53 protein-coding genes, 2 tRNA genes and 2 pseudogenes (1 of these 57 cut by a window edge) are annotated in these 55,517 nt (G+C 63.1%); 22 read left to right on the top strand and 35 right to left on the bottom strand.

Annotation, left to right across the window (positions count from 1 at the left end):
• The 4 genes from RR51_RS15200 to RR51_RS15185 form a co-directional block, all read right to left on the bottom strand.
• A protein-coding gene (locus tag RR51_RS15200; protein ID WP_015271354.1) for a YcgL domain-containing protein crosses the window boundary here: on the bottom strand, window positions 1-107 show its 5' portion. The gene continues 187 nt to the left of window position 1, outside the view; the window shows 107 of its 294 coding nt (coding positions 1-107); the start codon lies at window positions 105-107; the stop codon falls past the left edge of the window.
• A complete protein-coding gene (gene rnd, locus RR51_RS15195) occupies window positions 104-1,237 on the bottom strand; it encodes a ribonuclease D (protein WP_039613989.1) in 1,134 nt (377 codons plus the stop codon). Before rnd ends, RR51_RS15200 begins: the two co-directional genes overlap by 4 nt.
• Window positions 1,238-1,335: 98 nt before the next feature.
• Entirely contained in the window at window positions 1,336-2,973 is a 1,638-nt protein-coding gene (locus RR51_RS15190; protein WP_039613988.1) for a phosphoethanolamine transferase, read from the bottom strand.
• Window positions 2,974-3,138: 165 nt separating this feature from the next.
• The gene (locus tag RR51_RS15185; RefSeq protein WP_039613987.1) at window positions 3,139-3,504 is read right to left on the bottom strand and encodes a 5-carboxymethyl-2-hydroxymuconate Delta-isomerase; all 366 of its coding nucleotides are present in this window, start codon (window positions 3,502-3,504) and stop codon (window positions 3,139-3,141) included.
• A gap of 117 nt (window positions 3,505-3,621) precedes the next feature.
• Here RR51_RS15185 and RR51_RS15180 point away from each other — a divergent pair, with 117 nt between their 5' ends.
• Window positions 3,622-3,858: a YdcH family protein gene (locus tag RR51_RS15180; RefSeq protein ID WP_003259536.1), complete on the top strand. Its 237-nt coding sequence runs from the start codon at window positions 3,622-3,624 to the stop codon at window positions 3,856-3,858.
• Between the two features lie 123 nt (window positions 3,859-3,981).
• Here RR51_RS15180 and RR51_RS15175 read toward each other — a convergent pair whose 3' ends face one another.
• Window positions 3,982-5,163 (bottom strand): trans-sulfuration enzyme family protein, encoded by a 1,182-nt coding sequence (locus tag RR51_RS15175; protein WP_039613986.1) that lies wholly within the window; start codon window positions 5,161-5,163, stop codon window positions 3,982-3,984.
• A 92-nt stretch (window positions 5,164-5,255) separates the two neighbouring features.
• Here RR51_RS15175 and RR51_RS15170 point away from each other — a divergent pair, with 92 nt between their 5' ends.
• Window positions 5,256-5,717, top strand: a complete 462-nt coding sequence (locus RR51_RS15170; RefSeq protein WP_039613985.1) for an Lrp/AsnC family transcriptional regulator — start codon at window positions 5,256-5,258, stop codon at window positions 5,715-5,717.
• 117 nt (window positions 5,718-5,834) lie between these two features.
• On the opposite strand, the gene RR51_RS15165 is transcribed toward RR51_RS15170, so the two are convergent.
• Window positions 5,835-8,165: an FdhF/YdeP family oxidoreductase gene (locus RR51_RS15165; protein WP_039613984.1), complete on the bottom strand. Its 2,331-nt coding sequence runs from the start codon at window positions 8,163-8,165 to the stop codon at window positions 5,835-5,837.
• A gap of 348 nt (window positions 8,166-8,513) precedes the next feature.
• Between RR51_RS15165 and moaA the strand changes: the two genes are divergently transcribed.
• A complete protein-coding gene (moaA, locus tag RR51_RS15160) occupies window positions 8,514-9,518 on the top strand; it encodes a GTP 3',8-cyclase MoaA (protein WP_039613983.1) in 1,005 nt (334 codons plus the stop codon).
• Window positions 9,519-9,538: 20 nt separating this feature from the next.
• On the top strand, window positions 9,539-10,438 hold the full coding sequence (locus RR51_RS15155) for a bestrophin family protein (protein ID WP_013973775.1): 900 nt from the start codon (window positions 9,539-9,541) through the stop codon (window positions 10,436-10,438).
• A gap of 130 nt (window positions 10,439-10,568) precedes the next feature.
• On the opposite strand, the gene moaB is transcribed toward RR51_RS15155, so the two are convergent.
• The gene (gene moaB, locus RR51_RS15150) at window positions 10,569-11,108 is read right to left on the bottom strand and encodes a molybdenum cofactor biosynthesis protein B (RefSeq protein ID WP_003259533.1); all 540 of its coding nucleotides are present in this window, start codon (window positions 11,106-11,108) and stop codon (window positions 10,569-10,571) included.
• A gap of 140 nt (window positions 11,109-11,248) precedes the next feature.
• On the opposite strand from moaB, the gene RR51_RS15145 reads away from it, so the two are divergent.
• Window positions 11,249-12,136, top strand: a complete 888-nt coding sequence (locus tag RR51_RS15145; RefSeq protein ID WP_039613982.1) for a LysR family transcriptional regulator — start codon at window positions 11,249-11,251, stop codon at window positions 12,134-12,136.
• Here RR51_RS15145 and RR51_RS15140 read toward each other — a convergent pair.
• Window positions 12,124-12,906 (bottom strand): AraC family transcriptional regulator, encoded by a 783-nt coding sequence (locus RR51_RS15140; protein WP_039613981.1) that lies wholly within the window; start codon window positions 12,904-12,906, stop codon window positions 12,124-12,126. The two genes, RR51_RS15145 and RR51_RS15140, sit on opposite strands and share 13 nt — an antisense overlap.
• Window positions 12,907-13,284: 378 nt before the next feature.
• Here RR51_RS15140 and RR51_RS15135 point away from each other — a divergent pair, with 378 nt between their 5' ends.
• The 5 genes from RR51_RS15135 to RR51_RS15115 all read left to right on the top strand — a co-directional run bounded on the left by RR51_RS15135 (window position 13,285) and on the right by RR51_RS15115 (window position 19,828).
• Window positions 13,285-14,901, top strand: a complete 1,617-nt coding sequence (locus tag RR51_RS15135; RefSeq protein WP_039613980.1) for an APC family permease — start codon at window positions 13,285-13,287, stop codon at window positions 14,899-14,901.
• A 23-nt stretch (window positions 14,902-14,924) separates the two neighbouring features.
• A complete protein-coding gene (locus RR51_RS15130; RefSeq protein WP_039613979.1) occupies window positions 14,925-15,851 on the top strand; it encodes a 4-hydroxyproline epimerase in 927 nt (308 codons plus the stop codon).
• A 44-nt stretch (window positions 15,852-15,895) separates the two neighbouring features.
• Window positions 15,896-16,843, top strand: a complete 948-nt coding sequence (locus RR51_RS15125; protein ID WP_013973780.1) for a dihydrodipicolinate synthase family protein — start codon at window positions 15,896-15,898, stop codon at window positions 16,841-16,843.
• Window positions 16,844-17,000: 157 nt separating this feature from the next.
• The gene (locus tag RR51_RS15120; RefSeq protein ID WP_039613978.1) at window positions 17,001-18,578 is read left to right on the top strand and encodes an aldehyde dehydrogenase (NADP(+)); all 1,578 of its coding nucleotides are present in this window, start codon (window positions 17,001-17,003) and stop codon (window positions 18,576-18,578) included.
• A gap of 2 nt (window positions 18,579-18,580) precedes the next feature.
• On the top strand, window positions 18,581-19,828 hold the full coding sequence (locus RR51_RS15115; protein WP_039613977.1) for an NAD(P)/FAD-dependent oxidoreductase: 1,248 nt from the start codon (window positions 18,581-18,583) through the stop codon (window positions 19,826-19,828).
• A 124-nt stretch (window positions 19,829-19,952) separates the two neighbouring features.
• Here RR51_RS15115 and xenA read toward each other — a convergent pair whose 3' ends face one another.
• Window positions 19,953-21,044: a xenobiotic reductase XenA gene (gene xenA, locus RR51_RS15110; RefSeq protein ID WP_039613976.1), complete on the bottom strand. Its 1,092-nt coding sequence runs from the start codon at window positions 21,042-21,044 to the stop codon at window positions 19,953-19,955.
• Window positions 21,045-21,094: 50 nt separating this feature from the next.
• On the opposite strand from xenA, the gene RR51_RS15105 reads away from it, so the two are divergent.
• Window positions 21,095-21,430, top strand: coding sequence for an ArsR/SmtB family transcription factor (locus RR51_RS15105; protein ID WP_003259528.1), 336 nt, complete (start codon window positions 21,095-21,097; stop codon window positions 21,428-21,430).
• 119 nt (window positions 21,431-21,549) lie between these two features.
• Here the strand turns inward: RR51_RS15105 and RR51_RS15100 are convergent, their stop codons facing one another.
• The 3 genes from RR51_RS15100 to mqo form a co-directional block, all read right to left on the bottom strand.
• The gene (locus RR51_RS15100) at window positions 21,550-22,167 is read right to left on the bottom strand and encodes a helix-turn-helix transcriptional regulator (protein ID WP_013973785.1); all 618 of its coding nucleotides are present in this window, start codon (window positions 22,165-22,167) and stop codon (window positions 21,550-21,552) included.
• Entirely contained in the window at window positions 22,167-22,811 is a 645-nt protein-coding gene (locus RR51_RS15095; RefSeq protein WP_039613975.1) for a hypothetical protein, read from the bottom strand. Before RR51_RS15095 ends, RR51_RS15100 begins: the two co-directional genes overlap by 1 nt.
• 242 nt (window positions 22,812-23,053) lie before the next feature.
• Window positions 23,054-24,691 carry a malate dehydrogenase (quinone) gene (mqo, locus tag RR51_RS15090; RefSeq protein ID WP_039613974.1) on the bottom strand — a complete coding sequence of 546 codons (1,638 nt, stop codon included), beginning with the start codon at window positions 24,689-24,691 and terminating at the stop codon, window positions 23,054-23,056.
• 404 nt (window positions 24,692-25,095) lie between these two features.
• On the opposite strand from mqo, the gene RR51_RS15085 reads away from it, so the two are divergent.
• The gene (locus tag RR51_RS15085; protein WP_039613973.1) at window positions 25,096-26,148 is read left to right on the top strand and encodes a proline racemase family protein; all 1,053 of its coding nucleotides are present in this window, start codon (window positions 25,096-25,098) and stop codon (window positions 26,146-26,148) included.
• A 152-nt stretch (window positions 26,149-26,300) separates the two neighbouring features.
• Here the strand turns inward: RR51_RS15085 and RR51_RS15080 are convergent, their stop codons facing one another.
• Entirely contained in the window at window positions 26,301-26,492 is a 192-nt protein-coding gene (locus tag RR51_RS15080) for a YhfL family protein (protein ID WP_003254720.1), read from the bottom strand.
• Between the two features lie 220 nt (window positions 26,493-26,712).
• On the opposite strand from RR51_RS15080, the gene RR51_RS15075 reads away from it, so the two are divergent.
• The 3 genes and pseudogenes from RR51_RS15075 to RR51_RS31825 form a co-directional block, all read left to right on the top strand.
• The gene (locus tag RR51_RS15075; RefSeq protein ID WP_039613972.1) at window positions 26,713-28,167 is read left to right on the top strand and encodes a TrkH family potassium uptake protein; all 1,455 of its coding nucleotides are present in this window, start codon (window positions 26,713-26,715) and stop codon (window positions 28,165-28,167) included.
• A gap of 161 nt (window positions 28,168-28,328) precedes the next feature.
• Complete coding sequence (gene nhaA, locus RR51_RS15070) at window positions 28,329-29,690, top strand: Na+/H+ antiporter NhaA (protein WP_039613971.1); 1,362 nt, start codon at window positions 28,329-28,331, stop codon at window positions 29,688-29,690.
• A gap of 38 nt (window positions 29,691-29,728) precedes the next feature.
• Window positions 29,729-29,809 (top strand): annotated as a pseudogene (locus RR51_RS31825) (chloride channel protein); the annotation flags it as partial.
• A gap of 167 nt (window positions 29,810-29,976) precedes the next feature.
• On the opposite strand, the gene RR51_RS15065 reads toward RR51_RS31825, so the two are convergent.
• The 5 genes from RR51_RS15065 to dapA all read right to left on the bottom strand — a co-directional run bounded on the left by RR51_RS15065 (window position 29,977) and on the right by dapA (window position 33,682).
• Window positions 29,977-30,066: transfer RNA gene (locus RR51_RS15065), tRNA-Ser, on the bottom strand.
• Window positions 30,067-30,157: 91 nt separating this feature from the next.
• Window positions 30,158-30,868 carry a phosphoribosylaminoimidazolesuccinocarboxamide synthase gene (gene purC / locus RR51_RS15060; protein WP_004375217.1) on the bottom strand — a complete coding sequence of 237 codons (711 nt, stop codon included), beginning with the start codon at window positions 30,866-30,868 and terminating at the stop codon, window positions 30,158-30,160.
• Between the two features lie 30 nt (window positions 30,869-30,898).
• Window positions 30,899-31,657 carry an MBL fold metallo-hydrolase gene (locus RR51_RS15055; RefSeq protein WP_039613970.1) on the bottom strand — a complete coding sequence of 253 codons (759 nt, stop codon included), beginning with the start codon at window positions 31,655-31,657 and terminating at the stop codon, window positions 30,899-30,901.
• On the bottom strand, window positions 31,658-32,779 hold the full coding sequence (bamC, locus tag RR51_RS15050; RefSeq protein ID WP_004375223.1) for an outer membrane protein assembly factor BamC: 1,122 nt from the start codon (window positions 32,777-32,779) through the stop codon (window positions 31,658-31,660).
• 15 nt (window positions 32,780-32,794) lie between these two features.
• Window positions 32,795-33,682: a 4-hydroxy-tetrahydrodipicolinate synthase gene (dapA, locus tag RR51_RS15045; RefSeq protein WP_039613969.1), complete on the bottom strand. Its 888-nt coding sequence runs from the start codon at window positions 33,680-33,682 to the stop codon at window positions 32,795-32,797.
• Window positions 33,683-33,941: 259 nt separating this feature from the next.
• Between dapA and RR51_RS15040 the strand changes: the two genes are divergently transcribed.
• Both RR51_RS15040 and RR51_RS15035 read left to right on the top strand, forming a co-directional pair.
• On the top strand, window positions 33,942-34,502 hold the full coding sequence (locus tag RR51_RS15040; protein ID WP_013973793.1) for a glycine cleavage system protein R: 561 nt from the start codon (window positions 33,942-33,944) through the stop codon (window positions 34,500-34,502).
• 11 nt (window positions 34,503-34,513) lie between these two features.
• The gene (locus RR51_RS15035) at window positions 34,514-34,987 is read left to right on the top strand and encodes a peroxiredoxin (protein ID WP_004375231.1); all 474 of its coding nucleotides are present in this window, start codon (window positions 34,514-34,516) and stop codon (window positions 34,985-34,987) included.
• A 114-nt stretch (window positions 34,988-35,101) separates the two neighbouring features.
• Here the strand turns inward: RR51_RS15035 and RR51_RS15030 are convergent, their stop codons facing one another.
• Window positions 35,102-36,172, bottom strand: coding sequence for an AI-2E family transporter (locus RR51_RS15030; protein WP_015271461.1), 1,071 nt, complete (start codon window positions 36,170-36,172; stop codon window positions 35,102-35,104).
• A gap of 19 nt (window positions 36,173-36,191) precedes the next feature.
• Window positions 36,192-36,431 (bottom strand): sulfurtransferase TusA family protein, encoded by a 240-nt coding sequence (locus RR51_RS15025; protein WP_004375233.1) that lies wholly within the window; start codon window positions 36,429-36,431, stop codon window positions 36,192-36,194.
• A gap of 122 nt (window positions 36,432-36,553) precedes the next feature.
• On the opposite strand from RR51_RS15025, the gene RR51_RS15020 reads away from it, so the two are divergent.
• The gene (locus RR51_RS15020; RefSeq protein ID WP_025340255.1) at window positions 36,554-37,990 is read left to right on the top strand and encodes a M48 family metalloprotease; all 1,437 of its coding nucleotides are present in this window, start codon (window positions 36,554-36,556) and stop codon (window positions 37,988-37,990) included.
• 109 nt (window positions 37,991-38,099) lie between these two features.
• On the opposite strand, the gene nadA is transcribed toward RR51_RS15020, so the two are convergent.
• Both nadA and RR51_RS15010 read right to left on the bottom strand, forming a co-directional pair.
• The gene (nadA, locus tag RR51_RS15015) at window positions 38,100-39,158 is read right to left on the bottom strand and encodes a quinolinate synthase NadA (protein ID WP_039613968.1); all 1,059 of its coding nucleotides are present in this window, start codon (window positions 39,156-39,158) and stop codon (window positions 38,100-38,102) included.
• 277 nt (window positions 39,159-39,435) lie between these two features.
• Window positions 39,436-40,944: a YdgA family protein gene (locus RR51_RS15010; RefSeq protein WP_039613967.1), complete on the bottom strand. Its 1,509-nt coding sequence runs from the start codon at window positions 40,942-40,944 to the stop codon at window positions 39,436-39,438.
• Between the two features lie 445 nt (window positions 40,945-41,389).
• Between RR51_RS15010 and RR51_RS15005 the strand changes: the two genes are divergently transcribed.
• From RR51_RS15005 to RR51_RS14995, 4 genes and pseudogenes are all read left to right on the top strand, one after another.
• A complete protein-coding gene (locus RR51_RS15005; protein WP_013973798.1) occupies window positions 41,390-42,742 on the top strand; it encodes an APC family permease in 1,353 nt (450 codons plus the stop codon).
• A gap of 3 nt (window positions 42,743-42,745) precedes the next feature.
• Window positions 42,746-44,014, top strand: a pseudogene (locus tag RR51_RS31950) (PDC sensor domain-containing protein); the annotation flags it as partial.
• Window positions 44,015-44,116: 102 nt separating this feature from the next.
• A complete protein-coding gene (locus RR51_RS31945) occupies window positions 44,117-44,872 on the top strand; it encodes a methyl-accepting chemotaxis protein (RefSeq protein WP_442961523.1) in 756 nt (251 codons plus the stop codon).
• 147 nt (window positions 44,873-45,019) lie between these two features.
• Window positions 45,020-45,979 (top strand): cation diffusion facilitator family transporter, encoded by a 960-nt coding sequence (locus RR51_RS14995; RefSeq protein WP_039613965.1) that lies wholly within the window; start codon window positions 45,020-45,022, stop codon window positions 45,977-45,979.
• 90 nt (window positions 45,980-46,069) lie between these two features.
• Here RR51_RS14995 and RR51_RS14990 read toward each other — a convergent pair.
• The 13 genes from RR51_RS14990 to ruvC form a co-directional block, all read right to left on the bottom strand.
• Window positions 46,070-46,145, bottom strand: a tRNA-Lys gene (locus RR51_RS14990).
• A gap of 60 nt (window positions 46,146-46,205) precedes the next feature.
• Complete coding sequence (gene queC, locus RR51_RS14985) at window positions 46,206-46,880, bottom strand: 7-cyano-7-deazaguanine synthase QueC (RefSeq protein WP_015271467.1); 675 nt, start codon at window positions 46,878-46,880, stop codon at window positions 46,206-46,208.
• Window positions 46,881-46,897: 17 nt separating this feature from the next.
• Complete coding sequence (gene queE, locus RR51_RS14980) at window positions 46,898-47,545, bottom strand: 7-carboxy-7-deazaguanine synthase QueE (protein WP_015271468.1); 648 nt, start codon at window positions 47,543-47,545, stop codon at window positions 46,898-46,900.
• 160 nt (window positions 47,546-47,705) lie between these two features.
• Window positions 47,706-48,512: a tol-pal system protein YbgF gene (gene ybgF, locus RR51_RS14975; protein WP_004375252.1), complete on the bottom strand. Its 807-nt coding sequence runs from the start codon at window positions 48,510-48,512 to the stop codon at window positions 47,706-47,708.
• Between the two features lie 6 nt (window positions 48,513-48,518).
• Window positions 48,519-49,019, bottom strand: a complete 501-nt coding sequence (pal, locus tag RR51_RS14970) for a peptidoglycan-associated lipoprotein Pal (RefSeq protein ID WP_003254755.1) — start codon at window positions 49,017-49,019, stop codon at window positions 48,519-48,521.
• A gap of 53 nt (window positions 49,020-49,072) precedes the next feature.
• Window positions 49,073-50,344: a Tol-Pal system beta propeller repeat protein TolB gene (gene tolB, locus RR51_RS14965; RefSeq protein WP_038408273.1), complete on the bottom strand. Its 1,272-nt coding sequence runs from the start codon at window positions 50,342-50,344 to the stop codon at window positions 49,073-49,075.
• 26 nt (window positions 50,345-50,370) lie between these two features.
• Window positions 50,371-51,477, bottom strand: a complete 1,107-nt coding sequence (gene tolA, locus RR51_RS14960) for a cell envelope integrity protein TolA (RefSeq protein ID WP_013973804.1) — start codon at window positions 51,475-51,477, stop codon at window positions 50,371-50,373.
• Window positions 51,477-51,929 carry a protein TolR gene (gene tolR, locus RR51_RS14955; RefSeq protein ID WP_003254760.1) on the bottom strand — a complete coding sequence of 151 codons (453 nt, stop codon included), beginning with the start codon at window positions 51,927-51,929 and terminating at the stop codon, window positions 51,477-51,479. Before tolR ends, tolA begins: the two co-directional genes overlap by 1 nt.
• Window positions 51,930-51,943: 14 nt before the next feature.
• Window positions 51,944-52,639 carry a protein TolQ gene (tolQ, locus tag RR51_RS14950; RefSeq protein WP_015271471.1) on the bottom strand — a complete coding sequence of 232 codons (696 nt, stop codon included), beginning with the start codon at window positions 52,637-52,639 and terminating at the stop codon, window positions 51,944-51,946.
• A gap of 2 nt (window positions 52,640-52,641) precedes the next feature.
• Entirely contained in the window at window positions 52,642-53,094 is a 453-nt protein-coding gene (gene ybgC, locus RR51_RS14945) for a tol-pal system-associated acyl-CoA thioesterase (RefSeq protein ID WP_023662944.1), read from the bottom strand.
• A 125-nt stretch (window positions 53,095-53,219) separates the two neighbouring features.
• Window positions 53,220-54,266, bottom strand: a complete 1,047-nt coding sequence (gene ruvB, locus RR51_RS14940; protein ID WP_004375289.1) for a Holliday junction branch migration DNA helicase RuvB — start codon at window positions 54,264-54,266, stop codon at window positions 53,220-53,222.
• Window positions 54,263-54,880: a Holliday junction branch migration protein RuvA gene (ruvA, locus tag RR51_RS14935; RefSeq protein ID WP_015271473.1), complete on the bottom strand. Its 618-nt coding sequence runs from the start codon at window positions 54,878-54,880 to the stop codon at window positions 54,263-54,265. Before ruvA ends, ruvB begins: the two co-directional genes overlap by 4 nt.
• Before the next feature lie 109 nt (window positions 54,881-54,989).
• Window positions 54,990-55,514 carry a crossover junction endodeoxyribonuclease RuvC gene (ruvC, locus tag RR51_RS14930; RefSeq protein ID WP_004375291.1) on the bottom strand — a complete coding sequence of 175 codons (525 nt, stop codon included), beginning with the start codon at window positions 55,512-55,514 and terminating at the stop codon, window positions 54,990-54,992.
• Window positions 55,515-55,517: the final 3 nt, after the last annotated feature.

Genomic DNA, 55,517 nt, shown 5'->3' with positions numbered 1-55,517 from the left:
AACGGCAGCAGGCCTTCGGGCACGCGCTCCAGGCCGTCGGCCTTGAGCACGTACAGGTACATTTCGTTCTTGCGGGGGCTCTTGTAGATAGAGCAAATGCGTTTCATCGAGTCTCTCCGGCGCCTGCCAGGCTGTCCAGCAGGGCCTGGCCCATGCGCTCACGGCGCCAGCCGCGCAGCGAATCGGGCAATTGATAGGGGCCATTGGGGTAGCCGCTCTTGAGCAGCGCTTCCAGGGCTTTTTTGCGCAGCATCAGCTCCGGGGCAATGCCCAGGCGCTCACCTTCGGCCTGGCCGATGGCACGCAGCTGCTTGAGGATACCTGCGGCCTCGATCGGCAAAGGCTCGGGCAAGGCCTGTGGCCATTGCTCGGCTGGCAGGCTGGCGGCACGCTTGATCAGCTGGATGAGGAACTCACCGTCCTGACGAATGGTGCGCGGATGCATCTCGTCGATCTTGGCCAGCGCCGACAGGTTGCTCGGTTGGCTCTTGGCCATGGGCCACAGCGAGTGCTCCTTGAGGATGCGATTGCGCGGTACGTCGCGGTTGCGCGCTTCACGCTCGCGCCAGGCACACAGCTCACGCAGCACTGCCAGTTGCTGGGGGGCCAGCTTCCAGGCCAGCTTGACGTCGCGGTACAGACTTTCGGGCTCGACCTCGCGGCGCAATGCGGCTACCAGCTCGGCACCGTCCTCCAGCACCCAGGCGTACTTGTCGTCACTCAGGCGCGGGCGCAACACGGTGAACAGCTCGGCCAAGTGCACGGCATCCTCGGCGGCATAGCTGACCTGGGTTTCCGAGAGCGGGCGCTGCAGCCAGTCGGAGCGGGTTTCGCCCTTGGGCAGGTCGATCCCCAGCACTTCCTGCACCAGGCGCGAATAGCCCATGGAGAAGCCCAGGTTCAGGTAGCCGGCGGCCAATTGGGTGTCGAACAGCGGCTGTGGCAGTTTGCCGGTCAGGCGCAGCAGCACTTCGAGGTCTTCGCTGCAGGCGTGCAGCACCTTGACCACGCCACTGTCATCCAGCAGTTCGGCCAGGGGTTGCCAGTTGCCGATCAGCAACGGGTCGATCAGGAAGGCACGCTTTCCGTCGCCGATCTGGATAAGCCCGGCTTTCGGGTAGAAGGTGTCGACCCGCATGAATTCGGTGTCGACGGCGACAAAGGGCAGCTGATGCCAGTCGCGGCAGTGTTCGGCCAGGCTCTGGTCGTCACGGATCCAGTGTATTTCGATGGCCACGAGGCTCTCCCACTAACATTGGCGCGCAGTATATACGGCGCGGGCACTGCTGGTGAAACCTGCGCCATCCCTGGAATGGATAAACGGTGCAGTCAGACTCAGCGCTTGGCCGCCAGCCAGGGCCGGCAGCTGGCGAACATGTCCAGCGATTGCTGGTAGACCTCGGTACGCACCTGCAACAGGCCGAGCATCGAGTGGAACAGGTTGTCCTGCGACAGCGGCGCATCGCTGAGCTTGGCCAGGCAATCGGTGTCGACGCCGAAGTCCTCCTTGTAGCTGTCGGAGAACCAGGTCAGCAACGGCACGTGCTTCTGCTGCTCGGGGGCGATGGCGTAAGGCGTGCCGTGCAGGAACAGGTTGTACTCACCCAGCGACTCGCCATGGTCGGACAGGTAGATCATCGCCGTGTCTACCTTGTCCTGCTTGCTGCGCAGGATGTCGATCAGCGAGGCCAGCACCTTGTCGGTATAGGCCAGTGTATTGTCGTAGCCGTTGACGATTTGCTGCTCGCTGCACTGGTCCAGCGCGTTGCTCTGGCATACCGGGGCAAAACGCTGGTCGGCACCGGGGTACCGCTTGAAGTATTCAGGCCCGTGGCTGCCCATCTGGTGCAGTACCAGCACGGTGTCCTTGTCGAGGTTGTCGATCAGCTCACCCAGGCCCTGCAGCAGGATCTGGTCATGGCATTCACCATCAGCGCACAACTGCGGGTCCTTGAGTTTGCTGACGTCGATGAACTGCACGCGATCGCAGGTACCCTTGCAGCCCGATTGATTGTCACGCCACTGCACCGCCAGACCGGTCCGCTGGAGGATGTCCAGCAACCCTTCGCGGTTCTTCGCCACGCGGGCATCGTAGTCCTTGCGCTTCATGCCAGAGAACATGCACGGCACCGAAACGGCGGTTTCCGTGCCGCAGGAGTGAACATCGGAGAACGCCAGCAGGCCCTGCTCCCTGGCAAGGTTCGGTGTGGTATCGCGGTTGTAGCCGAGCACGCCGAAGTGATCTGCCCGCGCACTTTCACCCACAACCAGCACAGTCAGCGACTTGCGTTCATGCTTTTGCCAGGCAGCGTCACGCTTGGCATCTTCGCCGTAATGCTGGAAGGGCCGTGATGCGGTACCGACGCGCTCGCTGACATAGCCGATGGAGGCACCCACGATATTGCTGGGGGTGAGCATCAGGCGCAGTTCGTGGTGGTTGCGAAACAGCGACGAAAGGCCCTGGTAGTTGACCAGTGCCACCGAGCCCAGGGCCACCACGCAGGCACCGCCAACCACCAGCTTGCCGAGCAGTTCACGGTGCCAGGCGCGATAGGCGATCGGCGCCTTCCACAACAGCAGCGAAGGCACTACACCGAGGCCCAGGATATACAAGGCAAACTTCAACGAAAGCAGGTCACGCACTTCCGCCACGTTGGTTTCCGCAATATTGCGGAACATGCCCGCGTCAATAAGTACGCCGTACTGGTTCATGAAGTAAGCCACACCCGCGCCACTCATGAACAACACGATAAGTATTGGCTTCAATACATAACGGAAGGCGAACAACGTGAGGATCAGGTTGAACGCGAACAGCATCAGCACGGCAAACGCCAGGCTCAGCCAAAGCCCCGGCAAACCGGGCGGCACGACCTGTTCGAGATGCTGCCAGAGGAAGACATTTAAGCCTATCAGCAGGTAAAGGCTGGCCAGCAGCGTGACCCATTCAGTCCGCAGGGATTTGAAGTTGAGCATCAGTGTTCGCAATCAAGAGTGATTATCAGCCCGAGGGCCTGCGCGGCACCGGGGAAACTTGGCTGAACTCTAGAAAGCGTGCCATCAATATTTTGTGAAAAAGACGCCAACAAATTCGTGAGCAGGCGCCTTTTTTACATTAAAAGAAGTTCATTCAGCGCTTGTTCAGCCTGCCAGGCGTTCCTTGGCGTACGGCTCGCGGTCGATGTCCAGCACTTCCACGCACAGCTGGATGTCCAGCCCAGGTTGCTTGGGGATGGCCTCACGCAGCACATCCAGCAGGCTGGCGGACAGTTGCTTCTTCACCTCGGGCGAGCGCCCGCTGAGGATGGCCAGGCGCACATGGGCAAAGGCACGCTCGCCGGGCGCAGTGCCCACTCGATAGTGCTTGAAGGCTTCGGCGCGGCTTTTGATATCGGCCTCGTCGGCGAACTGGCCACTGCCGACCAGGGCATGGTTCAGGCGCAGCAGCAGGACGTCGACATTCAGCTCACGCAGGTTGTCGCTGTATTCCAGGTTCAGGTGAGGCATGGCGCAGGTTCCGGGTCACGGGGGAGATGCGACAGCCTACCCCAGTCCCCTACCTGCGCAAAGACGACTATCCTCAAAGGTCAGAACCATCCGCCAACCCCCGACAGAGGTGAAGAAATGCCAGTTCCGCATGATCTGCTCGCTGACCTGCACGTTACCGCTGATGCATTCCAGGCGCTCATGGACAAGGACCAGACGCTGCACTCACTGCACAAGGAATACAACGCAAAAGACAAAGAGGTGGTCGCTGCCGAAGGCAACGGCACCAACGACGAAACCGTCAACCGCCTGCGCAAGGAGCGCTTGCTGATCAAGGACAAGATCGAACGGATCATTCATCCGCCCAAATCCTGACAGGAATTCATTGAATCCACCGGCCTCTTCGCGGGCTTGCCCGCTCCCACAAGTACAGCGCCAAACCTGAAGGCAGCGCAATACCTGTGGGAGCGGGTTCACCCGCGAAGAGGCCAGCAGCCCTCACATAGCAGCCGCAGCCTTCAACGCCCCATCCAGGTCGTCGACCAGGTCCCGGTAATCCTCGATCCCCACCGACAACCGCAGCAGGTTTTCGCTGATGCCCATCACGCCCTTCTGCTCCGGACTCAGCGAGCAGTGCGACATGCTCCAGGAGTGGTTGATCATGCTTTCCACCCCGCCCAGCGAGTCGGCGAGCACGAAGATCTGCAGCGCCTCCACCAGGCGGTTTAGCGCGGCCCGGTCGCCCTTGACCTTCATCGCCACCACCGCCCCGCCACTGCGCATCTGCCGTTTGCACAACTCATGTTGCGGGTGGCTTTCCAGCCCCGGGTAATACACCTGCTCGATCTGCGCGTGGCTTTCGAGGAAGCGCGCCACCTGCAGGGCATTGGCACACTGGCGCTCCATGCGCACATCCAAGGTCTTCAGACCGCGCAGGGCCAGGTAGCAGTCGAACGGCCCCTGCACCGCGCCAATCGCCATGCTGATGCGGCGCAGGCGCGCCAACAGCGCATCATTGGCAGCTACGACCACGCCACCGGTGAGGTCGGAGTGGCCGCCGATGTACTTGCTGGCCGAGTGCATCACCAGGTCCACGCCCAGGGAGATCGGGCGCTGGTTCCACGGCGAGCAGAAGGTGTTGTCGATGCAAGTGAGGATGCCCCGTGCCTTGGCCAGGTCGCACACCGCCTTGATGTCGACCAGGTGCAGCAACGGGTTGGTCGGCGATTCGATCCAGATCAGCTGGGTTTCCGGCTTGATGGCGGCGGCCACCGCCTCGAGGTCGTTGAGGTCGACGTAGGTGGTGGTCAGGCCCGAGGTGCGGCTGCGGTAGTCTTCCATGATGCGGAAGGTACCGCCGTACACGCCGTTCATCACCACCACGTGGGCATCCTTGGGCAGCAGCTCCAGCACGGTGGCGGTGGCGTTCACACCCGAGGCGCAGGCGACCGCGCCAACGCCCTCTTCCAGAGCGGCGACACAGGTTTCATAGGCATGCCGGGTGGGGTTGCCGACGCGGCTGTAGGAGTATTCCGGTTTGTCGTCCAGGCTGCGCTTGGTGAACGAGCTGGCGGTGACGATCGCCGGGAAAATAGCGTTATCGGCGACGCTGAACTGCTCACCGGCGTGAATGGTACGGGTGGCGAAATTGCGCGGCTTGTCGGACATGGTCAGGCCCATTGGCAGAGTGAAAGTTGCCACTATCGCACAACCCAAATCTTCTAGCCTTGGGGTAATCTGTGAAATATTTTTCTCCACGGCCCACGCGCGATATGGACAGCTTCGACCAGCACATTCTCACCCTGCTTCAGCGCGACGCCTCGATCTCGCTCAAGGACCTGGCCGAGGCCGTCAACCTCTCCACCACGCCGTGCTGGAAGCGGGTCAAGCGCCTGGAAGAAGACGGCTACATTGTCGGCCGTGTCGCCTTGCTCGACCCGGAACGGCTGGGGCTGGGGCTGACGGTGTTCGTCCAGCTCAAGACTCAGCGCCACGACAGCGCCTGGCTGGAGCAGTTTGCCGCGACCGTGACCGGGTTCGAGGAAGTGATGGAGTTCTACCGCATGTCGGGGGACTGGGATTACATGCTGCGGGTGGTGGTGGGGGATATTGCGGCGTATGACCGGTTTTATAAAAAGCTGATCACCAGTACTGATGGGCTGTCGAACATCACTTCCAGTTTTGCCATGGAGCAGATGAAGTACACCACGGCCTACCCGGTGCATCGTTCCTGATCGGTGCTGGATTCTTCGCGGGCTTGCCCGCTCCCACAGGAGTACCACAGGTGCTGAAAACTGTGGGGTCCCTGTGGGAGCGGGCAAGCCCGCGAAGAGGCCAGCACAGGCAACCGATCAATCCGCGGCAAGCACCGCCGCAATCCGGTTCCCCGCCTTGGCTTTCTCGACCTTGATCGCCACGAACTTCGAGGTCGGGGTATAGGTCCCCTCGCCATAGCTTTCCAGCGGCACCAGCGGGTTGGTCTCAGGGTAGTACGCCGCCGCCTGCCCCTCGGGCACGTCATACGCCACCAGGCGGAAGCCCGACACCCGCCGCTCCACGCCATCTTCCCACAGCGACACCAGGTCCACATGCTCGCCCGGCTCGAAGCCCATCCGGCGGATGTCCACCTCGTTGACGAACACCACTTCACGCAGGCCGAACACCCCACGATAACGGTCATCCAGGCCATACAGAGTGGTGTTGTACTGGTCATGCGAACGCAGGGTCTGCAGGATCAGGTCGGGCTTGTCACCGCGGGCCAGCACCTTGGCATTCACCAGTTGCTCCGGCAGCCGGTGCGGGCTGAAGCGCGCCTTGCCTGTGGCCGTGCGCCAGGTACGGTCGGCGGCATTGTTGCCCAGGTGGAAGCCGCCCGGGTGCTGCAGGCGCTCGTTGAAATCGGCAAAGCCGGGGATCACATCGGCAATCATGCTGCGGATGCGGCCGTAGTCGGCAACAGCGTACTCCCAGTCGATCGGCTGCTTGCCCAGGGTCGCCTGGGCCATGCCGGCGATGATCCACGGCTCCGAGCGCAGGTGCGGCGAGCGCGGGCGCAGCTGGCCGTGGGAGATGTGCACCATGCTGAAGGTGTCCTCCACGGTCACGCCTTGCGGCCCGCTGGCCTGCATGTCGATTTCGGTACGGCCCAGGCACGGCAGTATCAACGCATCGCGGCCGGTGACCAGGTGCGAGCGGTTGAGCTTGGTGGAAATCTGCACGGTCAGCGCGCAATTGCGCATGGCCGCATGAGTGCGCGGCGTATCCGGCGTGGCCTGGGCAAAGTTGCCACCCAGGCCGATGAACACCTTGGCCCGCCCCTCTTCCATGGCCTTGATCGCCAGCACGGCGTTATGCCCGTGGGCACGCGGCACGCGGAACCGGAAGCGTTTTTCGATGGCATCGAGCAGCGCCGACCCGGGCTTCTCGTCGATGCCCATGGTGCGGTCGCCCTGCACGTTGCTGTGGCCACGCACCGGTGACAGGCCGGCGCCGGGCTTGCCGACGTTGCCGCGCAGCAGCTGCAGGTTGACGATTTCCTGAACGGTCGGCACCGAGTGGCGGTGCTGGGTCACGCCCATGGCCCAGCACATGATCACCCGTTCGGCCTTGCGGTACATGCGCGCTGCCAGTTCGATCTCGGCCTGGGTCAGGCCCGATTGCTCGACGATGTGCGCCCAAGGCGTGGCATCCACGGTTTCCAGGTATGCGTCGATGCCACTGGTGTGCTCGGCGATGAAGGCATGGTCGAACACCGCCGGTTCGCCATTGGCCTGGGCTTCGCGTTCCCACTGCAGCAGGTACTTGGCAATGCCACGCATCACTGCCATGTCACCGCCCAAGGCCGGGCGGAAGTAGGCCGTATTGGTTGGTTCGGAGCCATTGCTGAGCATCTCGAACGGGTGCTGGGGGTGCTGGAAGCGCTCCAGGCCGCGCTCCTTGAGCGGGTTGAAGCAGACCACCTGGGCACCACGCTTCACCGCTTCACGCAGCGGTTCGAGCATGCGCGGGTGGTTGGTGCCGGGGTTCTGGCCGATGACGAAGATGGCATCGGCCAGTTCCAGGTCGTGGAACACCACGGTGCCCTTGCCCACGCCGAGGGTCTCCGACATGCCCACGCCGCTGGCTTCATGGCACATGTTCGAGCAGTCGGGGAAGTTGTTGGTGCCGTAGGCGCGGACGAACAGCTGGTAGAGGAACGCCGCCTCGTTGCTGGCCCGGCCCGAGGTGTAGAACTCGGCCTGGTCGGGCGATTCGAGTGCGCGCAAGTGTTGCGCAACCAGCGCAAAGGCTTCTTCCCAGCTGGTTTCGACATAGTGGTCGGTGGCCGCGTCGTAGCGCATCGGGTGGGTCAGGCGGCCCTGGTACTCCAGCCAGTAGTCGGTCTGCTCGGCCAGCGCACTGACGCTGTACCTGGCGAAGAATGCCGGGTCCACCGAGCGGCCGGTGGCTTCCCAGTTGACTGCCTTGGCGCCGTTCTCGCAGAACTTGACCATGTCGTTTTCCGGCGACTCGCCCCAGGCGCAGCCGGGGCAGTCGAAGCCGCCGTTCTGGTTGGTCTTGAGCATGGCCCGCAGGTTCTTGAAGGCATTGTCGCTGCCCAGCCAGCTCTTGGTCACGCTCTTGAGCGCCCCCCAGCCGGCGGCGGCGCCCTTGTAGTCCCTGATATGTTGGTCCTGGCTCATGCGGTGAATCCTCACGCTTCGATGCTTTTTTTCAGCCTATGGAGCGTGGGGTAGAGCCGTCCAATCGAAAGATCTTACGGGGTGATAGGCGGTTTCGATCATGGGCTGGAACCGCGCCACGGCCTTCGCGGGTGAACCCGCTCCCACAGGGCCCCCACAGGTTTCGAGCCCTGCGCTTTACCTGTGGGAGCGGGTTTACCCGCGAATTGGGCGACGCGGTCAACACTTTGAAATACGTGGCCTGCAGCCATGATAGAGGCCATCGATCAATCGGTCGGACAAAGCAATTTGACGGCCCTGCGCCCAAGTTATAGCTTGGATCGAGTCCCTACCCATTCGAGCGCGAACGTGGAACAGAACAGCCGGGCCCTGATCGACGGCTTCAACCGGAAAATCGACTACCTGCGGATGTCGGTCACCGACCGCTGCGACTTCCGTTGCGTGTACTGCATGGCCGAAGACATGCAGTTCCTGCCGCGCCAGCAAATCCTCAGCCTCGAGGAACTGCTCCAGGTGGCCGAGCGCTTCGTCGCCCTTGGTACCCGCAAGATCCGCCTGACCGGCGGCGAGCCGCTGGTGCGCCAGGGCATCGTCGACCTGTGCGGGCGCATCGCCGCCCTGCCCGGCCTGCGCGAGTTGTGCCTGACCAGCAACGGCTCGCAACTCGGGCGCCTGGCCCAGCCGCTGTTCGACGCAGGTGTCACGCGCCTGAACATCAGCCTCGACAGCCTGGACGCGGAGCGCTTCAAGCAATTGACCCGCACCGGCGACCTGCACCAGGTGATCGCCGGCATCGACGCCGCCCGCCAGGCAGGCTTCAAGCGCACCAAGCTCAACTGCGTGGTCCTCAAGGGCCGCAACGATCATGAACTGGTCGACCTGGTGCGCTTTGCCATCGACCGCGAACTGGACATCACCTTCATCGAAGAAATGCCCTTGGGCGTGATCAGCGAACATGAACGCGGCGAGTCGTTCTGCTCCAGTGACGAAGTACGTGCGCTGCTGGCTGAGCAGTTCACATTGGTCGAATCGACCGAGTCGTCCCAGGGCCCCGCCCGCTACTGGCGCCTGGCCGAAGCCGCCAATACTCGGGTCGGCTTCATTTCGCCACACAGCCACAACTTCTGCGCCACCTGCAACCGCGTGCGACTCACCGTCGAAGGCCGCCTGCTGCTGTGCCTGGGCAATGAACACTCGGTGGACCTGAAGCAGGTTCTGCGCGCCCACCCCGGCAACCCCGAACGCCTGGAAAAGGCCATTCGTGATTCCTTGCACCTCAAGCCCTACCGCCATCATTTCGAAGTCGGTGGCGACGTGCAGATCCTGCGTTTCATGAACATGACCGGCGGCTAGGCAGCCGTCTCTGGATTTCCATGATCGTCCACCCCACCCCCGATGTGCTGCGTGTGCTGTTCACCCTCAAGGGTTCGATCGTCAAGCGCATCGCCCTGCGTTGCCTGACGATCACCCTGCTGGCCGCGCTGATCGTGTTGGTCGAGCGGCATTTTCCGGCGTTTTTCTACCCGGTCAGCGCCACCCCGTTCACCTTGCTGGGCCTGTCACTGTCGATTTTCATGAGTTTTCGCAACAACGCCTGCTATGACCGCTGGTGGGAGGGGCGCAAGGCCTGGGGCAAGCTGATCATCGAGACCCGTTCGTTCGTGCGCGAAAGCCTGGTGATCACCGACGAAACCCTGCGTGCCGAACTGTTGCGCAGCCTGTGCGGCTTTGCCCATGCGCTGAATGCACGGCTGCGCAGCGAGGACGAACTGGCCGCCGCCCGGCCCTGGCTGGCCCGGCCCGATGCGATCAGCCCGCACAACGTGTGCGACGCCATCCTGCGCGAAATCGGCGGGCACTGCTCGCGGCTGGCAACACAGCAGCAGATCAGTGACTGGCGCTACAGCCTACTGGAACAGCGGCTGGTGGGGCTGACCGAAGTGCAGGCTACCTGCGAGCGGATCAAGGGCACGCCGTTGCCGTTCCCCTACACGCTGTTGCTGCACCGCACCATCTACATCTTCTGCCTGTTGCTACCGTTTGCCCTGGCCGAGCCGCTGGGCTGGCTGGCGCCGCTGTTCACCACCATCGTGGGGTACACGTTCTTCGGGCTGGATGCGATTGGCAACGAACTGGAAGACCCGTTCGGGCGCGATGAGAACGACCTGCCGACCGATGCCATGGTGCGGACCGTGGAGCGCGATGTGCTGGCGGGGTTGGGGGAACAACAGCTACCGCCGGCGTTGTTGCCGGTGGACCATGTATTGAGCTGACTGAATGCAGTGGCCTGTGCCGGCCCTTTCGCGGGTAAACCCGCTCCTACAGGGCCCCCACAGGTTTCGAACCCTGCGCGATACCTGTGGGAGCGGGTTTACCCGCGAAGAGGCCGGTACAGGAGAAAACTCAGCCCCGGCTTGCACAGGCCTCGATCGGTTTCAGGTGCTTGACGAAGTTGCACGGCCGGTGCCGCGCATCCAGCTGCTCCGCCAGGATGCCCTCCCACGCCGTACGGCAGGCCCCGGTGGAGCCCGGCAGGCAGCACACCAACGTGCGGTTGGACAGCCCGGCCAGCGCCCGGCTCTGCACGGTCGAGGTGCCGATATCGAGAATCGACAGGGCCCGGAACAGTTCGCCAAAGCCATCGATGCGCTTGTCCAGCAGGCACTCGACCGCTTCCGGCGTGCTGTCACGCCCGGTAAAACCGGTACCGCCGGTGATCAGCACCACCTGCACCTGTTCGTCGGCAATCCAGGTGGCGACCTGGGCGCGGATCTTGTAAAGGTCGTCCTTGAGCAACGCCCGCGCCACCAAGCGGTGGCCGATCTCCACCGAGCGGCTGGCCAGCAGCTCACCGGAAGTGTCGTTGTCGTAGGTACGGGTATCGCTGACTGTCAGCACGGCGATGTTGAGCGGTACGAAGACCGCATCGGGTTGGACGCGCACGGTGGGGCTCCTCGAGTGGCATTGCCGCCACGCTAGAGGCATGGCCCGGGGGCGTCCAATCGATATGGCGTACCGACTCATCAATGACATCTATCGCAGACGTGGGTTAAGGTCTGCATAACCCGATACCAGGCACCTCCATGGACATCAAGCAGCTCAAATTCCTCATCGCCCTCGACCAGACCCGCCACTTCGGCCAGGCGGCGGCGCTGTGCCATATCACCCAGCCGACGCTGTCCATGCGCCTGCGCAACCTGGAGGACGAGCTGGACCTGGTACTGGTCAAGCGCGGCCAGCGCTTCGAAGGTTTCACCGAAGCGGGCGAGCGAATCCTGGCCTGGGCCCGTACCCTGCTCGCCGCGCACGATGGCTTGCAGGCCGAAGCCGCCAGTTGCCGCGGCCAGGTGGTCGGCAGCCTGCGCCTGGGCACGGTGCCGCTGGCCAGCTTCAACCCCATGCACCTGCTGCTGCCGCTGCGTGAAAAATACCCCGAGCTGCACTTCCAGATCAGCTCGCTCAGCTCGGAACAGGTCATCGACGGGCTCAGCCGCAACCAGCTCGACCTGGGCATCTGCTACCTGGACCAGGTCAACACCAGCTTCTTCGAAGTGATCGAACTGGGCACCACCACCATGGGCCTGCTGCACGATACCCGGCACTACCAGTTCGCCAGCGACACCCTGCGCTGGGACGAGCTGGGCGACATTCCGCTGGGCCTGCTGAGCAAGGGCATGCACTACCGCCAGTCGCTGGACCTGAGTTTCCGCAGCCGTGGCCTGGAGCCGAATGCGGTACTGGAAAGCGACTCGAGCTTCCAGCTGATCCAGGCCATCAACACCGGCATGTGCTGTGCGGTCATGCCACTGGACTGCGGGCTGGAAGACCTGAGCGAGCACCTGCGCATCCTGCCGGTGGCCGACGCCGCCATCCACAGCCCGGTCGGCCTGCTGCTGCGCCGCAGCGAACCGCGTTCGGCAATTGCCGAGCAGTGCTTCGATGAGGCGCGGGCGCTGTTTCAGGTCAACTGAGCGCTGGTTGCCTGGCGGTACTGGCGCGGGGTGAAGCCGGTCAGTTGCTTGAACTGGCGGCTGAAGGCACTGTGGTCGGTATAGCCGCAGCACATCGCCACTTCAGTGATCGGCAGTTCCGAATGCAGCAAACGGTGGGCGTGCTCCAGGCGTGCCTTGTGGATCATCTGCCGTGGCGTGAGGTGGAACACCCGCTTGCAGTAGCGCTCCAGCTGGGCCACGGAAATGCCAGCGATACGGGTGAGCTCGCCCATGCTGATAGGCTGGTGGAAATGCCGCCGGATATGCTCGTCCACCGCCGCCAGGCGCTGGTAGGCAGGATGGCTGTCGGCGGCTGATTGCAAGTCGACCGAGATGCCGACCAGGCCAATGATCTCGCCGGCACGGTTGTACAGCGGGCGCTTGTGGGTCAGGCACCAGCCAGGCTCGCGGCTGCCGTAAAGATGCAGCTCCAGCTGGTCTTCCAGCACCAAACCCTCCTTGAGAACGCGACGGTCCTGCTCGGTGTAGCCGGGGCCCAGCTGTGCCGGGAACACTTCGGCGCTGGTCTTGCCCAGCAGCGGTTGCAGGCGCTTGAGGCCACAGCGCTGGACCAGGGTGTTGTTGGCCAGCACATAGCGGGCGGCCGGGTCCTTGATGAAGATCGCGGCGTTGGGGATGGCGTCGAGGATCGGCAGCAGTAGGGACACACCGGCGAGCAGGGCCTCGAGGTTGGCGGGGCGGTGCTGGTCGAGGGACTGGTACAGGGTTGCCAGGGGAGTGTCGGTCATCTGCTCTCTCTCGGTTTGCTGTGCCGGCCTCTTCGCGGGTAAACCCGCTCCTACAGGTACTGCGCAGCCCTCGAAGCTGCGGAGATACCTGTAGGAGCGGGTTTACCCGCGAAGGGGCCGGCGCAGCAAGTAAATGTCTACAACCCTTATGCGTTAAGGCTTACAGCCTATCCACCACCCTTCCTTCCTACCACTGCTTTTTCGCAACTGTGCCGATTTCGTCATCCCCCCTGCAGAAAACCATCAAGAACCGCCGCCCCGATCGGTCCACTCTATGCCCCACGCAAGCCGCCCCAAGTCCTACAAGAGCGCGGCCCAAAAAGCCGCATCTCGTGACATCAGACCTGCCTATCCAATAACCAACAAAAAGGCGAACCCATGTCAGGCAAATTCAAAAAACAGTTGTCATTGCTGGACCTCACCTTCATCGGCCTAGGCGCCATCTTCGGCTCCGGCTGGCTGTTCGCCGCCAGCCACGTCTCGGCCATCGCCGGCCCGGCCGGCATCCTGTCCTGGTTCCTTGGCGGCTTCGCCGTACTGTTGCTGGGCATCGTCTATTGCGAACTGGGCGCTGCCCTGCCGCGTGCCGGGGGCGTGGTGCGCTACCCGGTGTACTCCCACGGCCCGCTGCTGGGCTACTTGATGGGTTTTATCACCCTGATCGCCTTTTCCAGCCTGATCGCCATCGAAGTGGTCGCTTCGCGTCAATACGCCGCCGCCTGGTTCCCCGGGCTGACCAAGGCCGGCTCCAGCGACCCGACCGTGCTCGGCTGGCTGGTGCAGTTCGCCCTGCTGGGGCTGTTCTTCTTCCTCAACTACCGCAGCGTGAAAACCTTCGCCAAGGCCAACAACCTGGTCAGTGTGTTCAAGTTCATCGTGCCGCTGCTGGTGATCGGCGTGCTGTTCACCTTCTTCAAACCGGAAAACTTCGAGGTTCAAGGCTTTGCCCCGTTCGGTCTGTCCGGCGTTGAAATGGCGGTATCGGCCGGTGGCATCATCTTCGCCTACCTGGGCCTGACGCCGATCATTTCGGTGGCCAGCGAGGTGAAGAAGCCGCAACGCACCATCCCCATCGCGCTGATCCTCTCGGTACTGCTGTCCACCGCGATCTACGCCCTGCTGCAACTGGCCTTCCTCGGCAGCGTGCCGACCGAAATGCTGAGCAACGGCTGGGCCGCAGTGACCAAGGAACTGGCCCTGCCCTACCGCGACATCGCCCTGGCCCTGGGGGTGGGCTGGCTGGCCTATCTGGTGGTGGCCGACGCGGTGATCTCGCCCAGCGGCTGCGGCAACATCTACATGAACGCCACCCCGCGCGTGGTCTATGGCTGGGCGCAGACCGGCACATTCTTCAAGTACTTCACCCGTATCGACGCCGAGTCCGGCATCCCGCGCCCGGCGCTGTGGCTGACCTTTGGCCTGTCGGTGTTCTGGACCCTGCCGTTCCCGTCCTGGGAAGCGCTGATCAACGTGGTTTCCGCCGCCCTGGTACTGAGCTACGCCGTGGCCCCGGTCACCGTCGCCGCCCTGCGCCGCAACGCCCCTGACATGCCGCGCCCGTTCCGGGTCAAGGGCATGGGCGTGCTCGGCCCGCTGTCATTCATCATCGCCGCGCTGATCGTGTACTGGTCGGGCTGGAAGACCGTGTCGTGGCTGCTGGCCCTGCAGATCGTGATGTTCGTGCTGTACCTGCTGTGCGGCCGCTTCGTGCCGACCCAGCACCTGTCGCTGGCCCAGCAAGTGCGCTCGTCGGCGTGGCTGATCGGCTTCTACGCGGTGACCATCCTGCTGTCGTGGCTGGGCAGCTTCGGTGGCCTGGGAGTACTTGGCCACCCGTTCGACACCGTGGTCGTGGCCGCTTGTGCGCTGGGCATCTACTACTGGGGCGCGGCCACCGGCGTGCCTGCCCACCTGGTGCGCCTTGAGGGCGAGGATGAAAGCGAAGCCTCCTCCGAAAGCTACCCAGGCCAGCGTCCTGCCGCCGTCGCCTCCTGACCCACTCTCGAATGGATATGCCCATGAAACACGTTCACGTCATCGACTCGCACACCGGCGGGGAACCAACCCGCCTGGTGATGAAAGGCTTCCCGCAACTGCATGGCCGCAGCATGGCCGAGCAGCGCGATGAACTGCGCGAGCTGCACGACCAGTGGCGCCGCGCCTGCCTGCTGGAGCCTCGCGGCAACGATGTGCTGGTCGGTGCGCTGTACTGCCCACCGGTATCGGCCGACGCCACGTGCGGGGTGATCTTCTTCAACAACGCTGGCTACCTGAACATGTGCGGGCACGGCACCATCGGCCTGGTCGCCTCGCTGCAGCACCTGGGCCTGATCGCACCGGGCGTGCACAAGATCGATACCCCGGTCGGCCAGGTCAGCGCCACCCTGCATGAAGACGGCGCCATAACCGTCGGCAACGTGCCGTCCTACCGCTACCGCCAGCAGGTGCTGGTGGACGTGCCCGGCCATGGTCCGGTGCGCGGCGACATCGCCTGGGGCGGCAACTGGTTTTTCCTCGTCTCCGAACACGGCCAGCGCATCGAGCTGGGCAACCGCGAGGCGCTGACCGAATACACCTGGGCGATGCTCAAGGCCCTCGAAGCCCAGGGCATCACCGGTGAAAACGGTGCCCCCATCGACCACGTCGAACTGTTCACCGACGACGCCAACGCCGACAGCCGCAACTTCGTGATGTGCCCCGGCAAGGCCTACGACCGCTCGCCCTGCGGCACGGGCACCAGCGCCAAGCTGGCCTGCCTGGCCGCCGACGGCAAGCTCGACGAAGGCCAGACCTGGGTACAGGCCAGTATCACCGGCAGCCAGTTCCAGGGCCGCTACGAGCGCGACGGCGAACGCATTCGCCCGTTCATCACCGGCCGCGCCTACATCACCGCCGACAGCACCCTGCTGATCGACGAACAGGACCCGTTCGCCTGGGGCATCTGACCCCGGCTTTTTCCAAAAAACGAATATCGCGAGGAGTGACAACAATGACCAACAACATCTTCACCGGCACCATGCCCGCCCTGATGACCCCCTGCACCGCCGAGCGCAAGCCGGACTTCGACGCCCTGGTGCGCAAGGGCCGCGAGCTGATCGAGGCCGGCATGAGCGCCGTGGTGTACTGCGGCTCGATGGGCGACTGGCCGCTGCTGACCGAAGCAGAGCGCCAGGAAGGCGTGGCGCGCCTGGTGGCCGCCGGCATCCCGACCATCGTCGGCACCGGCGCGGTGAACACCCGTGAAGCAGTATCTCACGCCGCCCACGCGGCCAAGGTTGGTGCCGCCGGCCTCATGGTCATCCCCCGCGTGCTCAGCCGCGGCGCCTCGCTGATTGCCCAGAAGCACCACTTCTCGGCCATCCTGGCAGCCGCGCCGAAGCTGCCGGCGGTTATCTACAACAGCCCGTACTACGGCTTTGCCACCCGCGCCGACCTGTTCTTCGAACTGCGCAGCGAGTTCCCCAACCTGATCGGCTTCAAGGAGTTCGGCGGTGGCGCCGACCTGCGCTACGCCGCCGAGCACATCACCTCGAAGGATGACGACGTGACCCTGATGGTCGGCGTCGACACCCAGGTGGTACATGGCTTCGTCAACTGCAACGCCACCGGCGCCATCACCGGCATCGGCAACGCCCTGCCGCGTGAGGTGCTGCACCTGGTGAGCCTGAGCAAACAGGCGGCCAAAGGTGATGCCAAGGCCCGCCGACTGGCGCGTGAACTGGAGGCGGCGCTGGCGGTGCTGTCGTCGTTCGATGAAGGCTGCGACCTGGTGCTCTACTACAAGCACCTGATGGTGCTGAACGGTGACAGCGAATACAGCCTGCACTTCAACGAGACCGACGTGCTGACCGACGCCCAGCGCAACTATGCCGAGCAGCAGTACGCGCTGTTCCGCAGCTGGTACGCCAGCTGGTCGGCTGAGCAGAACCTGGCCTGATCACCTGATTCTAGGCCGAGCCGCAGCCCCTGTGGGAGCGGGTTCACCCGCGAACACCGGCGAAGCCGGTGCCAGGCACCGAGTCGCCTGCTTCGCGGGTAAACCCGCTCCTACAAAGGCCGCGCTCTCTCTTGATATTGATTCCAAAGGAGGCTCCATGACCCTCACAGGCAACCTGCTGATCGGCCAGACGCCGGTAACCGGCAGCCGCGAAGCCATCCGTGGCATCGACCCGGCCACCGGCCAGGCGCTGGAACCGGCCTACCTCGGCGGCACCGGCGAACACGTGGCCCAGGCCTGCGCCCTGGCCTGGGCGGCGTTCGATGCCTACCGCGAAACCTCGCTCGAGCAACGGGCACAATTCCTCGAAACCATCGCCACGCAGATCGAAGCGCTGGGTGATGCCCTGATCGATCGCGCCGTGGCCGAAAGCGGCCTGCCAAAGGCGCGCATCCAGGGCGAACGTGGCCGCACCTGCACCCAGTTGCGCACCTTCGCCCGTGTGGTGCGGGCTGGCGAATGGCTGGACGTGCGGGTCGACAATGCCCTGCCTGAGCGCCAGCCCCTGCCGCGTGCCGACCTGCGCCAGCGCCAGGTGGCCCTGGGGCCAGTGGCGGTATTCGGCGCCAGCAATTTCCCATTGGCCTTCTCGGTGGCCGGTGGCGACACCGCCTCGGCCCTGGCCGCCGGTTGCCCGGTGGTGGTCAAGGCCCACGGCGCCCACCCGGGCACCAGCGAGCTGGTCGGCCAGGCAGTGGCAAAGGCCGTGAAGCAATGCGGCTTGCCGGCCGGTGTGTTTTCGCTGTTGTACGGCTCCGGTCGTGAAGTGGGCATTGCGCTGGTCAGCGACCCGCGCATCAAGGCCGTTGGCTTTACCGGCTCGCGCAGCGGTGGCATTGCGCTGTGCCAGGCGGCCCAGGCCCGCCCCGAGCCGATCCCGGTGTACGCCGAAATGAGCTCGATCAACCCGGTGTTCCTGTTCGACACCGCCCTGCAGACCCGAGCCGAGGCACTGGCACAAGGCTTCGTCGCCTCGCTGACCCAGGGTGCCGGCCAGTTCTGCACCAACCCCGGCCTGGTGATTGCCCGTCAAGGGCCGGCGTTGCAGCGTTTCATCGACGCCGCCAGCGAACACGTGCGCCAGGCTGCGGCGCAGACCATGCTTACCCCAGGCATTTTCAGTGCCTACCAGGCCGGTGTCGGCGCCCTGGCCGCAAACGCCAATGCCCAGGCCGCCGCCAGTGGCCAGGCCGGGCAAGGCCCCAACCAGTGCCAGGCGCAGCTGTTCGTGACCCAGGCCGAAGCGTTCCTCGCCGACCCGGCGTTGCAGGCCGAAGTCTTCGGCGCGGCGTCGCTGGTGGTGGCCTGCGCCAACGATGAGCAAGTGCGCCAGGTGGCCGAGCATCTGGAAGGCCAACTGACCGCCACCCTGCAACTGGACGATGCCGACATCGACAGCGCCCGCATTCTGCTGCCGACCCTTGAGCGCAAGGCTGGCCGCATCCTGGTCAATGGCTGGCCGACCGGTGTAGAGGTATGCGACGCGATGGTCCACGGCGGGCCGTTCCCGGCCACCTCCGATGCCCGCACCACTTCGGTGGGCACGGCGGCGATCCTGCGCTTCCTGCGCCCGGTGTGCTACCAGGACTTCCCCGATGCCCTGCTGCCGCAGGCACTGAAACACGGCAACCCGCTGCAGCTTCGGCGCCTGCTCGACGGTAAACGGGAAGGCTGAGCATGGTCGAAACCGCTGAAACCGATATCGCCGTGGTCGGCGCCGGCATTGTCGGCGTCGCCTGTGCCCTGCAACTGGCCCGCCAAGGCCGCCGGGTAACCCTGGTCGACCGCCAGGCACCCGGTCGAGGCGCGTCCTACGGCAACGCCGGGCACCTGGCCACCGAGCAGGTATTCCCGATTGCCGACCTGTCGATTCTCAAACGCCTGCCGCGCATGTTGCTGGACCCGATGGGCCCGTTGCGCCTGGACTGGAAGTACCTGCCCAAGGCCATGCCGTGGTTCACCCGCCTGCTGCTCAACCTGCGCCCTGGCCCGTTCCAGCGCAGCGTGGCCGGCATCCGCTCGTTGAACGAAGGCAGCCTGGGTGCCTGGCAGCGGCTGCTGGGCTCGATCGGGCGCGGCGAACTGTTTCAGGAAGATGGCTCGCTGCTGGTGTTCGAGCGGCCGGAGTCGCGCCAGGCCCTGGAGGCCTTGCGCGCGCGCATGCAACAGCAGGCGGTGGCGGTGGACTTCTGGTCGGCCGACACTGTGCGCGAGGCGGCGCCGCAACTGAGCCCGTCGTTGCTGGGTGGGCTGTTCTTCCCACGTACCGGGCACTTCATCGACCCCTACCGGGTGGTGTGCGAACTGTTCGAAGCGGCCAAGGCCAGTGGCGTGCGTTTTGTCCAGGCGCAGGTCGATGGCGGGCGGCTGCACAGCGGCGGGGTCAGGCTGGCCAGCGATCAGGGCACGCTCGATGCCCGCCAGGTGCTGATCAGTTGTGGTGCGCATTCCGCGCGGTTGACCGCCACACTGACAGGCAAGCAGGTGCCGCTGGACACCGAGCGTGGCTACCACCTGATGTTGCCTGGCGAGCATCAGCGTTTGCCGTTTGCAGTCACATCGCTGGAGCGCAAGTTCATCATGACGCCCATGGCCGAAGGTCTGCGCCTGGCCGGTACGGTGGAGTTCGCCGGGCTGGACGCGCCGCCGAGCATGCAGCGGGCTTGGCAGTTGCACCGGTTGAGCAAAGGGTTGTTCAGGAGGGACCTGAGTGTTGAGGGAGCGACGCCCTGGATGGGCTTCCGGCCTTCATTGCCAGATTCGTTACCGGTGATCGACCGGGTGTGTGATGGGCGGGTTTTGTTGGCGTTCGGGCATCAGCACCTGGGTTTGACCCAGGCGGCGGTGACAGCGGAATGGGTGGGGCGGTTGGCTGACAGGGAGAGTGGGGCTGATATGGCGGCTTACCGGTTGGACCGGTTTTAGCCTGTGCTGGCCTCTTCGCGGGTGAACCCGCTCCCACAGGGATCGCGCAGGCCTTGAGGGCAGTGGAGACCCTGTGGGAGCGGGTTTACCCGCGAATGGGCTGCAAAGCAGCCCCCTTCATGCCTCAGCGATAACGCTCGAGCCAGTGCGCATACGGTGCAGGCAAGGTCCAGGAGGCTTTCTCCACCCCCAACTCCTTGGCCGCAAAGTAAGCCCAGTGCGGGTCTGCCAGGTGCGCACGCCCTACCGATACCAGGTCCAGCTGATTGGCTTGCAGCGCTGCTTCCGCCAGTTTCGGCGTACCAAAACCCCACGCCGAGGTTACCGGCAGCTTCGCCTCACGACGCACGCGCTCGGCAATCGGGCCCATGAACGCCGGGCCCCACGGGATATTGGTGTCGGGAATGGTGAAGCCGACACTCACGCTCAGCAGGTCGAGGCCGCCAGCCTTGAAACGACGCGCCAGTTCGATCGACTCTTCCAGCGTCTGCTCATCGCGGCCGTCGTATTCCAGCACACCAAAACGCGCGGTCAGGGGCAGGTTCTCTGGCCATACCTCACGCACCGCTGCCAAAGTTTCCAGCAGGAAGCGGCTGCGGTTGTCGAAGCTGCCACCGTAGGCGTCGGTACGCTTGTTGGAGTGTTCGGAGAAGAAGCTCTGGCCCAGGTAACCATGGGCAAAGTGCAACTCGATCCACTCGAAACCGGCATCGCGCGCACGGCGGGCGGCATCGACGAAGTCCTGCTTGACCCGGGCAATGTCGTCCAGGGTCATCTCGCGCGGCACTCGTGTCAGGTGCGCGCCGAACGCGATGGCGGACGGGGCAATGGTTTCCCAGCCGCGAGCATCGTCGGCGGCAATGTGGTCGTCACCCTCCCACGGGCGGTTGGCGCTGGCCTTGCGCCCGGCGTGGGCAATCTGGATACCCGGCACGGAACCGGCGGCCTTGATTGCCTGCACCACCGGCACGAAAGCCTGGGCGTGGGCATCGCTCCAGATGCCGGCGCAACCGGGGGTGATGCGCCCTTCCGGTGCCACGGCAGTGGCCTCGACCACCAGCAAGCCGGCACCGCCACGGGCCAGGCCGGCCAGGTGCACGTGGTGCCAGTCGTTGATCATGCCGTCCTCGGCCATGTATTGGCACATCGGTGGAATGGCAATGCGGTTGCGCAGGGTGACGTCCTTGAGGGTATACGGTTCGAACAAAGCGGACATGGGCAAGCTCCCGGGCTATCTGATTACGATAGTTCGATCATAATCGAACTATGGCAATTAATGATAGCCCCGTTATCATGACGACCATGCGAGCCTATCAACATCCCAATTCTGAAGACCTCACCCTGGAACGCCTGCTCTATGCCCTGAGCGACCCGGTGCGCCTGGGTATCGTGCGCCACCTGGCGGGCGTGGCCGAAGCCAGCTGTGGCGAGCTGGACGGCGGCCGGCCGAAGTCGAGCATGTCCCACCATTTTCGCGTGCTGCGTGATGCGGGGTTGGTGCATACCCGCAATGTGGGGACTACCCACATGAATTCGTTGCGTAGCGAGATGCTGGGGGAGCGGTTTCCCGGGCTGCTGGACTGCATTCTGCGGCAGCAGTGATTTTCCTGTGCCGGCCTCTTCGCGGGTAAACCCGCTCCTACAGGGTAATCACTGTCTTCAAGACCTCTGCGATCTCTGTGGGAGCGGGTTTACCCGCGAAAGGGCCAGAACAGGCAAAATCAATCTTCTTTCTTGCCCAGGGCAAACCGGCATACCTGCCCTCCCCTGAGCATGCACTCCTCATGGCTGACCTCGGCCCCACCCAAGGCCCCGATCAGCGCCAGGTCCAGCTCGCACACCACCGGGTGAGCCTTGGCCAGGTGATGGAACACGCAATTGTGCGCAACGATCTGCGGCTCGCCCCCCGAGCGGAAGAACACCTGTGCCTCGTACCCGGCATTGTTCATGTGCTCGACGATGCGTGCCTCATCCACCACTTGGTGCTCCAGGTCCGCCGCCAGCTTGCGCCCCAGCTGGCGCATCAGCGCCAGCAACGCCTCCTGCCCCAGCAAGCCGGCCACTTCCGCAATCAGCAGGTTGGCCAGCAACGGGTACTGCCGCGGGAACAGTTCGCGGGCCTGTTCGGTCAGCTCATGCAGCTGCTCCGGGCGTCGCCCGGTGGGCCGGGTAGCGCCACGCTTGACCAGGCCGTCGCGCTCCAGCGCTGCCAGGTGCTGGCGCACCGCCGTGCGGGTGATTGCCAGGGCCTGCGCCAGGTCGTCGATGCTCATGCCGGCCGGCTGGAGCAGCAACGCATGGAGCAGGTCCTGTTGGGTACGGCCCAGGCCTTCGAGCATCAGAATTTGTCCGGGAACTGTTTGACCAACGCCGCAGCCAGAGCATCGGACAGGGTCAGGATATGCTCGCGCATCATCGCCCAGGTGCGCGCCTCGCCTACGTAGTCAGCGGCCGCCAACTGGTCGATCTGGGCCACGTGGTGCCCGCCGTGGGCGCTGAGCAGCGTCAGCAGGGTCGGCTCGGGCAGGTTCGGGTTGGCCTTGGCCAGAAACGCGGCGATGGCCTTGGCATTGCTGGTCAGCTCGTTGACCGCGGCTTGCTGGCCTTTTTTGTCCTTGGCCACGGTGGCGTCGCTGTAGTGCTTTATGGCGCCCCAGTGACCGGCCAGCAGCTTCAGCAACTGATCGGCGGCAGGCTGGCCGTACAGCGGGGCAATACTGTTGGCGATCCTGGTGGCGTCGGTGACCACTTCCTTGGCAGCGACTTCAGCCTCCTTGGCGTTGCCGGCTTGATTGGCCACGGCATAGTTGCGCACCCAGAAGATGTGCTCGACCCAAAGGTCGCGCAGGGCCATGCGCGTGGTCATTGCAGCAGATTCGGCAGGTTTGGCGGCAGGGGGTTCGCTGGAGTAGGAGTAGCTTTGGCTCCATGCCGGCTGGGCGCACAGGGCGAGCAGCAGTAAGGCGGCAATCTTGATGTTCATGACGGCACCCTCCGGGAGGGGGATCGACTGACAAGATTAATTTAAGCATCAAAATATGTTTTTATTGGGGCTGAGCTGGGTTTCCGATCAGTGGTTTCCTGAGCTGGCCTCTTCGCGGGTAAACCCGCTCCCACAGGGATAGCGCCAAGCCTGTGGGAGCGGGTTTACCCGCGAAGAGGCCGGAACAGGCAACAAAAAAGCCACGAGGTCTCCCCCGTGGCTTCTGTCACAACAATGGCCGCTTACAGCGCCATGTCGTTCTCAGGCTTGCTCTCGACCGGCTGGCTCGGTGCAACAGTGGTGCCGACGCTTTCGTCGATCACCGGTGGTTTCTCCAGCTGCAGCACTTCAGCGGTGTAGTTCCACTCTTTCTGTGTGGCCGCCGCCGAGTCGTTCAGCTTGGTGCCGTAGCTTGGCACGATCTGCTTGATCTTGGCCTGCCACTCTGGGGTAGCGACCTTCTCCTTGAACACGGTTTCCAGCACGTTCAGCATGATCGGGGCCGCAGTCGAAGCACCTGGCGATGCACCCAGCAGGCCGGCGATGGTGCGGTCTTCGGAAGCGACCACTTCGGTGCCCAGCTTCAGCACGCCGCCCTTCTCGGCATCACGCTTGATGATCTGCACGCGCTGGCCGGCCTGCCACAGGCGCCAGTCTTCCTTCTTGGCGTTCGGGAAGTAGGTACGCAGGGCTTCGAAGCGGTCGTCGTCAGACAGCATCAACTGGCCAGCGAGGTATTCCACCAGCGGGTACTGATCGATGCCGACCTTGGTCATCGGCCACACGTTGTGGGTGGTGGTGCTGCTCAGCAGGTCCAGGTACGAGCCGTTCTTCAGGAACTTGGTCGAGAAGGTGGCGAATGGGCCGAACAGGATCACGCGCTTGCCGTCCAGCACGCGGGTGTCCAGGTGCGGAACCGACATGGGTGGCGCGCCGGTCGAGGCGATGCCGTAGGCCTTGGCCATGTGCTGCATGGCCACGGTCGGGTTCTCGGTCACCAGGAACGAGCCGCCTACCGGGAAGCCTGCGTATTCCTTGGCTTCAGGAATGCCCGACTTCTGCAGCAGCTTCAGCGCACCGCCACCAGCACCGATGAACAGGAACTTGGCGTCGGTAGCCGATTCGCTACCGTCCTTCAGGTTCTTGTACTCGACGTGCCACGAGCCGTCCTCGTTACGGGTGATGTCCTGCACTTCGCTGGACAGCTTCAGGTCGAAGTTTTCCTGGGTTTTCAGGTGGCCGACGAACTGGCGGGTGATCTCGCCGAAGTTGACGTCCGTACCGATTGGCGTCCAGGTCACGGCCAGCTTCTGATTCGGGTCGCGACCTTCCATCATCAGCGGGACCCACTTGGCGATCTGCGCGTGGTCCTCGGAGTACTGCATCGGGCGGAACAGCGGGCTGGCCTGCAGCGCGTCATAACGCTTTTTCAGGAACTTGATGTTCTCATCGCCCCACACGAAGCTCATGTGCGGCGTGGTGTTGATGAACGAATGAGGGTTCTTCAGCACGCCCTGGCGGACCTGCCACGACCAGAACTGGCGGGAGATCTGGAAGGCCTCGTTGATTTCGATGGCCTTGGCGATGTTGACGTTACCGTCCTTGTCTTCCGGGGTGTAGTTCAGCTCGGCCAGCGCGGAGTGGCCGGTACCGGCGTTGTTCCAGCCGTTGGAGCTTTCTTCGGCCACGCCATCCAGGCGTTCGACCATTTCCATCGACCAGCTTGGCTCCAGCTCGTGCAGCCACACGGCCAGGGTCGAGCTCATGATGCCGCCGCCGACCAGCAGCACATCTACTTTCTTGGTTTCTGCGGCGTGCGCTTGCATGACGCTTGCAGCGACAGCCAGACCCAGCAAGGTCTTGCCAGCTTTCTTGAACATTGATCGATTCCAGTCAGGAGAACAGAGGGCGGGCCTGTGGCTGGCCCAGGTAAAGCATGTTCTGCAGCGCAGGCTTGTTGTTGATCATTGTTCAGCAGCCAGAGAACCAGAAAACGACTCGGCCTTTTGTCGAATTGACCGACAAGGCTGAATCGTTTTTCCGATTGTAACTTAAATGCCAGCACAAACAAATTGCCGGCCCGGGAGTCAAGGTGACGGGTTGTCTCAGGCCTGTGCGCCCGTGTGGGAGCGGGCTTGCCCGCGAAAGGGGCGGCACAGGCCTGCGCAAATGCCATTCAAAAAACCGGTCACCCGATCGGAATTGTTCGACTTACAGGCCCGCCCTACCGCTTTATCCTGTGCCCCAGACCCCGCCTCAATCCGACCTGAACAGGGCCGCCCATATGTCATTCAAACGCACCATCCACGCCGTCGACACCCACGCCGGCATCCCCATGCGCGTCATCACAGGCGGCGTACCGCACATACCCGGTGACAGCGTACACGCCAAGATGAAATGGCTCGAAACCAACGACGACCAGTTGCGCAAGCTGATGCTGCGTGAACCGCGCGGCTATCCGGCGCACTGCTGCAACATCATCGTCCCGCCAAGCCACTCCGATGCCGACGCCGGCTACATCATCATGGAGCAGATCGAGTACCCGGTGATGTCCGGCAGCAATACCATCTCGGTGGCCACCGTGCTTTTGGAGATGGGCATGCTGCCGATGCAGGAGCCGCTCACCGAGCTGGTGCTGGAGGCCCCGGCCGGGCTGATCCGTATCAAGGCCCGATGCGAGGGCGGCAAGGTCAAGGCCGTCACCTTCCAGAACGTACCGGCGTTCGCCGCACACTTGGATGCCGAAATCGACGTACCGCACCTGGGCAAGGTGCGCGTGGACGTGGGCTGGGGCGGCATGTTCTATGTGATCGCCGACGTGCGCCAGTTCAAAGGCCTGCAACTGATCCCGCAGCACGGCGCCGAAATCGCCCGGGTATCGTCGATGATCCGCCAGGCGGCTATCGAGCAACTGCCGGTGGCACACCCCGACTACCCGGGCATCGGCATTACCATCTCGCAGCTATCCGGCCCCAGCGAAGACCCCAACGCCGACTGGAAGAACGCGGTGACCATGACCTGCGGCGAGTTCTCGTGGGACGACCCGGCCACCTGGACCGGGGCGCTGGACCGCTCCCCGTGCGGTACCGGCACCTCGGCGAAGATGGCCACCCTGCACGCCAAGGGCGAGCTGCCATTGCACCAGGACTTCCGCCATCAGGGCCTGCTCGGCAACATCTACACCGGCCGCCTGATCGATGAAACCAGCATCGGCGGCAACGAGGCCGTGGTACCAACCATCACCGGCAAAAGCTGGATCTACGGCCTGAACACCTTCGTGCTCGACCACGACGACCCATTCCCCGAAGGCTTTACCATCGGTGATATCTGGGCCTGAGCCCAGGCAGCGTTCAATGCACTGGTATCCGCGAGCCGGGCCTTCTGGCAAGACCTGCATCTGAAGTGCCCACAAACAAAAACCCCCGGCCATGTAGATGACCGGGGGCCTTGGATCACGCCGCAAGCGTCGCGATCAGGGTACCGCCAAGATTACTGCTGCTGAGGCAGTTTATCGATCGGGCCGCAGCCACCGATGATCTTGGAGATGGAAACCGAAGGGTGGAACAGGTAGTCGTAGGTGCAGTTTTTTGGCTGGTTGTAAACCTGGCCAGTGCAACCCGACAGCAGGGCAACACCCGAAACGACAGCAACGGCTACAGTAGCCTTGAACAGCTTTTTCATACTAAGTCCTTTAAATGAATCATCTTCGGCCATCGTCTGATGGCGCCGGGATGATACAGAACCCTGGCATTGGATCCAAGCCGCAAGGTGCACTGGCTAGTTGCACCTGTGCAACAATCGAGTGGCTCTGTATGAACTGTCCTAAGACATTACGGCTTTTTTACTCGACATTGCTGTGCGGCAGGCAATACTGCCAGCATTGTCCGCACGAGCTCAACTAATGCCGCTTCCAGCGTTGCGCTTCATAGCCTTCATTATTGGTGTATTCCTGATCACCTTGGCCGTCAGCATGGTAATCCCGATGCTGACACTGCTGCTGTACGACCGCAGCGATGATCTCGGCGCTTTCGTCTGGTCAAGCCTTATCGTGCTCTGCGCAGGCCTGGTCATGGTGGCCCGAGGCGCTCCCGGCGCACCGCAACTGCGCGCCAGGGACATGTACCTGCTCACAACGGCAAGCTGGGTCATCGTTTGCGCATTTGCGGCCTTGCCGATGGTGTTCATCCGGCACATCAGTTACACGGACGCGTTCTTCGAAACCATGTCAGGGATCACCACCACCGGCTCGACGGTACTGACCGGGCTGGACAATGCATCGCCCGGGTTGCTTATCTGGCGGTCTTTGCTGCACTGGCTGGGCGGCATCGGCTTTATCGGCATGGCTGTCGCGATCCTGCCCCTGCTGCGCGTAGGTGGCATGCGTCTGTTCCAGACCGAATCTTCGGATTGGTCAGACAAAGTGACACCCCGCTCGCATGTTGCGGCCAAGATGATCCTGATCATCTATGTGGGCCTGACAGTCTTGGGAACATGGGCGTTGTGGGCTGCCGGCATGACCCCGTTCGAAGCCATCAATCATTCGATGGCACTGATTTCAACCGGTGGTTTCTCTACCTCCGATGCCTCGCTGGGCCACTGGGGGCAGCCTGCGGTGCATTGGGTAGCCGTTGTCATCATGATGCTCGGCAGCCTCCCCTTCACCCTGTATGTGGCCACGCTGCGTGGCCATCGGCGCATCCTGTTCGATGACCATCAAGTCCGCGGTTTCATTGGCTTTCTCGTCTTCATCTGGCTCACGGTCGGAACCTGGCTCTGCTTGCACAGCGATCTGTCATGGTGGGATGCGTTCCGTATCGTGGCGGTCAACGTCACCTCCGTGGTGACCACCACGGGCATTGCCGTGGGCGACTACACGCTCTGGGGCAGCTTCGCCATCATGCTGTTCTTTTACCTGACGTTCGTCGGTGGCTGCTCGGGGTCTACCGCTGGAGGCCTGAAGATATTCCGTTTCCAGGTGGCCGCGGCCTTGCTTGTCAGCAGCCTGAAACAGTTGATCCATCCAAGGGCAACAATCTCGAAGAAATACAATGGGCACCCGATCGATGAAGAGATCGTGCGCTCACTGCTGACGTTTTCGTTCTTCTTCTCGGTCACCATCGCGGTCATCGCCCTTGGCCTCTCGCTGCTAGGGCTCGACTGGACAACGGCATTGAGCGGGGCCGCTACCGCCGTGTGCAACGTCGGCCCGGGGCTGGGAACGCTTATCGGTCCTGCAGGTAATTTCGCCTCGTTATCGGACGCTGCCAAATGGCTGCTGACTGTCGGCATGCTGCTTGGACGGCTCGAAATCCTGACCGTACTGGTACTCGTCTCTCCAGCTTTCTGGCGATTCTAGGCCAGAGGTTACCCGCCCATCTTCGCGCTCATTCACGGTCACGTCATAGCCTTGAGTAGCGGTTGTTCGGTAGACTACCGCACGGGTGCCAGCTGCACGGTGCAGTGGGGCAGGTTAAAGAACAGCGCAGGTCGGGCCGCCATGCGGGAGTACTTGCGCCTATGCAAAAAAAGGAATTGTCTCGCGCCCAGGAATTGGCCGAGCGTGCCTTCGCCAACCTTGAACGCTTTCTGCACATTGAAGCGGTCAGCGGCATCGTTCTACTGGTTGCAGCTATTGCTGCGCTGATCTGGGCCAATTCCCCGGCTGCCGAAAGCTACGACGCCCTTTGGCATACACCGCTGACAATCGGCGTGGGTTCGCTGATCTATTCGCAGTCGCTGCATTTCTGGATCAATGATGGCTTGATGACCATCTTCTTCCTTGTCGTGGGCATGGAGATCCGTCGCGAGATCCACGAGGGCGCACTGTCCAGCCTTCGGCAGGCCATGCTGCCCATGGCAGCCGCCATTGGCGGTGTAGCCGTACCCGCGCTCTTCTACCTGGGTTTTGGTCACGCTGCGGCGGAACAAAAAGGCTGGGCCGTACCGACGGCTACGGATATCGCCTTTGCGGTAGGTGTCCTGGCGCTGCTCGGCAAGTCGATCCCGTCCAACGTCCGCGTGTTTCTGCTGGCCCTGGCCATCATCGATGACATCATCGCAGTGCTGATCATCGCGTTCTTCTATTCGGGCGGCCTCGATTACAGCGGTTTCGGGGTTGCGCTGATCGGCTTGCTGATGGTGATCGGGCTGCAGAAGATCGGAGTGGGTTCGGCCTACGCGTATATCATTCCCGGCTTTGTCACCTGGCTGGGCATCCTGTTGACCGGAGCCCACCCCACCCTCGCAGGCGTTGTGCTGGGCCTGATGACGCCAGTGGCCGCAATGCCGATGCGCGAGCGACCACTGGATGCAATCAGCCGATTCACCGGAGAGCTGCTGGGGCGCGCCAGGGCGCCCGAGCGCGATGCCAGCGACCTCATGGACCCGTTGAAGCGCCTGCGCCTGGCCCAGCGCGAACTGGTGCCACCAGTGGTGCGCATGCAAGGCACCCTGCACCCTTGGGTAGCCTTCGGCATCATGCCGGTGTTTGCCTTGGCCAATGCCGGGGTAAATCTTTCGGGTGTCGATTTGTCAGCCGAGGCCCCGCAGTGGGTGATGATCGCCGTCGCTGTCGCTCTGGTAGTTGGCAAACCCTTGGGCATCGTCAGCGTCAGTTGGCTGATGGTCCGCTTGGGCTGGTGCGCGCTTCCCGCCGAGGTGAGCTGGCGCAGCATCACCTTGGTCGGGCTGCTGGCCGGCATCGGTTTCACCATGTCGATCTTCATTGCCAATCTCGCCTTCGTCGATCCTGGCGCGCTGGGGGCGGCGAAACTTGGCGTGCTTTCGGCATCGGTGATTGCAGCATTGCTTGGCCTGGCCTGGGGTGCATACAGCATCCGTAAAGCATCTGCCATGACCAAAGCAAGTTCGATGACCTAGAAAACCTCACTGGCGACCCACTTCTATCACGCAAGTGGGGTTCGATACTTGCCGGGGGCGCAGTGGGCATTGCGGCGGCCTTAAACGCGCCTCTGGCCGGTACGGTGTTTGCCATCGAGTAACCAAGCCGCACGTTCGAGCAACGCCGGTGCTCTTTGCCGAAAGCTGTGCCGGACACGGCCTCGCATGTTCAATTTCTGCCCTGAATTTGCCCTAACCCGATGGCCAGAAACGACGAAGCCCCCGAAAACTTTAACGTTTTCGGGGGCTTCGGCTACTTCGCGTATGGCGGAGAGATAGGGATTTGAACCCTAGGTACTGTTGCCAGTACAACGGATTTCGAATCCGTCCCGTTCGACCACTCCGGCATCTCTCCAATGCCGCGCATCATACCAGCGTTCTTTTAAAACGCAAACCTTTTTTTAAAAAAAATCGCGTGGTATCAGGCGCTTGCGTGAACGCACCGCTTACAGCGGCACGCCCAGGCGCTTGGCAACTTCTTCGTAGGCTTCGATAACGTCGCCCAGGCCCTGACGGAAGCGGTCCTTGTCCATCTTCTTGCGGGTCTCTTTGTCCCACAGGCGGCAGCCGTCCGGGCTGAACTCGTCGCCCAGCACGATCTGGCCATGGAATACGCCGAATTCCAGCTTGAAGTCGACCAGCAGCAGGCCGGCGTCATCGAACAGCTTGCTCAGCACTTCGTTGACTTTCAGCGACAGCTTTTTCATTTCGGCCAGCTGCTCGGCAGTGCCCCAGCCAAACGCGACAACGTGGGATTCGTTGATGAAGGGGTCGCCCTTCTCGTCGTTCTTCAGGAACAGCTCGAAGGTGGACGGCTCCAGCTTGATGCCCTCCTCCACGCCCAGGCGCTTGACCAGGCTGCCGGCGGCGTAGTTGCGCACCACGCACTCGACCGGGATCATGTCCAGCTTCTTCACCAGGCACTCGTTGTCGCCCAGCAGCTTGTCGAACTGGGTCGGCACACCGGCTTCTTCCAGTTTCTGCATGATGAAGGCGTTGAACTTGTTGTTCACCATGCCTTTACGGTCGAGCTGTTCGATGCGCTTGCCGTCGAACGCCGAAGTGTCGTTACGGAACAGCAGGATCAAGCGGTCGGCGTCGTCGGTCTTGTAAACCGATTTGGCCTTGCCGCGGTAGAGTTCGTCGCGTTTTTCCATGATTGGGCTCCGCTTGCTTGAGGTGTTGGGCTAGGCGATTTCGCGCCAGTCGAGCCCGTGTTCCTGATTCGCCACCTGGAGCCAGTCCGGGTCGCACCCAAGGGTGTCGACGAAGCACTGGCGAGCCAAGTGTGGCAGGTTGTTCTTGCTGCTGAGGTGGGCCAGCACCAGGTGTTGCAGGTTGCTCCAGCCCAACTCGTGCACCAGGCGCGCGGCCTGGTGATTGTTCAAATGTCCTTGCATGCCACCCACCCGCTGCTTCAGGAAGGCCGGGTAGTGACCGCGTGCCAGCAGGTCGCGGCAGTGGTTGGCCTCGATCAGCAGCGCATCGAGGCGCTGGTAACGCTCCAGCAGCAGCGCGTCGTATGAGCCCAGGTCGGTCAGCATGCCGAAGCGCCGCTGGCCGTCACTGACCACATACTGCAGCGGCTCGTAGGCGTCGTGCTCGACCCGCGCCGCGGTCACTTCCAGGCTGCCGATACGCAGGCTTTGGCCACAAGCGAGAAAACCGGCCACCTCCACCGGCTTGCGCATGCCGCGCAAGGTCCCCTGGCTGAGGTAGACCGGTACATTGTAGCGCCGTGACAGCAAGCCGACCCCATGCACGTGGTCGGCATGTTCGTGGGTGACCAGTACCGCACTGAGCTGTGCCGCCGACACGCCGAGCAGCGCCAGGCGCCGCTCGGTCTCGCGCAGGGAGAACCCGCAATCGACCAGGATGAACGTGTCACCACTGGCGATCAGCGTGCCGTTTCCCTGGCTGCCGCTTCCGAGTACCGCGAAGCGCACTTAGCCCAGGTGGTCCTGAATGGCGCTCAGCACGCGGCGGGCAACATCGGCCGGGGCCACGGTGTTGATGTTCTTCTCGACCGTGACCTGCACGCTCTCACCCACCTTGCTCAGGCGAACCTGGTAGCGCTCGGCACGGGCTTCACGCTCTTCCTTGGTCGGTTCGCTGCCGAACATGCGGCCGAAGAAGCCAGGCTGGTTCTGCTTGTCTTCAGGCTTTTCAGACAGGTTGATGTAGTACAGGCCAAGGCTGCGGTTGATGTCCTCGACACGCCACTCGCCACCCTGCTCCAGGGCACGTCCCACGCTGGACCAGGCGCGGTCCAGGTCGGCGCCCAGGTACAGCACCGGGTTGCCGCTGCCGTCTTCGCTCAGGCTGACGCGGCTTGGCGCGTCGAAATCGCGCGCGGCCAGCAGCGATACCGAACCGCCCTTCTCGGCGCTGCGGTTCATGCTGGCAAGCATTTCGTCGACCAGCAGGGCATCGGCACCGGTGTTGCTGGAGGTGGACGGGAAATCGGGCTCGGCAGTGCTGCCAGCCGGGCGCTCGACACTGACTACATACACCTCGGAGGTGTTGCGCTGCACGCCAGGCTCCATGCGCACACGCACGCGCACTTCACTGTCAGCGCTGCTGGCAGTGCTGGCCAGGCGCTGGCCGAGCGAAGCCGACAGTTCGTCGAAACGCTGCCAGGTGGTGTTGAATTCACCGGTCTGCGGGCGCTCTTCGGCGATGCGGAAGCCGTTGTCCTCGAAGAACTGGCGAGCCACCGGCCATACTTCGGCCGGCGAATGCTGGGCCAGCACCCAACGGCTGCTGCCGCTGCGCTGCAGGCTGTAGTCGGTAACCTGGGCGGCGCCACCGGTCATCGGTTGCGGGCGCGGCACCTCGAACTCACCGGTGGCGCTGTCGTCGGCGACGTTGCGCGGGATCGGCAGCAGCGGGTCAAGGCGCTTGACGTTGCTGGCGTCCGGCGGCAGCTGCATCGGCGCAGTCGGGCGCGCCTGCAGGTAATCGCTGCCGCGGTCGCGGAAATAGCCATCCTCGCCCCACAGCCAGCCACACCCACTGGTGCTGGAAATGATCAGGGCAAGGGCGGAAAGACCAGCCAGTCGCTTCATGCGGTGTACTTCCTCTTAAACCAGTACGCCGGACTGGCGCAAGGCAGTACGGACTTTTTCGTGGCAGCCTTCGCTCAGCCAGGTCAGCGGCAGGCGAATGCCTTTTTGCATCAGGCCCATCTCGACGAGCGCCCATTTCACCGGGATCGGGTTGGCTTCGCAGAACAGGTCTTTGTGCAGCGGCATGAGTTTTTCGTTGATTGCGCGGGCCTTCTCGGCATTGCCCGCAAGGGCGGCCTCGCACAGGTCGGCCATTTCGCGCGGGGCGACGTTGGCGGTGACGGAGATGTTGCCTTTGCCGCCCATCAGGATCAACTCGACGGCGGTCGGGTCATCGCCGGACAGGACGATGAAGTCCTTGTCGACGCCATCCAGGATGGCCTTGGCACGGGCCAGGTCGCCGGTGGCTTCCTTGATGCCGATGATGTTCTTGACCTTCGACAGGCGGATCACGGTATCGGCCTGCATGTCGCAGGAGGTGCGGCCGGGTACGTTGTAGAGAATCTGCGGGATGTCGACGGCTTCGGCGATGTGCTTGAAGTGCTGGTACAGGCCTTCTTGCGTCGGCTTGTTGTAGTACGGTACCACCAGCAGGCAGGCGTCGGCGCCGGCATTCTTGGCGTTCTGGGTCAGGTGCACGGCTTCGGCAGTGGAGTTGGCACCGGTGCCGGCGATGACCGGGATCGGTTTGTTGCTGCGCTTGACGCGCTCGACCACGTGCTTGATGACCAGGATGTGTTCTTCGACATCCAGCGTGGCGGACTCACCGGTTGTGCCGACAGCGACAATCGCGTGGGTGCCGTTTTCCAGGTGGAAGTCTACAAGTTTGTCGAGGCTGCCCCAGTCCACACGCCCTTGTGCATCCATGGGTGTGACCAATGCCACCATACTGCCCGCAATCATGTAACTGCTCCTGCCGGAAAAAGAGAGCGGTAATGGTACTGGGGGCATCGGCCTTGCACAAGCGAAGCAGGCGGGCGGAGCATTCCCCTCGGCGCCTTATTTCGCTACCCTTGATGCTTTGATCGGTGCAGCGCGGCCCGCCGGGCCGTCGACCTTGCTCCCCGCCAGCGTCCACGACCTCGCATGCGAGCCCCGGGCCCTGCCGACAGGAGGCTTTCGCCCGTCCTGTGCCGACCGCTCATCGCTTTAGGAATGCTGCATGTCCACCCCCACCGTCCGCGAACAATTCCTTGTCATCAGTGCCCTGGGCCCGAACCCCATGGAGCTGGCCAACGTCCTCAGCCGCGCTGCGTTCGAGAACCGCTGCGCGGTGGTCACCTCGCGCCTGAGCCGCCACGGCGAGACCAGCGCCCTGGTACTGCAGGTAGGTGGCAGCTGGGACGCCCTGGCACGCCTCGAAGCCATGCTGCCGGGCCTGGGCAAGAAGCACGGCCTGACCCTGGACGTGGTGCGCAGCGCCGACCAGGAAGTGCGCCCGCAGGCCCTGCCCTACGTGGCCTACGTCAGCGCCGCCTACCGGCCGGACATCATCAACGAGCTGTGCCAGTTCTTCCTCGACCACCGCGTCGAGCTGGAAGCCATGACCTGCGATACCTACCTGGCACCGCAGACCGGCAGCAGCATGCTCAACGCCCAGTTCACCGTGATTCTGCCGGCCGGCACCCAGATCAGCTGGCTGCGTGACCAGTTCCTGGACTTTGCCGATGCCCTGAACCTCGATGCGCTGATCGAGCCATGGCGTCCACAGAACCCAATGTAAGGAAACCGACCATGGCCGTAGCACTCGACCAACCCGTTGCCGACTTCCAGGCCCAGGCCACCAGCGGGCAAACCGTCAGCCTGGCCGAGCTCAAGGGCCGACAGGTGGTGGTGTACTTCTACCCGAAGGACAGCACCCCGGGCTGCACCACCGAGGGCCAGGGTTTCCGTGACCAGCACGATGCCTTTGCCGCAGCCAACACCGTGGTGTTCGGCGTGTCGCGCGATGGCATCAAGTCGCACGAGAACTTCAAGGCCAAGCAAGGCTTCCCGTTCGAGCTGATCAGCGACAAGGACGAAGCCCTGTGCCAGCTGTTCGACGTAATCAAGCTGAAGAAGCTGTATGGCAAGGAATACATGGGCGTTGACCGCAGCACCTTCCTGATCGACAAGGACGGTGTGCTGCGCCACGAATGGCGCGGAGTGAAGGTGCCCGGGCATGTGGACGCAGTACTGGCTGCTGCCCAGGCCCTGAACAAGGCTTGAGATCGTTGGGGGCGCTTTGCGCCCCTTTCGCGACACAAGGCCGCTCCTACAGGAAATCGCGTATCCCTGTAGGAGCGGCCTTGTGTCGCGATGGGCTGCAAAGCAGCCCCAAAATTACAGCATCGGTGACACACTAGGCTCCTGCCGCGGCCAGGCATCCAGCACGGCCTTGATCAAGGTCGCCAGCGGGATGGCAAAGAAAATCCCCCAGAACCCCCACAACCCGCCAAACAGCAACACCGCGCAGATGATGGCCACCGGGTGCAGGCTCACCGCCTCGGAGAACAGCAGCGGCACCAGCACGTTGCCGTCCAGCGCCTGGATGATCGCGTACACCGTCATCAGGTAGATGAACTGGTCACCCCAGCCCCACTGGAACAGTGCGATCAACGTCACCGGCACGGTCACCACAACCGCGCCCACGTAAGGCACCACCACCGACAGCCCCACCAGCAGCGCCAGCAACGCGGCGTAGTTGAGCCCCAGGCTGATGAAGGCGATGTAGGTGGCAATGCCGCAGATCAGGATCTCGATGCCCTTGCCGCGGATGTAGTTTGCGATCTGCCGGTTCATCTCGCTGCCCACCCGGTTCAGCAGGCTGCGCTGACGTGGCAGGTAGCCGCTGACCCAACGGCCGATCAGTTCGCGGTCCTTGAGAAAGAAAAACACCAGGATCGGCACCAGCACCAGATAGATCATGGCGTTGACCAGCAGCGGCAGGCTCGATAGCGAGAAGGTCAGTGCCCACTGGCCGAATTTGCCGATTTCTCCGCGCACCGACTCGATGGCATGCAGCACCTGCTCGTCCGACACCAGGTGCGGATAGCGCTCGGGCAACAGCAACAGCAGCGACTGCCACTTGCCGAGCATGCCCGGCAGCTCGTTGAACAGGGTGATCAACTGGTGCCAAAGCAGTGGCACCAGCACCAGCATGAACACCGCCAGCGCGCCCATGAACAGGGCGAACACCAGCATCACCGCCAACCGGGTGGGTACCCGCAAGCGCTCCAGGGCATTGACCAGCCCCTGCATCAGAAACGCCAGAACCATGCCCGCCAGCACCGGCGCAAGCATGCCACCCAGGGTGAGTACCGCAGTAAAAGCCAGGAACAACAGGACCGCCAGCACCACCGCTTCCTCATCGGAGAAGTAGCGCTGCATCCAGTCGCGAAGCACTTTGAACATTGACGATCCTTGGAAAGACTCAGGCCTTGCGTAGCCAGTAAGTGTAGGTACCGGCCTCGGCCGTTTCCCGCAGCAGGGTATGACCGGCCAACTGGGCGAAAGTGCGGAAGTCGCGCTGGGAGCCGGCGTCGGTGGCGATTACCTTGAGCACCGCGCCGCTGGCCAGGCGGTTGAGCTCCATCTTGGCCTTCAGCAGCGGCAAAGGGCAATTCAGCCCGCTGGCGTCCAGTTCGGCGTCACAGGTCAGGGTTTCACTCATTGCGGAACTCTCCAAAGGCATTGCCGGGCTGTATCTGGATTTGGCCGGCTAGGATAGCGCCACTGGTCGCCAACGTGTGAGCCCGCTACAGTAGGTATCTTTGACCGACGCGAGCTTCATGCATGAATCTACTGCGCCCTACCCTGCTGACGCTGGCCTGCCTGTTGGCCCTTCCCGGCCATGCTGACGACCTGCCATCACTGGGTGATGCCAGTTCCGCGATCGTCTCGCCGCAACAGGAGCACCAGCTCGGCCGTGCCTGGCTGAGCCTGCTGCGCGGCCAGGTCAACCAGCTCAACGACCCGCAGCTGAAGGACTACGTCGAAACCAGCGTGTACCGCCTGGCCGAAACCAGCCAGCTGCAGGACCGCCGCCTGGAATTCATCCTCATCGATAGCCGTGAGCTCAACGCCTTTGCCGCCCCGGGCGGCATCGTCGGGGTAAACGGCGGGCTGTTCCTCAACGCCCAGACCGAAGGCGAGTACGCCTCGGTACTGGCCCACGAACTGGCGCACTTGTCGCAACGCCACTTCGCCCGCGGCGTCGAGGCCCAGCAGCGCATGCAACTGCCGATGATGGCGGCGCTGCTGGCCGGTATCGTGCTGGCGGCCGGTGGCGGCGGTGATGCCGGTATCGGTGTGATCGCCGGCACCCAGGCGGCGGCGATCCAGGAACAGCGGCGCTTCTCGCGGCAGAACGAACAGGAAGCCGACCGCATCGGCATCCAGAATCTGGAAAAGGCCGGCTACGACCCGCGCAACATGCCGACCATGTTCGAGCGCCTGGCCCGGCAGTACCGCTACGACGCCAAGCCGCCGGAATTCCTGCTGACCCACCCGGTAACCGAGTCGCGTATCGCCGACACCCGCAACCGTGCCGAGCAGGCCCCCAAGGGCGGCGTCGAGGACAGCATGCGCTACCAGTTGATCCGTGCCCGGGTGGCGCTTACCTACGAAGGCACCCCGGGGCTGGCGGCCAAACGCTTCCGCGCCCAGCTGGACGAAGACCCCAAGCTGGACGCCGCGCGTTACGGCCTGGCCCTGGCGCAGATCAAGGGCGGCCAGCTGAACGAGGCGCGTGAACTGCTCAAGCCGCTGCTGGCCAAGGCCCCCAACGACATTACCTACAACCTGGCGCAGATCGACCTGGACATCACCAACAACCGCCTGGCGGATGCGCAGCAACGTGCTGAACGCATGCAGGGGCTGTATCCGGGCAACTACCCGCTGAAGCAGGTACGTGCCGATCTGCTGGTGAAGCTGAACAAGCCCGCCGAGGCGGAAAAGGTGCTGAACGAACTGGTGAAGAGCCGGCCGGATGACCCGGACGTGTGGTACGACATGGCCGAAGTGCGGGGCCTTTCGGGCAATACGATTGGCTTGCACCGGGCGCGGGCCGAGTACTTCACCCTGGTGGGCGATTTCGACCAGGCGATCCAGCAGCTGGATTACGCCAAGCGCCGGTCGGGTGGGAACTTCCCGCTGGCAGCACAGATTGACCAGCGCCAGCGCGAGATCATGGAGCAGCAGCGCATGGTTCAGGAAATGATGGGGCGTTGAGAGCCCTTTCGCGGGTAAACCCGCTCCCACAGGGACCGCACCGCCCGTGAGCGCTGCGCTGTACCTGTGGGAGCGGGCGTGCCCGCGAAGAAAGCGACGCGGTCTGGCGTCAAGCGTTACCGGACAACTTCAGGCGCGCTGTCTGGGTAAAGTCCAGCATCCGGTTCAACGGCTTGATCGCCTTCGGCACCAGCGCCGGGTCGACAAAGATCTCGTTCGTGCCATTACGCAGGCAATCCAGCACACGCTCCAGGGTGTTCATCGCCATCCACGGGCAGTGCGCGCAACTGCGGCATGCCGCGCCGTTACCGGCGGTGGGGGCTTCGACGAACTCCTTGTCCGGGCACAGCTGCTGCATCTTGTAGAAGATGCCGCGGTCGGTGGCAACGATGAAGGTCTTGTTCGGCAGGGTCTGGGCAGCCTTGATCAGCTGGCTGGTGGAGCCCACCGCATCGGCCAGCTCGATCACCGCTTCCGGCGACTCGGGGTGCACCAGAATCGCCGCATCCGGGTACAGCGCCTTCATGTCGGCCAACTGGCGTGACTTGAACTCTTCGTGAACGATGCAGGCACCGTCCCACAGCAGCATGTCGGCACCGGTTTGCTTCTGGATGTAGCGCCCCAGGTGCTGGTCCGGGCCCCAGATGATGGTTTCGCCGTTGTCCATCAGGCTTTCGACGATTTCCAGCGCGCAGCTCGAGGTCACCACCCAGTCGGCACGGGCCTTCACGGCTGCAGAAGTGTTGGCGTAGACCACCACGGTGCGCTCGGGGTGCTGGTCGCAGAAGGCTGAGAACTCTTCTACCGGGCAGCCCAGGTCGAGCGAGCAGGTGGCCTCCAGGGTAGGCATCAGCACGCGTTTTTCGGGAGTGAGGATTTTCGCCGTCTCGCCCATGAAGCGCACGCCGGCAACGATCACGGTTTCGGCCGGGTGGTTCTTGCCGAAGCGGGCCATTTCCAGCGAGTCGGACACGCAGCCGCCGGTTTCTTCGGCCAGCGCCTGGATGACCGGGTCGCAGTAATAGTGGGCGACCAGCACGGCGTTCTGGGCCTTGAGCTCGGCAGCGATGGCCGCACGGTATTCGGCCTCCTGCTCGGCTGTCAGCGGGTTTGGCTGCTTGGCGTCGAGGTGGGCCTGAACCAACAGGCGTTCGGAAATCTGGGTCATGATCGCTGGACCTGCAGGCGCGTGCGCGCGTCAAATCGAGTGTATCACCCGGCCCTGACAGATCGGCTAAGGGTGCCGGACGGCACAAAGGCCGCCACGGCCCTCTGCGGGCGCGGATTATTATCGGAGGCCGAAGGCTACAGACAATCCAGCGAATTCTAAAGTGGTTTTTGTGTTGCCTGCACTGGCCCTTTCGCGGGTGAACCCGCTCCCACAGAGTCTGCCAAACTCCTGTGGGAGCGGGTTTACCCGCGAAGAGGCCGGTACAGGCTTTCGATCAGCCCTGCGGCGACAGGGCCGCCAGCTGCGCCGCCATGAGCATCGCGAACTCTTCCACGGTCATCTTCTTGCCGTTGAAGTCGACCATGCCGTCGGCATAGTGCAGGCTGCTCACCACATCATTGCCCTGCACGGTGGCCATGCCACTCTGCAGCGCCATCATGCCGACCATTTCCCCGGCCTGGCTCGATTGCATGGCAATGGCCTGGGCGTCGGTCTGGCCATCCAGCAATGCCTGCAAGGTTGCCAGGTCACCGATCATCGGCTTGGACAGCGACAGCTTGCTCTTCACCTCGGTGATCAGTTGCTTGCTCAACTGGTCAGGCGGCAGGTCGAAGCTGGCCGGGGCGGCGAAGCCCATCGACAGGTCGAAGCGGCTTTCACCATTGGCAGTCCTGAACGACAGGTTTTCCACCGCCACCCGGGGCTTGGCAGCCAGCAGTTTCTGCAGCTCGCCCTGGAACCTGGCCTTCTCCTCATCGTCCATCTGGATTTCCGGCACCGGCTGGCCAGCGGCAGCTGCGACCTCGAATTCCGGCAGGTGCGCCTGGTACCACGTCGACAACGCCTGTAGCGCCGGCGCGTTGACCGACGTGATGCTCACCGCCATCTGCGCCTTGCCCACCGCACGGCCATCCCAGGTGATATCCCCGACCTTGTACTCCACGCGGCCACCCACGGTATCCGGGCCCTCAAGGGTTTGCAGGGCGTTCTGCTCCAGCCCCTTGACCACCAGCACCTGCTGTTTCGGCCCCAGGGTGACCTTGGTTTCGGCCAGCGCCAGGTCGACGTTGCCCACGTAGATGGCCTCGTGCGCGGTGGCCGCCAGCTGGCCGCCGACCTTCAGCCCATTGAGCTCGAAGGTGGCAGGCGGCTGGTCATCGCGTACCAGTTTCATCACGAACCGATCGGCCTGACCGTGGAAGCTCGAGGCCTTGCCTTCCTGGTCACCACTGACTTGCAGTTGCATGCCCGAGAAGTCGAGGCTGTTGCCATCCGCTTCGTCGAGCTTGACCGGGGCCAGGTGCACCTGGCTGACCACATTGCCGTCGTAGCCCAGGCTGGTCTGTGCGCTGACCGGGGCCTGCTCGCCCGCTGCGGCGAACCACGGCGCGGTGGCGTCGTCCTTCTGCAGCGTGCTGTTGCTGACTGCCAGCACCGGCATCAGCTTCAGTGCCTTTACCCGCGACCAGGGGAACGGACCGTGCTCGATCTGGTCGGTCACGCCAACGTCGAAACTCACCACTTCGCCTTCGCCCAGGTTGATATCGCGGGCCTTGAGCCGGTACTGGGCGGTACTGCTGAAGAAATGCTGCTCCAGCGATACCCGTTCGATGCTCATGCTGCCACCGGTACTCACCAGGGCCTTCTTGAGTTCCGCGTTGCTGCGGACCAGGGCGTTGTCCAACTCCGCAGGCAGCTGCTTGCCGGTGTACCAGGCGCCAGCGGTGGTTGCGACGGCGATGGCGATAGCCAGGCCGGAAAGGATGCCAACTGATTTCTTCATGAATAGAACCGATTGCTGTCCATATGGGCTTCGTAGGCGGCCAAGGGCCACACAGGACGCCAAGAGTACCACTGCCGCCCAGCCCTGGCGCTGGCCAGGCTCGATAAATCCGGTTTTTGGGAAACGCCTGACAGACCTGCCAAGGGAGACCGGCATTCGTTAATTTTTGCGAACACCAAAATTGATCATAACCGCAAAAAAACGCGCAAAAACCGAACAAAACCCCACTTTAATCGATAAATATTTCAATCCAGCAACATCTTGTCATGTTTAACTTGACACCAAGCTACCCATCGTTTTTTATTTTCACCACTTTGCGCGCTCCCCCGCGCCCCCGCTGCTCCAACAATAAAGGTGAACAACATGGAGCCCACCCGCTCGCCCTTGCCGCATGCGCAGTACACCGTGCCCGCCGTTTACGCCCAGCCGCAGGAGCCATGCCAGCATGCAGCCTGACCACAGCGCTTCCGGCAACGGCCAACTCCGTAAAACCCTGCGTCTCTGGCACGTGATCATCATCGGTCTGGCCTACCTGACCCCGATGACCGTGTTCGACACCTTCGGTATCGTTTCCGGGATTACTGCCGGCCACGTACCCAGCGCCTACATCCTGGCACTGGCCGGGATCCTGTTCACCGCCGTGAGCTACGGCACCTTGGTAAGGCGCTTCCCGCAGTCGGGCTCGGCCTACACCTACACCCAGCGCGCGATCAACCCGCACGTCGGCTTCCTGGTCGGCTGGTCGTCGTTGCTGGACTACCTGCTGCTGCCAATGGTCAACGCCTTGCTGGCCAAGCTGTACCTTTCGGCCATGTTCCCGGAAGTACCGGAGTGGATGTGGGTGGCCGGCTTCGTCACCCTGATCAGCCTGATCAACATGCGCAGCGTGAACCTGGTGGCGCACTTCAACCTGCTGTTCGTGGCCGTGCAGGTGGCGATCATCGCCGTGTTCATCTACCTGTGCGTGCGCGGCCTGGACCAGGGTGAAGGGCTAGGTACCGCCTGGAGCCTGCTGCCGTTCGCCGACAATCAGACCCAGCTCAGCGCCCTGGCCGCCGGTGCGACCATCCTGTGCTTCTCGTTCCTCGGCTTCGACGCGGTGACCTGCCTGTCCGAAGAAACCCGCGACCCGGGCAAGACCATCCCTCGCGCGATCTTCCTCACCGCCCTGATTGGCGGCCTGGTGTTCATCACCGTGTCGTACTTCATCCAGGCCTACTTCCCGACCATGTCCCGTTTCCACGACCAGGAAGCGGCACTGCCGGAAATCGCCCTGTACGTCGGCGGCAAGCTCTTCCAGTCGATCTTCATCGCCTGCACCGTGATCAACACCATCGCCTCGGGCCTGGCCTCGCAGACCAGCGTATCGCGCCTGCTGTACGTGATGGGCCGCGACAATGTGATCCCGGCCAGCCTGTTCGCCCGCCTGCACTCGCGTTACAAGACGCCAGTGCTGAATATTGCGGTGGTGGGGCTGATTTCGCTGTCGGCGATCTTCTTCGACCTGGTTACCGCCACCTCGATCATCAACTTCGGTGCACTGGTCGCGTTCAGCTTCGTCAACCTGTCGGTGATCAACCACTGCTATCTGCGTGAAGGCAGGCGCCAGGGACTTGCCAACCAGCTGACGTACCTGGTGGCCCCGACCATCGGCTTTTGCATCATCGTCTCGCTGTGGCTGGACCTGAACGCACATTCGCTGCTGTTCGGTGGCGTCTGGGCACTGCTTGGCCTGCTGTACCTGGCCTGGCTGACCAAAGCCTTCAGGGACTCCCCTCCCAACTACATCGCTGAATGACCCATGCTGCCGACAACGCCCGCGCCTGATCGCGGGCGTTGCATTTGCTCGAAAAGGAAAGCCCTCATGCCGCTGCGTCGCCTCTCCATCCAGTGGAAGATCACCCTGCTCACCGGCCTCTGCCTGCTGGCCATCGTCGCCCTGCTGGTAACCACATCGCTGGCCCAGGCGCGGCGCAGCGCGGCATTGGTCAACCAGGCCAATACCGAAATGCTCGACAGCAGCGCACGCCTGCGCCTGCAGGCCCATGCCGAAACCCAGGCCCTGCGCATCCAGCGCTATTTCATGGACGCCTACCAGTACGGCAATGGCTTTGCCCGCCTGGTGCAGGTGCTCAAGGCTCGTGGCGGCAACGACCTGCGCGCCGAACTGACGCGCCAGGCCCGCGCCAGCCTGGCCGGCAACCCGGATGTGATCGGCCTGTACCTGGTGTTCCAGCCCAACGCACTGGACCCGGACAGCCAGTACCTCGGCCAGGATGCAATGGGCAGCAATGAGAGCGGGCGCTTCTCGCTGTACTGGTCACAACCCAGCCCCGGCACCCTGGAGCTTGAAGCCATGCCGGAATCGATGCTCGGAGACGCCAGCATCGGCAGCAACGGGGTAGCGAAGAACCGCTGGCTGACCTGCCCGCAGGACACCGCCAGAACCTGCATGCTCGAGCCATATCTCGACGAGGTGAATGGCCGCCAGGTACTGATGACCAGCATCGCCCTGCCGCTGCTGGAGCACGGCAAGGTGGTCGGCGTGGTCGGTCTGGACATCGGCCTGGCCAACCTGCAGCAGTTGAGCGTGGACGGCCGCCGGGAGCTGTTCGACGGCCAGGGCCAGGTCAGTATCGCCAGCGCAGCCGGTTTGCTGGCCGGCAACAGCCGCGACGACAGCAAGCTCGGCGAGCCGATGGACAAGGCGGTAGCCGACGGCCTGCTACGTGTTGCCCACCCGTTCACGCCAATCCCTGATGCAGCCCCTTGGCAGGTATTGCTGGAACTGCCGGAAAGTGTGCTGCAGGCGCCTGCCGTCGCCCTCAACCAGCGCCTGGATGCGCACAACCACAGCGCCAACCTCACCAGCCTGCTGGTTGGCCTGGGCGCTGCGGTAGTCGGTTTGCTGCTGGTGTGGCTGACCGCACGCGGGGTGACCCGGCCAATCCTGGCCGTGGCCGCGCGCCTGGAAGACATCGCCAGCGGCGAAGGCGACCTTACCCGCCGCCTGGACTACGCCCGCCAGGACGAACTGGGCCAGCTTACCGGTTGGTTCAACCGCTTTCTCGACAAGCTGCAGCCAGTCATAGCCCAGGTCAAAGGCTCACTGCAGGAAGCCCGCGGAACCGCTGACCAGTCGGCAGCCATCGCCAGCCAGACCAGCAGCGGCATGCAGCAACAGCACCGCGAAATCGAACAGGTGGCCACCGCCGCCAATGAAATGAGCGCCACCGCCCTGGATGTCGCCCATAACGCCTCGCAGGCGGCCCAGGCCGCACGCGCTGCCGACCAGGCCAGCCACGAGGGCCTGCAGCTGATCGACAGCACCCGGCAGGGCATCGACCGCCTGGCCGCTGGCATGAACACCGCCATGGACGAGGCGCGCGCGCTGGAAGGCCGCAGCGGGCAGATCGGATCGGTGCTGGAAGTGATCCGCACCATTGCCGAGCAAACCAACCTGCTGGCGCTCAACGCCGCCATCGAAGCCGCCCGTGCAGGCGAAGCCGGGCGTGGTTTTGCCGTGGTGGCAGATGAAGTGCGTGGTCTGGCCCAGCGTACCCAGTTGTCGGTGGAGGAAATTCGCCAGGTCATCGAAGGCTTGCAGCAAGGCACCCAGGATGTGGTGGGCGCGATGCAGCAAGGCCAGCGCCAGGCCCAGGACAGCGCCGCGCGGATGGAACAGGCGCTGCCGGCGCTACAACGTATTGGCGAGGCAGTGGCAGTGATCAGCGACATGAACCTGCAGATTGCCTCGGCGGCTGAAGAGCAGAGCGCCGTAGCCGAAGAGGTGAACCGCAATGTGGCCGGCATTCGCGATGTGACCGAATCGCTGGCAGGCCAGGCTGATGAGTCGGCGCGGATCAGCCAGGCCCTGAACCGGCTGGCCAACCAGCAGCAGGCGCTGATGGAGCAGTTCCGCGTCTAACCTGTCAGGGCCTCTTCGCGGGTAAACCCGCTCCCACAAGGCCCGGCGCTGCCTTCAAGGTCAGAGCATAACCCTGTGGGAGCGGGTTTACCCGCGAAGAGGCCAGCACATTCAACATAGCAGCAGGGCTATTTACCGAGCACAATCATGCAAACCCCAACCAGATCTTCCTTCTTCGACATCACCAGCGAACAGGGCCTGTTACGCACCTCGATCGCCGTCACCCTGTTCATCGCCGTCATCGGCATCGCCTTCGGCCTGGCCTCCGGCTCGTTCTCCATCGTATTCGACGGCGTCTATTCGCTGGTCGATGCCAGCATGAGCGGGCTGTCGCTGGTGGTGGTCAGGCTGATTACCGCGCACACCACCAGCGTGCAGATGTCACGCAAGTTGCGTGAGCGCTTCACCATGGGCTTCTGGCACCTGGAGCCGATGGTGCTGGCGCTCAACGGCATCCTGCTCAGCGGCGTGGCCATCTATGCGCTGATCAACGCCGTCAGCAGCCTGCTGCAAGGCGGGCGCCACCTGGAGTTCGGCATCGCCATGGTCTACGCGGTGCTGACCGTGATCGCCTGCGTGACCATCGCTGTTGTCGAGGCCCGCGCCAACCGCAAGCTGGGCTCGGACTTCGTGCGCATGGACGTCAAGGGCTGGGTGATGTCGGCCAGCATCACCGCCGCGCTGCTGATCGCCTTCTGCTTTGGCTATGCGGTACAAGGCACATCGCTGGAGTGGGTGTCGCCGTATATCGACCCGGCGGTGCTGGCGTTGGTCTGCCTAGTGATCGTGCCGTTGCCGATGTCGGTGGTGCGCCAGGCCCTGTCGGAAATTTTCCTGGTGACCCCTGGCGACCTCAAGCTGCACGTGGATGAAGTCGCCAAGGCCTTCGTCGCACGCCATGGGTTGCAGTCGTACCGCGCCTATGTAGCCAAGGTCGGGCGCTCGCGGGAGATCGAACTGTATTTCATCGTGCCGAAGGCCATGGCCGCGAAAACCATCGATGAATGGGATGCGTGGCGCAACGAGATCGGTGATGCCGTGGGTGGTGAAGGGCCGGACCGCTGGCTGACGGTGGTGTTTACCGGGGATCCGGAGTGGGCTGAGTAAGCTGGCTTGCCTGCGATGAGGCCAGTACAAGCAGCCGAAAACGAAAAAGCCCGCCACCGTTGCCGGTAGCGGGCTTTGACGTACTGCATATGGTGGGTCGTGTAGGATTCGAACCTACGACCAATTGGTTAAAAGCCAACTGCTCTACCAACTGAGCTAACGACCCGTTGGATGGCGCGTATAATACTGATTTCTAACGAGAAATCAACACCCCATCAAACTTTTTTCAAAAGTACCGCGTCGGGTCTTCGACACCAGCTGCCTTGAAGCCGTCGGCACGCAGGCGGCAGCTGTCGCATTTGCCGCAGGCACGGCCGTCATCATCAGCCTGGTAGCAGGAAACGGTCAGGCTGTAATCCACACCGCGAGCCATGCCGGCCTGCACGATCTGCGCCTTGCTCAGGTTCTGCAGGGGCGCCTGGATACGGAAGCCCTGCCCTTCGACGCCGGCCTTGGTCGCCAGGTTGGCCATGCGCTCGAAGGCTTCGACGAACTCGGGGCGGCAATCGGGGTAGCCGGAGTAATCCACGGCGTTCACACCAATGAAGATGTCGCGGGCTTCCAGCACCTCTGCCCAGCCCAGGGCCAGGGACAGGAACACAGTGTTGCGCGCCGGCACGTAGGTGACCGGGATTCCTTCACCCGGGGTTTCCGGTACGTCGATGCTGCTGTCGGTCAATGCCGAGCCACCGATGCCGTCCAGGTTCAGGCCAATCACCTTGTGCTCGACCACGCCCAAGTCACGGGCAACGCGGGCGGCGGCGTTCAGTTCGGCGCGGTGGCGCTGGCCGTAGTCGAAACTCATGGTGTAGCAGCTGTAGCCTTCGGCCTTGGCCATGGCGACCACGGTGGCCGAGTCCAGGCCGCCGGACAACAGGATTACTGCGCGTTTGTCGGTCATGTGTGCTTGCTCCTCAATCAACGTCCGGGTTCGTCGTTCCACAGCAGCTTGTGCAGCTGCAGCTGGAAGCGTACGGGCAGGTTGTCGGCGACGATCCAGTCCGCCAGCTCGCTGGCGTTCACCTGGTGGTGGCTGGGCGAGAACAACACCTCGCCGGCACGCTCGGCCAGGTTGTACTGGATCAGCTTGGAGACCGCCCAGTCATAGTCCTCACGGGAACAGATGACGAACTTGACCTGGTCGTTGCGGGTCAGCTGCTCGATGTTCTCGTAGCGGTTACGGTGCGACTCTTCGGAGCCTGGGGTCTTCAGGTCGACCACGCGGCTGACGCGGGTGTCGGTGCCGGCAATATCCAGCGCGCCGCTGGTTTCCAGCGACACTTCGTAACCGGCGTCACACAGGCGCTGCAACAGCGGCAAGGCGTTGGGCTGGGCCAATGGCTCGCCGCCGGTGACGCAAACGTAGCGCGGCTTGAAGCCGGCGACCTGCTCAAGGATCGAATCGAGGGTGCGAACGGTGCCGCCACTGAAGGCATAGGCACTGTCACAGTACTGGCAGCGCAGGGGGCAACCGGTGAGGCGCACGAATACCGTGGGCAACCCAGCCGTTCGCGTTTCACCCTGCAAAGAGTAAAAGACTTCGGTGATGCGTAATGTGTCTTGCATGCTCGCCACGGGCGTGACAGCTAAACAGGCTGCCCGCCTCCGTCAGGCACTGTCGCGGACTCGACATAGCGTTATCCGCAGCAGCGTGTTTACGAAAAAAGGGCATTGATTCTAACGAAAAAACCCGCGACAAGCGCGGGTTTCTTTCAAGCGGTACTGTTTAGAGCTTTTGCAGGTCACGCTGGGCCAGTTGCGCGGCGGAGGTGCCGGGGTACTGGGTGATGACCTGCTGCAGGATACCCTTGACCTTGTCGGTGTGGCCCATGCGGCGCTCGACGTCGGCCAGCTTGTACAGCGAATCCGGCACCTTGCTGTGCTTCGGATACTTCTGGCTGACCTGGGCAAAGGCCTGGCTGGCAGCCGGCAGGTCGCCCTTGGCCAGGTTCACTTCACCCAGCCAGTACTGGGCATTGCCGGCGTACTGGCTGTTGGGATACTTGCGCAGGAAGGCGTTGAACGCCTGGCTGGCCTTGTCGAAGTCTTTCTGCTTGATCAGGTCGAAAGCGGCATCGTAGTAGAGCTTTTCTTTCGCCGGATCACCGGGCTCGCTACTGGCGGCCGGTTGTTGCGCAGCAGCACCTGCTGCTGCATCGGGGGCGGCATTGGATGCACCACCACCGGAGGAATTGTCAGGGGTCGCGGCAGGCGCGGCGCCACTGTTGATGCGACGGTCCAGGTCCTGGTAACGCTCCAGGTTTTCCTGCTTCATGCGCGACACATCGTTCTGCAGCTCTTCGATGATGCCTTGCTGGCGGGAAAGCTGATCCTGCATCTGTTGCAGCTGCATGAACAGCTGGCCCTGTGCAGAGGCAGGGGCCGAAGCCCCTGACCCGGCATAGGCGCCGCTCGTGCCATAACCCGCAGGCGGATAGCTGCCTGCGTTGTCATCAACTACAGGGACCTCAGCCCAGGCCGCGAGCGGCAGGCTGAGTGCGAGGACGGTTACTACACGGCGGCACATACGCATAAGAACTTACTTACGCAGTTCTACGCGACGGTTCTGAGCCCAGGACTGCTCGTCGTTGCCAGTGGCAACCGGACGCTCTTCACCGTAGGAGACCAGTTCCAGCTGAGCAGGGGAAACGCCCTGCAGAACCAGGTAACGCTGAACGGCCTTGGCACGACGCTCACCCAGAGCCATGTTGTACTCGCGGGTGCCGCGCTCGTCGGTGTTGCCTTCCAGGACAACGCGGTTGCCGTTGGCTTTCAGGTCCTTGGCGTGAACGTCCAGGGCGCGCATGGCTTCTGGCTTCAGGTCCGAGCTGTCGTATTCGAAGTAGAAGGTGGTGATTGCGCGCAGGGCAGCTTCTTCGCTCAGGGAGCCGTCAACAGCGCCAGTGTTGGCACCGTAGCCAGCGTTCGGATCTACAGCAGCGCCTTCGCCTGCGTTGTCACCGCCCTTCGAGGAGCAACCTACAGCTACGGCCATGGCCAGAGCCAGCGCAGCAAATTTACCAAACTTCAGCATTTCCATCGTGAAACTCCTAATGAAACCCCAGTGTGTTAAGCAAAAGTATTACGCCGCAATCAGTTCAGGTAAGGGGACCAGGACGGTTCTCTGACTTCGCCTTGAGCGGTAGGAAGTGGGAGCCTCACGCGGCCATTAAGCGACACGAGCATCAAGACTCCCCGGCCCTGCTGGCGGGTGGCGTAGATTAGCATGGTGCCGTTTGGCGCAACAGTGGGAGACTCATCAAGACTCGTTTCAGAGAGAATCTTTACACTTCCGCGTTGCAAATCCTGGGCCGCAACTTTGAAGTTGGTGAAGCCCTGCTGGCGATGGATCATCACCAGGGTCTTTTCGTCCGCCGACAGTTTCGGGTTGGCGTTGTAGTTACCCACGAAAGTTACACGCTCGGCACCACCGCCACCGACCGACTGCTTGTAGATCTGCGGCTTGCCGCCACGGTCGGAGGTGAAGTACAGGGTGTTGCCATCCTTGCCCCAGAACGGCTCGGTGTTGATGCCCGGGCCAGCGGTGACACGGCTGATCTGGCGCGAAGCCACGTTCATCACGTAGATGTCCGGGTTGCCGTCCTTCGACAGCACGAACGCCAGGCGCGTGCCATCCGGCGACCAGGCTGGCGCACCGTTCAGGCCTTCGAAGTTGGTGACCTGCTCGCGGCGACCGGTATCGATGTGCTGGACGAAGATGCGCGGACGCTTCTGCTCGAACGAGACATAGGCGATGCGCTTGCCATCCGGTGCAAAGCGTGGCGACAGGATCGGCTCGCGCGATTGCAGCAGGGTCACCGCACGTGCACCGTCATAGTCCGAACGCTGCAGGGTATAGCGGGTGTTGTTGGTGGAGAAGCGCTCGGCCGTCACGTACAGCATACGGGTGGAGAAAGCACCCTTGATGCCGGTGAGCTTCTCGAACGACTGGTCAGCAATGTAGTGCGCCATGTCGCGCAGCTGGTCGACGCTGCCCGCCACGCTACCGGTCAGCACTTGCTGCTCGGTGGCGACGTTGAACAGCGCGTACTGCACCTGCAGGCGACCGCCCGACGGCACGATGCTGCCAACCATCACGTACTGCGCACCCAGCGCTTTCCAGTCACGGAAGATCACTTCGCTGGCCTGCGACGGCTGGCTGATCATGTTCTGCCGCGGAATCGGCGAGTAGTAGCCGGAGTTGCGCAGGTCGTTGCCGATGATGTCGGCCATGTCTTCCGGCAGCACGCTGCCGCCTTGCAGACCGAACGGCACTACCGCGATGGGCGTGGCCCGGTCGCTGCCGCTGGTGACCAGGATGTTCTTTTCCTCTGCCACGGCCATGCCTGCCACGCAGCACAGCATGACCAGCAGTCCTCTCAGACGTTTAATCACAACGCTAGATCCTCAGGTGTAAATGTCATCTTGAACGAACGATATTGGTTGAAATCGCTCGGCTTCATACCCTGCATCTCGGTCAGACGACCGATGTTCTTCACTGCTGCCACCGCCGAGCTGTCGTACGGGCCGTCACCACTGGACCGGGCCACGCTGACGCTGGTGATGGTACCGTCCGGCAACATGTTGATCTGCAGGACCACCGTCATGCCCTTGCGCGCGGAAGGCGGACGAGCCCAGCCCTCGGCCGCGCGCATGCGAATCAGGTCGTCGAAGTCGCCGGCCACCTGGTCACCCTGCTCGTCGGCCAGCGCCTGCTGCCGTTCGGTGGTGTCGGACAACAGCTCGGCCAGGGCCTGGGCTTTCTTGTCTTCCGCCGCCTTGCGGGCCGCTTCCTGTGCCTTTTTCTTCTGGGCATCTGCAGCGGCCTTTTTCTTGGCCTCTTCAGCTGCCTTCTTCTTCGCTTCCTCGGCTACCGCTTTCTTCTTGGCGTCCTCGGCTGCTTTCTTCTTGGCCTCTTCGGCCGCCTTTTTCTTGGCGTCCTCGGCGGCTTGTTTCTTCGCCTCTTCAGCGGCCTCTTTCTTGGCCTCTTCTTCGGCTTTTTTCTTTTCTTCCTCGGCCTTCTTCTTGGCGATGTCGGCCTGCTGCTTCTCGGCAGCCTTCTTCGCCTCTTCGGCCTTCTTGGCTTCGGCGGCTTTCTTGGCCTCGGCGGCCTTGGCGGCCTCGGCAGCTGCCTCGGCTTTCTTGGCTTCGGCGGCCTCGCGGGCCTCCTCGGCCTTTTGAGCAGCGTCGGCTTTCTTTTGTTCCGCGGCCTTCACGGCCTCCTGCTCGACCTTCTTCTGTTCCAGCTGCTCGACTTCGGTCTGGCGCGAAGCGGTTTTCTTCGCTTCCCCGGCAATCTTCTGATTGGTCTGGGTGGTCGCCTGGCTCTTGGACTTGAGCTGGTACAGGGTAGCCTGGACGATCGGCTTGGATGGCGGCAGCTCAGGCGTCATGGCAAAACTGACGAACAGCAGGGCGAACACCAGCACATGCAGGCCGATGGCCCAGATACTGGGCCAGAAGTAGCTTTCCGAGGCGGATGGCTCTCGCTGTTGCATCAGGGCGCCTCGGTAATCAGGCCAACGTTACCGACACCGGCCTTCTGCAACCCGCCCATGGCACCCATGACCGCGCCATAGTCGACAGCCTTGTCGCCACGAATGAACACCTGGGTCTGCTTGCCCTGGTCACGGCCGGCGGCAATGATCTTGGTCACCGCGTCGGTCATGGCTGGCAAGGTCATGGCCTTGTCCATCTGCTTGTCGGTATCGACTTCGCTGCCGAGGTTCCAGTAGTAGGTCTTGTCGGCCTTGATGGAGATGGTGAGGATCTGGACGTTGTTGTCCTGCGGCAAGGCTTCACTGGAAACCTTGGGCAGGTCTACCTTGACGCCCTGGTTGAGCATGGGCGCCGTCACCATGAAGATGACCAGCAGTACCAGCATCACGTCGATGTAGGGCACCACGTTCATCTCGGCGACGGGCTTGCGTTTGTGGCGAACTCGGGCCATGGGCTTCTACCTGATTACTCTTCGCTGGTGTGCACTTTGCGGTGCAGGATCGCCTGGAACTCGTCGGCGAAGGTGTAGTAACGGCCGATCAGCACTTCGCTGCGCGCCGAGAAGCGGTTGTAGGCGATGACCGCCGGAATTGCCGCGAACAGGCCGATGGCGGTGGCGATCAGCGCTTCGGCAATACCCGGGGCGACCGTGGCCAGGGTGGCCTGCTGGGCACTGGCCAGGCCGCGGAAGGAGTTCATGATGCCCCATACGGTACCGAACAGGCCGATGTACGGGCTGGTAGAACCGACGGTGGCCAGGAACGGCAGGCTCTGCTCGAGTTTTTCTTCCTCGCGCGAGATGGCTACGCGCATGGCACGGGCAACACCCTCCATGACCGCGTCCGGGTCAACGCCAGGCTGCTGGCGCAGGCGCGAGAATTCCTTGAAGCCGGCACGGAAGACCTGCTCGACACCGGAATCCGGGTCTGGGTTGCTGCCTGCCTGACGGTACAGCTTGGACAGGTCGATGCCCGACCAGAAGCGCTCCTCGAAGGCATCCAGCGCACGACGACCGGCGCGCAGCATGGTGCTGCGCTGGAAGATCATGACCCATGAGGTGACCGAGGCGGCCACCAGGGTCAGCATTACCAGCTGTACCAACACGCTGGCATTGCTGACCAGACTCCACATGGAGGTATGGTCGACGACGTTAGCTTCCACGCTTATTCTCCTGCATTCGATTGAGTACCCGAGCCGTCCGCCACAAAGGCGTCACGCAGCTCCGGGGGTATGGCTCGGGGTTTGAAAGTGTCGGCGCGCACGGCGGCCACCAGGAACTGCCCTTCGCAGAGCAGCGTTTCATCCTTTTCCCGCCAGACCTGCTGCACGAAGCGCAGGCTGGCGCGATTGAGTTCAAGTACTTGCGCGGTCACCCGCAACTCGTCGTCCAGCCGCGCCGGCGCGTGATAGCGCGCTTCGCTGGAGTGGACCACGAACAGCAGGTTGTCTTTGGCCAACTGCGCCTGGGAAAAGCCCAGGTGCCGCAGCCGCTCGGTACGCGCGCGCTCCATGAATTTCAGGTAATTGACGTAATACACCACGCCACCGGCATCGGTATCTTCGTAATAGACTCGACAACGGTGTGCGAACGGTTCCAGGCCATTTTGCGCGCGCATACTCTAGTGCTTACTCCTCAGCTTGCCAATCCGCTGTGGCAACTGTTTTTTCTTCATTAATGTCTTATTGCCAGCGCACCCTCGGCATGCCAGCGGTAGGACCACGAAAAGCCGTTTTCGATCTGTCACTCATCGCCCGTTTCGGAAAAATCCCCACCCTCCCCCAGGCGCCCGGGCACGTTCAGGCCGAAGTGCAGGTAGGCATGTCGGGTGACCACGCGGCCGCGCGGCGTGCGCATGATGTAGCCTTGCTGGATCAGGTACGGCTCGAGCACGTCCTCGATGGTGTGGCGCTCTTCACTGATGGCTGCCGCCAGGTTGTCCACGCCGACCGGGCCACCGTCGAACTTCTCGATCATGGTCAGCAGCAAGCGGCGGTCGGAGTGGTCAAAACCGCGCTCGTCGACGTCCAGCAGGTTGAGCGCCATGTCGGCCACGGCCTTGGTGATCTGGCCCTTGCCGCGCACTTCGGCGTAGTCGCGCACGCGGCGCAGCAGGCGGTTGGCGATACGTGGCGTGCCACGGGCCCGGCGGGCGATCTCGTAAGCACCTTGGTCTTCGATGGCCAGGCCAAGGATGCCGGCCGAACGGCTGACGATGGTGGCCAGGTCCTTGTCGCTGTAGAACTCCAGGCGCTGGACGATACCGAAGCGGTCCCGCAGCGGGTTGGTGAGCATGCCGGCACGGGTGGTGGCACCGACCAGGGTGAACGGCGGCAGGTCCAGCTTGATCGAACGGGCCGCAGGCCCTTCGCCGATCATGATGTCGAGCTGGAAGTCCTCCATCGCCGGGTACAGCACCTCTTCGACGACCGGTGACAACCGGTGGATCTCGTCGATGAACAGCACGTCGTGCGGTTCGAGGTTGGTCAGCATGGCCGCGAGGTCGCCCGGGCGCTCGAGGATAGGCCCCGAAGTGCTCTTGACCGACACGCCCATTTCCTGGGCGATGATGTTGGCCAGGGTGGTCTTGCCCAGGCCGGGCGGGCCGAAGATCAGCGTGTGGTCGAGTGACTCGCTGCGGCCACGGGCGGCCTGGATGAACAGCGCCATCTGCTCGCGCACCACCGGCTGGCCGATGTACTCGTCCAGCCGCAGCGGGCGGATCGCACGGTCCTGGACTTCTTCACGGTCGCGGCCACTGGCGGCGATCAGGCGGTCGGCTTCGATCACTTGGTAATCATCCCTTTCAGGCTGCGGCGGATCAGCTCCTCACTGCTCAGGCCGGCCTTGTCCTTGATCGCGGCGATCGCCTTGCTGGCTTCCTGCGGCTTGTAGCCCAGCGAAACCAGGGCGCTGACGGCATCGGCTTCGGCCGTGGATGCGCTGGCGACCGGCAGCGGCCCGTCGGAGACCAGGGTGAACATGGCCGGGGAGGTTTCCCAAGCCTTGAAGCGGTCCTTGAGCTCGACCAGCAGGCGTTCGGCGGTCTTCTTGCCGACACCGGGCACGCGCACCAGAGCCGAAGTATCCTGGGCCTGCACGCAGCGCACCAGCTCGTCCACTTCCAGCCCGGACATGAGCGCCAAGGCCAGCTTTGGCCCTACGCCGTTCAGGCGGATGAGCTCGCGGAACAGCTCACGCTCACGCTTTTCGGCAAAACCGTAGAGCAGGTGAGCATCCTCGCGCACCACCAGATGGGTGTGCACGGTTACGGGTTCGCCCACCTTGGGCAGACGGTACAGCGTGGTCATGGGAACTTCCAGTTCGTAACCTACGCCGTTGACGTCGATAATCAGGTGCGGCGGCTGTTTTTCCGCCAGGGTGCCGCGCAAACGTCCAATCACGTTCCGATCCTTCCTCTCGGGGAGCCGGTCAAAGACCGCTCAACCCTATCAGCAAATGCAGCGGGTGAACGCATCACCCGAACAAAATGTGTATCAGCGCATGAAGCGCCTACAGACGCAAGCGCCCGCCGCGCCGCCGTGCCGTGGCCAGACCATGCGGCACCAGGCTGGAACGGGTGTGGGCGTGGCACAGGGCGATAGCCAGGGCGTCGGAAGCGTCGATCTGCGGCTTCTGCGTCAGTTTCAGCAGGTGCATGACCATCATCATCACCTGCTCCTTGTTCGCCCCACCGGTACCGGCTACCGCCTGCTTGACCTGGGTGGCGCTGTATTCGGCGATTTCCAGGCCGGCTTCGGCGGCGGCGACGATGGCTGCGCCACGGGCCTGGCCGAGCTTGAGCGCCGAGTCGGCGTTACGGGCCATGAACACCCGCTCGATGCCCATGGTTACCGGGCCGTGCTGGGCGATGATTTCACCCACGCCACGAAAAACGATCTGCAACCGCTCGTGCAGCTCGCCGCTGCCGGTGCGAATACAGCCCGACGCCACGTATTCGCAACCACGGGCGGTCTGGCGTACCACGCCATAGCCGGTGATGCGCGAGCCGGGGTCGATACCAAGAATCAGAGTCATAGT

It is taken from the genome of Pseudomonas sp. C5pp, assembly GCF_000814065.1.
Classification (GTDB): domain Bacteria; phylum Pseudomonadota; class Gammaproteobacteria; order Pseudomonadales; family Pseudomonadaceae; genus Aquipseudomonas; species Aquipseudomonas asiatica.
Note: the sequence above shows the minus strand (reverse complement) of the source record. Positions and strands in the feature narration are given on the sequence as shown.

Excerpts from the sequence above, each read along its gene's own strand:
- ybgC (WP_023662944.1), bottom strand. The coding sequence starts at position 53,094 with ATGCGCGCGCAAAATGGCCTGGAACCGTTCGCACACCGTTGTCGAGTC.
- RR51_RS15030 (WP_015271461.1), bottom strand. The coding sequence starts at position 36,172 with ATGTTCAAAGTGCTTCGCGACTGGATGCAGCGCTACTTCTCCGATGAG.
- RR51_RS15135 (WP_039613980.1), top strand. The coding sequence starts at position 13,285 with ATGTCAGGCAAATTCAAAAAACAGTTGTCATTGCTGGACCTCACCTTC.
- RR51_RS15190 (WP_039613988.1), bottom strand. The coding sequence starts at position 2,973 with ATGCTCAACTTCAAATCCCTGCGGACTGAATGGGTCACGCTGCTGGCC.
- RR51_RS15105 (WP_003259528.1), top strand. The coding sequence starts at position 21,095 with ATGGCAATTAATGATAGCCCCGTTATCATGACGACCATGCGAGCCTAT.
- tolR (WP_003254760.1), bottom strand. The coding sequence starts at position 51,929 with ATGGCCCGAGTTCGCCACAAACGCAAGCCCGTCGCCGAGATGAACGTG.
- RR51_RS31945 (WP_442961523.1), top strand. The coding sequence starts at position 44,117 with ATGCAGCAACAGCACCGCGAAATCGAACAGGTGGCCACCGCCGCCAAT.
- nadA (WP_039613968.1), bottom strand. The coding sequence starts at position 39,158 with ATGACCCAGATTTCCGAACGCCTGTTGGTTCAGGCCCACCTCGACGCC.
- ybgF (WP_004375252.1), bottom strand. The coding sequence starts at position 48,512 with ATGCGTATGTGCCGCCGTGTAGTAACCGTCCTCGCACTCAGCCTGCCG.
- queE (WP_015271468.1), bottom strand. The coding sequence starts at position 47,545 with ATGCAAGACACATTACGCATCACCGAAGTCTTTTACTCTTTGCAGGGT.
- RR51_RS15155 (WP_013973775.1), top strand. The coding sequence starts at position 9,539 with ATGATCGTCCACCCCACCCCCGATGTGCTGCGTGTGCTGTTCACCCTC.
- RR51_RS15005 (WP_013973798.1), top strand. The coding sequence starts at position 41,390 with ATGCAGCCTGACCACAGCGCTTCCGGCAACGGCCAACTCCGTAAAACC.
- RR51_RS15020 (WP_025340255.1), top strand. The coding sequence starts at position 36,554 with ATGAATCTACTGCGCCCTACCCTGCTGACGCTGGCCTGCCTGTTGGCC.
- RR51_RS15130 (WP_039613979.1), top strand. The coding sequence starts at position 14,925 with ATGAAACACGTTCACGTCATCGACTCGCACACCGGCGGGGAACCAACC.
- queC (WP_015271467.1), bottom strand. The coding sequence starts at position 46,880 with ATGACCGACAAACGCGCAGTAATCCTGTTGTCCGGCGGCCTGGACTCG.
- RR51_RS15100 (WP_013973785.1), bottom strand. The coding sequence starts at position 22,167 with ATGCTCGAAGGCCTGGGCCGTACCCAACAGGACCTGCTCCATGCGTTG.
- pal (WP_003254755.1), bottom strand. The coding sequence starts at position 49,019 with ATGGAAATGCTGAAGTTTGGTAAATTTGCTGCGCTGGCTCTGGCCATG.
- ruvC (WP_004375291.1), bottom strand. The coding sequence starts at position 55,514 with ATGACTCTGATTCTTGGTATCGACCCCGGCTCGCGCATCACCGGCTAT.
- RR51_RS15175 (WP_039613986.1), bottom strand. The coding sequence starts at position 5,163 with ATGGGCCTGACCATGTCCGACAAGCCGCGCAATTTCGCCACCCGTACC.
- mqo (WP_039613974.1), bottom strand. The coding sequence starts at position 24,691 with ATGTTCAAGAAAGCTGGCAAGACCTTGCTGGGTCTGGCTGTCGCTGCA.
- RR51_RS15075 (WP_039613972.1), top strand. The coding sequence starts at position 26,713 with ATGCCGCTTCCAGCGTTGCGCTTCATAGCCTTCATTATTGGTGTATTC.
- tolB (WP_038408273.1), bottom strand. The coding sequence starts at position 50,344 with ATGCTGTGCTGCGTGGCAGGCATGGCCGTGGCAGAGGAAAAGAACATC.
- RR51_RS15095 (WP_039613975.1), bottom strand. The coding sequence starts at position 22,811 with ATGAACATCAAGATTGCCGCCTTACTGCTGCTCGCCCTGTGCGCCCAG.
- RR51_RS15035 (WP_004375231.1), top strand. The coding sequence starts at position 34,514 with ATGGCCGTAGCACTCGACCAACCCGTTGCCGACTTCCAGGCCCAGGCC.
- RR51_RS15125 (WP_013973780.1), top strand. The coding sequence starts at position 15,896 with ATGACCAACAACATCTTCACCGGCACCATGCCCGCCCTGATGACCCCC.
- RR51_RS15080 (WP_003254720.1), bottom strand. The coding sequence starts at position 26,492 with ATGAAAAAGCTGTTCAAGGCTACTGTAGCCGTTGCTGTCGTTTCGGGT.
- tolA (WP_013973804.1), bottom strand. The coding sequence starts at position 51,477 with ATGCAACAGCGAGAGCCATCCGCCTCGGAAAGCTACTTCTGGCCCAGT.
- nhaA (WP_039613971.1), top strand. The coding sequence starts at position 28,329 with ATGCAAAAAAAGGAATTGTCTCGCGCCCAGGAATTGGCCGAGCGTGCC.
- purC (WP_004375217.1), bottom strand. The coding sequence starts at position 30,868 with ATGGAAAAACGCGACGAACTCTACCGCGGCAAGGCCAAATCGGTTTAC.
- RR51_RS15140 (WP_039613981.1), bottom strand. The coding sequence starts at position 12,906 with ATGACCGACACTCCCCTGGCAACCCTGTACCAGTCCCTCGACCAGCAC.
- RR51_RS15180 (WP_003259536.1), top strand. The coding sequence starts at position 3,622 with ATGCCAGTTCCGCATGATCTGCTCGCTGACCTGCACGTTACCGCTGAT.
- RR51_RS15085 (WP_039613973.1), top strand. The coding sequence starts at position 25,096 with ATGTCATTCAAACGCACCATCCACGCCGTCGACACCCACGCCGGCATC.
- xenA (WP_039613976.1), bottom strand. The coding sequence starts at position 21,044 with ATGTCCGCTTTGTTCGAACCGTATACCCTCAAGGACGTCACCCTGCGC.
- RR51_RS15040 (WP_013973793.1), top strand. The coding sequence starts at position 33,942 with ATGTCCACCCCCACCGTCCGCGAACAATTCCTTGTCATCAGTGCCCTG.
- RR51_RS15165 (WP_039613984.1), bottom strand. The coding sequence starts at position 8,165 with ATGAGCCAGGACCAACATATCAGGGACTACAAGGGCGCCGCCGCCGGC.
- RR51_RS15120 (WP_039613978.1), top strand. The coding sequence starts at position 17,001 with ATGACCCTCACAGGCAACCTGCTGATCGGCCAGACGCCGGTAACCGGC.
- RR51_RS14995 (WP_039613965.1), top strand. The coding sequence starts at position 45,020 with ATGCAAACCCCAACCAGATCTTCCTTCTTCGACATCACCAGCGAACAG.
- RR51_RS15185 (WP_039613987.1), bottom strand. The coding sequence starts at position 3,504 with ATGCCTCACCTGAACCTGGAATACAGCGACAACCTGCGTGAGCTGAAT.
- RR51_RS15115 (WP_039613977.1), top strand. The coding sequence starts at position 18,581 with ATGGTCGAAACCGCTGAAACCGATATCGCCGTGGTCGGCGCCGGCATT.
- bamC (WP_004375223.1), bottom strand. The coding sequence starts at position 32,779 with ATGAAGCGACTGGCTGGTCTTTCCGCCCTTGCCCTGATCATTTCCAGC.
- RR51_RS15025 (WP_004375233.1), bottom strand. The coding sequence starts at position 36,431 with ATGAGTGAAACCCTGACCTGTGACGCCGAACTGGACGCCAGCGGGCTG.
- RR51_RS15010 (WP_039613967.1), bottom strand. The coding sequence starts at position 40,944 with ATGAAGAAATCAGTTGGCATCCTTTCCGGCCTGGCTATCGCCATCGCC.
- RR51_RS15145 (WP_039613982.1), top strand. The coding sequence starts at position 11,249 with ATGGACATCAAGCAGCTCAAATTCCTCATCGCCCTCGACCAGACCCGC.
- RR51_RS15170 (WP_039613985.1), top strand. The coding sequence starts at position 5,256 with ATGGACAGCTTCGACCAGCACATTCTCACCCTGCTTCAGCGCGACGCC.
- dapA (WP_039613969.1), bottom strand. The coding sequence starts at position 33,682 with ATGATTGCGGGCAGTATGGTGGCATTGGTCACACCCATGGATGCACAA.